This window comes from Candidatus Latescibacterota bacterium (assembly GCA_020633725.1).
Taxonomy (GTDB): domain Bacteria; phylum Krumholzibacteriota; class Krumholzibacteriia; order JACNKJ01; family JACNKJ01; genus VGXI01.
Genome location: JACKDC010000006.1, coordinates 114,749 through 172,419, shown reverse-complemented (window position 1 = coordinate 172,419; position 57,671 = coordinate 114,749). Strand labels below are relative to the sequence as shown.

Sequence of the window (57,671 nt, the reverse complement as noted above, 5' to 3'; positions counted from 1 at the left end):
GGACCGCTTCAGCTCCTTGGCGAGGCGCCGGAGTTCGGCCTCCATTTCTTCGACGGTGCGCGACACTGGGACTACTCGCTTCCGATCAGCACCGTGATGCAGGTCTCGTTGTGCAGGCAGGACTCGCCGCCGTCCTGGGGCGGGGCGATCTCGCCGAACACATAGAGGCCCGCGAGGTCCAGCTCGCCGAAGCCGAGCTTGGGCAGCTCGGAGAGGACGCTGTCGAGCTCGCTCTCCGCGCGCGAGCCGAGCACCCACTTGCGCGCGGCGCAGGTGAAGAGCAGGGCCAGCTCGGGCTGCTTGCCGGGGTAGCGCTTCGCGGCCTGTCGCACCGACTCCATCGTGCCGGACAGGATGCCGTCCGTGACCACTTCGGTCATGCGCACGCGGCTGCCCGGAGCCACGCCGCCGGCGAGGCGCACCTCGCCCGTCTCCGCGTCCGTCCCCAGCACCGCGCGGAGGCTCCACTCGGCGTCGGCGCCGTCCTCGTAGACGGCGAGCGGGTATTCGCCGAGGCTGCCCTGGCTCACCTCGCCGTAGTAGAGCTTGTAGACGTCCAGGGCCGGCGCGCCGTCGATCTCCTGGATGATGTGCCCCGCCGACCTGGTGATCTCGCGGAACTCGCCGATCGGCTCCCAGCCGGAGCCGATGCCCCAGCTCACCGTGATGTCGCCGGTGAGGAAGAGGATCGGCAGCGAGTCGTGCAGCACCTCGGTGCCGCAGAACTCGAGCATGCGCGAGAACTCGCGATGGTCGCCGCTCAGCCCGCCGACCACGGGGCAGGGGATGCCCGGGAGGCGGCGGTTGATGGCGCGCAGCACTTCGCTGGCGTCGGTGGAGGGCGCGAAGGTGGTGAGCGCGAGCGAGGGCGTCTCGCCCGCGGGGATGGCGCCGAGCGCCTGGGCGACGGCCGCGTCGATGTCCTGGCTCAGGTTGTGGCCGAGGCCCAGGTGGACGTCCACCTGGTCATCGCAGAGCAGCGTGAGCAGCACGGAGTCCATGGTGAAGCCGGCGTGGGAGGAGACCTCGCCGTCGCTGCTGGCGCCGATCACGGGCAGGCCGGGCCAGGCGCGCGCGATGGCGTCGAGCACGACCTGGTGCTCGTAGTCCACCGACATGAAGAGGAGGCCGGCCTTGGGGGTGCCGCCGCCCAGCTGGTCCCGGCATTGGCGGATGACGTCGTCGATCGCGTCCGACGTCTCGACGTCGTCGCTGTGGCCGATGATGGCGCGCATGGCGGTTCGCTCCTCTGGCAGTGCCCAGGGGTCGCCGCAGGCGCGGCTGGCGGTGGGCGTTATCGGGAGGATCGACGCCGCAAGCCGTTGCCTTGATGTAATATTCGGAGCCGGGCCGCGGGGAAGGGGGGGGCGACGTGCAAATTCACCACTTCGTGGTCAAGATTCGCCCGCAACATGGGCTACCGGCACTGGTGGCGTGCCCGGATCTTGCTGCGGGGCAAGGACATGGCACGGATGGCGTGCAATCACACAGCACGAAAGGCGTGCAAGTATCCGCGGCGCCGACGGACTCCAGCGCCGTGTCCTTCCGCCTCTTCGCTACTCCGAGCGCTGAAGTTCTTCCCGCAAGATCCGGCGCAGCGTTCGTGCATCCAGGGGCTTGCTCGACTTGCTGAGATGTTCGCGGAGGGCGTCGTTGATCATCGTCTGGTAGCCGCGACCGGCTGAGTCCGCCCGCCGTCGAAACTCCTCGATGACCTCGTTGTCTAGCAGGATCGTGATCCGAGTCTTCCCTTTCGCGGGGACCACGGCGCCCCGCTTGCCACCGCTAAAGTCGTATTCCTTCCTCATACTGGGCTTTCTCCTTGCGGGTTGCCTTGCGGACCGAAACGATACGAATCCGATCCTCGCGATAGGTGTAGACGAGAACCAGCACTCGGCCGGCGGCGTCGACTCCTACGGTGACAAAGCGCGCCTCTCCGATTGCGTCCGGGTCGTCACGAGTCAGAGCAACGGGGTCGAAAAGGACCGCTTCGGCATCCGAGAACCTGACGCCGTGCTTGAGCCGGTTCGCCATGGCCTTGCGCGGATCCCACTCGATGCGCGTATGTATGCTATGCATATTCCCCGTCAACGTCAAGCACGCGCAGGCGTGCGCCTGCGCGCGTGTCGTGGGGGAATCGTGGGAGATGCTGCTAGCCCCGCGCCGCCTTGGCGATGCGCTCGGCGCTCAGGTCCAGCCGCTTGATCTTGTCGTTCAGCGTCGAGCGGCTGACGCCCAGCATGCGCGCGGCGGCGGCCTTGTTGCCCTGGGCGCGGGTGAGGGCGGCGAGGATGGCGTCCTTCTCGGCCTTGAGGACGATGCTCGCCAGATCGTTGCCGTAGCCCTCCACCGGCGCGAGGACGCTCTCGGGAAAGAGGTCCACGCTCAGCAGGCCCGTCTCCCGCGCGAAGAGCGCCATGCGCCGCACCAGGTTCTGCAGCTCGCGCACGTTGCCGGGCCAGGGGTACTCGCGGATCTTGTCCTCCGCGTGAGGGTCGAGCGCGATCTTGCGGCCCAGGCGGCTGGCCGCCTCGTGGAGGAAGAAGCGGGCGAGCAGGACGACGTCCCCGCCGCGCTCACGCAAGGCGGGCAGCGTGAGCACCACGTGGTTGAGGCGGTAGAGCAGGTCGCGGCGGAACCGGCCGGCGGCCACCTGGGCGTCGAGGTCGCGATTGGTGGCGCTGACCACGCGGACGTCCGCGTGCTGATCGGTGTCCGACCCCACCGGCGTGTAGATGCCGTCCTGCAGCACGCGCAGGAGCTTGGCCTGGAGGCGGGGGCTGAGGTCGCCGATCTCGTCGAGGAAGAGCGTGCCGCCGTCGGCCTGGGCGAACTTGCCCGGCCGATCGCGGTGCGCCCCCGTGAACGAGCCCTTGAGGTGGCCGAAGAGCTCGCTCTCCATGAGCTCGTCGGGGATGGCCGCGCAGTTCACCACCACCAGATCGCCCTTGCGGCCGCTGAGGCGGTGCAGCGCCTGGGCGAAGAGCTCCTTGCCGGTGCCGGTCTCGCCGGTGACGAGCACGGCCGCATCCGACGGCGCCACGGTGGCCAGCGTGTCCAGCAGCTTGGCCATGGCCGGCTCGGCGGTGATGATGCCGTGGTCGGCGCCGAGGGCCATCAGCTCCTGGCCCTTGGGCGGCGTGAAGGGCTTGGCTGGCAGGCGTTCGGCGATGGCGTCCAGGTGCGCGCGCGTGTCGCGGATGCGGCCGGGGATGCCCATCTCGTCGAACAGGCCCAGCGCGCTGGCGGTGTGGCGGAAGGCCTCGCGGAGGTCGTCCTCGCGCTTGCGGATGGCGTGGAGGCGCTCGTAGAAGCCCGCGATCGCCACGTGGCTGAACGCGCGCTCGTACTTCTCGTCCTTGTCGCGATAGAACTCGACGGCCTTCAGCAGCAGGTTCTCGGCCTCGGCGTAGTCGTAACGGCGCTCGGCCAGCAGCCCGAGGGTGCGGAAGAGCGCGCCGATTTCGTAGACCTCGCCCACACGCTCGCAGACCTCGAGGCTGCGCTTGGCGGCGGCGAAGGCTTCGTCGTCGCGTCCGAGCTCGTACAGAGCCCGGGCGCGGCGACGCAGCAGCTCGCCGACAAGGTCGTTCTGCTCGGAGATGCCATAGGCTAGTTCGAGGCCGGCGTCGATCTCCTTGAGCGCCTTCGTCCACTCGCCCTTGAGCTTGTGGAAGTCCGCGTGAACTTCCCGCGTGATGACGCGACTGCGGATCGGTGTGTGCTCGTCGGTCGCCTGCTCGATCATCGCGAGGTGCTTGCGGACCTCGTGCTGGTCCTCGAGAGCGAGGTGGAGGCGCGCGAACTCGTTAAGGTATCGCGGGGTGCGGGGGATCTCCTTCGAGCGCGAAGCCAGCAATTCCATTTCCTGCGCAGCCTTCGCTATGAGGCCGACCTTCCTCAGAGTAAGCATGCGGTTGTACACCGCTCTTGCTGCAAAACTCCTCTCGCCGTTCCTCTCAAGAAGCTCTATCGCACGCGTGAAGTAGGCTGTTGCTACATCGTACTCCGAGCGGATCATGCACAGGATTCCAAGCTGTACGAAGGCCATGGCTTCTAGGCGCCCATCGCCCGCAGTGCGGGAAAGGTACTTCGCGGCATCAAAGCCCTCCTCAGCCTGCTCTAGGTTTCCATACTTCAGCAGAATCCTTCCCAACAGAACCTGGAGGCGTGCTTCGAACACAGCAGGCAGTTTCTCGCCCAGCAGGGCCATCACCTGATCGTGTGAATCGTCCAAGTTTCCACGAAGGAATGAACCATATGCGGCCGCAGCCCGCCGGATCGTCAGTAGATCGCCTTCGTCGCTGGCGTACGCGTGCTGGGACATATCGAGACACCGAAGAGCCTCGCGCTCGTTTACATGAGTGAAGTGGTGCCATGCAAGAACGGCGAATCCCTGGGCGCGCACCAGCGGTGGTAGGCTTGCGTCCTCTACGATGAGGCTTGCAAGGTCTGCGAACCGAGCTTCAGGGATGAACCTCCACTCGAGTATGCAAGATTGAAGCAACCAACTTCTCGTCATCCGACGACCGGCTCCCCTGGCAGTCTAGTTTAGGCTAGCAGGAACATCCAATGAGTCCACGACTTGAACAGCTCATAGAGGATCGAGTCTGTGATGTTGAAATCGTCATCATAGTCATCCCCCAAGCTGCCGGCACCGTTTGTCGAGGAGAAGTGGTAGTCCTCCGGACCCCATGCGGGATCTCTAGCGACTACAGGGTGGGCCATGCTGAAGACCAGCAGCAGGACTAGGAGAATTAGATATGTGCAGCGCTTTGACCGCGTCATCTCATCGGCTCCTTAAAACCGCGCCAGCGAGGCCAGACAGAGTCCGATACTGGCGCGCGGAGGAATCAGGCTCTATCGGGAAGAGCTGGTACTTGAATCCTGCACAGCTTGCGCCACCAAGGAAGGTAGCCATGGGGAGGTTGTGGGAACGGTGCAGGACTCGGAGCTTCTCCTCCAATGCACTGATGCGCGTATAAGGATTCTAGCCGAAAGGAATGTTGTAGTCAAAGCCAAAAGCCCCTCCCCTTGGGCAGGGGGAAGGGCCGTGAGGCATGATTAGGGCCTAGCCAAAGGCCAGCACCGAGCCGCCCGACGAGGCGCGGCTGCCGATCGGGCAGAGCTCGCTCTGATCCTCTACTGATTGACCGATGCTACGCTAGATTGTCGCGGCGTAGAAGAGGCCTATCGGGGACATCATCAAGAGGTAGAGCCGTTCCAAGGGTTGCAGGGCGTGCATGCCGTGGTCGTCATCGTCCCCGTCCCAGACGACCCCACGATTGAAGTCGTCATCGTCATCATCGCCAATGGGCTGCGACATGGAGATATGTGGGTCGTCATCATCATCATCCCCTGGCCGGCGGAGTAGCCACCCGTTTACCCCATCATCGTCATCATCCCCCATCGGCTGGAATTGCGAGATGTTCATGTCGTCATCATCATCATCCCCCGCCACAGCCTGCGGCGGGACCGCCGCCAAAAGCATCAGTGCGAGCGCCATCAGCAGCGGAGCAGTGATCCAGCCCGTTCTTGTCTTCTTTGGGTTCATGGTGTCCTCCTGGGTTCGAGACTCAGGAGGTATATCGAAGCAATCGTGCCAACCCGCGTCGCACGGAGCGAATCCCTAAGTCCATCAATAGAATCACTTGCGTCGGCACGCCAAGACGCGACCTCGTCAGTGTGTCCGCCGTGTCGTCACTTCGACGGCTGACCGTCGCCGCCGTTGACACCCCCGCCGACCCAAGATCCCTGCTGACAGCCGCCCCCCGAAGTGCCAATCTCGCCCCACCAAGGAGGCCGCCATGCTGCCTGACCCACTTCACCCCGCCGTCGTCCACTTCCCCATCGCCTTCGCCTTCCTGCTCCCCCTGGCCGCCATCGTGAGCCTCTGGTGGGGCCAGGCCACCCGGCGCGAGCGCTCGGCCTGGGTGCCGGTGCTCGTGCTGCTGGTGTTCACGCTGGTGGGCGGGCTCGTCGCCAAGGAGTCCGGCGAGGAGACCCACGAGCGCGTGGAGAAGGTGATGCCGCACGAGTACATCGAGGCCCACGAGGAGAAGGCCGAGGGCTTTCTCGTCGCCACGTGGGTGGGCCTGGGCTTCGGGCTGCTCGGCCTGCTCGGCGGGCGCTGGGGCCTGACCGCGCGCTGGTTCTTCGTGATCACGGCCATCGTCATGGCCCTCCAGGTCACCTGGGCGGGCAAGCTCGGCGGCGCGCTGGTCTACGAGCACGGGGCCGCGTCGGCCTATGTGCCGCAGTCGGTGTCGCCACAGGGGATGGACGACAGCGCCGGCATGGACGAGGACGGCTCGGATTTGGGCACCATGCCCGAGGGCACCGAGGACCACGACCACTAGCCGCGAATGTTCACGTGAACATTCACCGCTGGCGCGCCCGCGTGCTAGTCTCCCCGCCACTTACCCATCAGGAGGGAGTCCCATGCGCACGTTTGTCGCCGCCCTGCTTGTCACCGTGTCACTCCTGGGCTGCGCCGCGCCCGGGATCCACGCGAGCCCCCGCACCGGCCAGGAGGAGTTCACCATGCGTGTCCAGTACCTGGAGATCGTGACGAAGGACGTCGCCGCCGTCTGCGCGGCCTACACCGCCGCCGCGGGCCTGGACTTCGGCGAGCCCGTGGCCGAGCTCGGCAACGCGCGCACGGCCAAGCTGCCCGACGGCGGCCTGATCGGCGTGCGCGCCCCGCTTCGCGAGACCGAGGCGCCGGTGGTCAGGCCCTACTGGCTCGTGGAGGACATCGAGGCCGCCCTCGCCGCTGCGGTGGCGGCAGGCGGCGTGACGGCGGTGCCGCCGCTCGAGATCGCCGGCTATGGCACCTTCGCGATCTACACGCTCGGCGGCAACGACTTCGGCCTCTGGCAGCTCTAGTACAGCGACTTCACCGCCGAGAAGCTTCGGGGCTCCGTCGCGATCGTCGCGTCCAGCCTGTAGACGTAGGCAAAGTCCTCGGCGCCGCAGTCCGCCCAGTCGACGTGCACGCCCACCGTAAACTGCGCGCCCGGCTCGACGCCGCTCACGTCCACCAGGTGGCTCAGCTGCAGCTCGCCCTGGCCCGGGTACTCGCCGATCGGCGCGCCGTCCAGCGTGATCGAAACCGTGTACGCCCCCGGGTCGAGCGACGTGCAGTTCCACTCCTCGGCTTCGCCCTGGAACGTGAAGTCGCCGATCACGACGCTCCCGTCCACCGGCGTCGCGTAGCGCCACTCGCACCAGTCGGCGTCGGGAGGAAAGCCGTAGGAGCAGAAGCCCGGTGCGCCGTCCAGATTGAACGTGAAGTAGGACGTGCGATAGCCGGCGGAGTCGTAGGCGTGGCCTTCGGCGTCCGTGTAGTTGAGATCGGTCAGCGTGACCTCATAGTCCGCGGCAGGCCAAGCTTCCACGACCGGGAAGACCGTGACCGTGCCGAGGTGGTAGCGCTGGTTCAGTCCGGTCTCCGCGGTCGGCGAGAGGCCCGCGGGCCAGCTCAGCGTGATCCCCGAAGCCAGGTCGCCTGTCACCGAGGCGCCGTCCCAGGTCACGACGACCACGCCGTTCGGGTTCCCCACCAGTTCGGCCCAGTCATTGGCCTGGAAGCTCACCGTGGACAGTGTACCGGGGCGATCGGTGGCCACCAGCTCGATGTCCAGCGTCAGCGTCGCGAAGATCGACGTGTCGGCGAAGCAGAGATCGTCCTCCGTCAGGAGGAAGACGCCGCTGCCCAGGCAGCTGACTGCGAAGGCCGGCGCGGCGGTGACCAGTAGCAGCAGGATCGTGAGCAATGACTTCATGGAAACCTCCTCATCGGCCCGACCTTCTAATGATAACACCCGCGGATCCCGTTGCGCTAGCGCGCCCGCTCCAGCCGCAGCTCGATGCCGAAGCGCTCCGCGCCGGGGTCCGGCACGCCCTTGCGATTCCAGATCGGCCCGCCGTTCAGCCACAGCGTGTCGGCGTCCACGGTCCAGGCGAAGTGCGCCTCGCCGCCCTCGAACTCGGGCGTCTTGGCCACGAAGGGCCAGGTGACCAGCGAGTCGCCCCTCAGCGCGAACTGCCCCGCGTTCACGACGATCGCGTTGTAGCTGAACACCCGCTCCTCATCGGTGGGCTTCCAGGGCTCGGCGTAGTCCGGCTGCGCCTCCGCGCCCTGGTGCCAGGCGAAGCTGTAGCGATCGCCCGTGAACAGGAACAGCCCGGGCAGCGCCGGGTCGATCAGGGCGTCGCCCGTGTCCCACACGTAGCGGACGCTCTTCACCTCCCACGCGCCCTCGAGCACCGGCCCGCCCCCGGGGGCGGGCTTGCCGGCGGCGGCCGCGGGCCGTGGCGCCGCGGGCGGGATCGTCACCGCCGCCCAGGTGGACGGCTGGAACTCCATGATCTCGGGCGCGACGCCGCTGAGCAGCTCGCGCTCCAGCGTGCCGTCGGACACGTTGTGGGGCCAGTGGGGGGCGCGGTGGCCGCCGCGGGGCGCGTCGCCCACCACGGCGAGGCGCAGGCCGCCCGGCGGGATCGTCACGCAGAATTCCGCCCGGCGGCCGCCCATGTGCAGCCCGCGCGCGCCGGTCCAGCCCGCGCTGCGCAGGGCCTCGGCCTGGCTCTCCACGCCCTCGCGCATCGACTTGAGGCCGCTGTAGCCGTACTCGCGCCGCCAGATCTTGCCGTCGCGCAGGTAGCTCGCCGTGCCGAAGGTCGCCCCGGCGTAGCAGACGGCGACGCGGCCCTCGTCCTCGTAGCCAAGGAAGAGCGTGGGTTCGGCGTACTTGTTGTCCATGCGGAGGGCGAGGTAGAGGCGGTCGCCGTCGCGCATGAGCGACAGCATGCCGCCGCTGGACAGGGCGACGTCCTGCGCGCCGTCCCACTCGCCGTCGTCGAGGATGCCGTCCAGCCGCGGCGGGCGGCCTTCGGGGATCGCCGGCGTGCCGGGCGCGCCGGGACCCGCCCCCGGGGGCGACCCGTTCGAGGCGCAGGACACCGTGAAGAGTGCGAGAATCAGCAGGGGCCAGGGTCGCATCGTCGTCCTCCCGTCAGTAGGATGGGAACATAGTGGGCGCGTGGCGGGGCGGACAAGCTAGGCGTTGCGGGGCGCGCCGGGCGCGGCGTGGCTGCGGCCCCAGCGCGACATGGCCCGCAGGACGGGCAGCAGCGTGCGGCCGTAGTCGCTGAGGCTGTACTCGACGCGGGGTGGCACTTCCGCGAACACGCGGCGTAGCACCACACCGTCGGACTCGAGCTCACGGAGCTGCTGGGTGAGCATCTTCTGCGTCACGGCGGGGATGTGCCGCCGCAGCTCCCCGAAGCGGCGCGTCCCGCCCGAGAGCGACCACAGGATGATGGGCTTCCACTTGCCGCCGATCACGCCCATGGTGGCCGTGACGGGACAGAAACCGGGATCCGAGCACGAGTCCTGCATGGTTTCCTTTTCAATACTAAGGCAGAAAATGGTGGGTACTTGTGGCTTCGTCGGCAAGCACTAGAATAGACCATGACAGCCGACCCGACAAGTGACCCCAACGAAGGAGCGACCTTCATGAACAGCACACTCCTCATCACCGGCGCGACCGGCAACGTGGGGCGCGCCACCGTGCGCGCGCTCTCGGCGCGCGATCCCGAGCTGGAGATCCGCGCCGCCACGCGCAAGCCCGAGGCCTACCAGGCCCCGGCGGAGAACGTCACCGCCGTGCGCCTGGACTTCAACGACCCCCAGAGCTTCGCGCCCGCGCTCGAGGGCGTGGACCGGCTCTTCCTCATGAGCGCCCCCATGGACGCCGAAGCGGCGCCCAAGCTCACCGGCCTCCTCGACGCGGCCAGGCGCGCCGGCGTGAAGCAGGTCGTCCTGATGACGGCCATGGGCGTGGAGCACGCGCCCCAGTCGCCGCTGGGCCAGGTCGAGACCGCGCTCAAGGCGAGCGGGATCGACTGGACCATCCTGCGCCCCAACTGGTTCATGGACAACTTTCACCCGGGCTTCCTCGGCGACATGGTGAAGAAGGGCCAGATCACGGTGCCCGCCGCCGACAGCAAGGTGAGCTTCATCGCGGCGGAGGACATCGGCGAGGCCGCGGCGGTGACGCTGCTCAGCGACGGCCACGCCGGCCGCGAGTACACCCTCACCGGCCCCGAGTCGCTGAGCTGGGAGACGGTGGCCCAGAAGTTCACCACCGAGACCGGCCGCACGGTGAACTACATCCCCATCGGCGACGACGACATGCGCGAGGCCCTCGCCGCCGACGGCGTGCCCGAGCAGGGGCTCGACTACATGTCGATGCTCTTCGGCGCCATGCGCGGCGGCGCGTCGGCCCCCGTGGCCGGGGACATCCGCGGGCTGATCGGCCGCGAGCCGCGCAACCTGGGCGAGTTCACGAAGAAGCACAAGGCGGCGTGGAAGTAATCTGTGGGTGAGCCGGCGGCGCCTGCCGCCGGCGTTTTCACGCCCGGCGCCAGTGGGAGAGCCGAAACGACTTGCCCACGGGGAGCGTGCGGGTCTCCTCGTGCTCGAGCTCGAGGCCGGCGCGGGCCGCCGCGGCCGCGAATGCCTCCGGCGACACCAGGCGCAGCAGCGGCTCGAGCACGTTCACGCCAGTGAAGGGCGTCACGCTGATCGCCCCGTGACCCTTCACTGGCAACTGCAGCAGCGCCACGAGCCGTCCCGCCGGCGCCAGCGCGCGGGCCAGCACGGGCAATAGCCTTGCGGGTGTCACGTACTCGAAGAGCAGCGCCGCGTGGACGAGATCGAAGCTCCCCGGCGTGAGCAGCGCCGCGGCGACGTCCGCGTCGTCCAGATTGGCGCAACGCAGCCGCAGCCGCTGGCCGAGCCGCACGCGGTGCCGCGCTTCCGCCAGTTCCAGGTAGTCCTGGTTGATGTCCACGCCCAGCAGATCCGCCACGCCGGACGGGTCCACGCGCTCCAGGCCATTGCCCGCCGCGCAGCCCAGCAGGGCGATGCGGCGCGGGCGCAGCGTGCGGAGCGATTCCTCGAAGAGATCGGCGAGAAAGCCGAGCTGCCCCACGGCGGGATGGGCCATGTGGCCTTCGTAGTCCGTCGCGCTGACGCGCAGCCAGGGGTTGGGCTCGGTCACGGCCGTCAGCCGCGGGCGACGGGCGCCTGGCTCGCGCCCTGCGAGGCCGCGAGCGCGCCGTCGGCGCTGTCGGCCAGCTCCACCATCGGCAGGAAGCCGGAGGCGTCCAGGATGCGCTTCACGCGCGGGTTCATACCGGCGAGCACGAGGCGGTGACCCGCGCCGCGGGCGGCGCAGCAGAGCTGGGCCACGCTGCCGACGCCGGCGCCGTCCATGTACTCGACGCCGTTCATGTCCAGAACGACGCGGCGCACCGCGACCGGCAAGGTGTGGGCGACATCCGTGAGACGCCGACTGGCCGTGGGGCCGGCGAGTCGGCCGTGGAGGCGGAGCAGGGCGACGTCCGCACCTGGACGCTCCACTTCCACGCGCAGAGATGGGCTGGGCATGATGGACCTCGACGCTGATTCTGGCTGAGCAGGCGCTTCGTGGGGTTAGACACCCGGTCACCGGAGACAGTTACGCCACGAAACCTCGAAAGATTCGAAGGCTCGGTGAAGAAGCGCTGAAGCTTCTTCAGTTGCGGCGCTCCCCGCCTCGGGTGCTCCGCGCGCTTAAGCAAGTCGGGTGCCCGAACATGAGAAAGAACCGGGCACCGGCCGGGAGATTGCGCGCGACGCAGCGTCCGTCCGCGGCCCCAGTCGATTTGCTCGACAGAACTTCCGGGTCCATAATGCTAGTGACCCCACTGGCACCGGGAGGTTCGTCATGAGACGAAAGCTATTCGTGGGGATTCTGCCCGAATTCCTACTTTTTTCCGTTCTGCTTGCCGCGGCGCTTCCCTGCAACGCCTTGGAGGTCTACACGAACCGTGACCTCTGGCTGGCCGAATTGCACGGCGCTCCGGACATGGAGGACTTCGAGTCCGAGTCGCCTGGCTATGAGACCACGCCCTACGAGACGGCGCATGGCGTGCTTCTGGACAGCCTGGGAGAACCCCTGCTGCTCGGAGTGGTGGAGGGCAACTCGATCAACGGCACGCAGGGTCTGCACTACCGCGATTTCGGCAACCAGCTGCTCTGGGTGCTGCCGGATGGATCCGCCGTTCACGCCTTCGGCTTCGACTACGACACGGACAACAACGACTGGGAGGTCATCATCCGCGGCCAGTCCCATGCGTTGCCGGCCAGCACCACGGGCTTCTTCGGCGTCGTCGATCGCGAGTACTCGCTCGCCTCGTTCATCACCACCTGCGACGCCTTCGCCCAGGGAGGCCTGCTCGTGGACAACCTGAGCACCAGCGATCAGGTCTGGGGAGATCTGCTGGTCTTCACCGACCCGGCGGCCTGGGAGGCGTACACCGTCCCGCCGATCGCCATGGAGGACTTCGAGAGCGACGTCCCCGGCACCTACGATCTGCCGTACAGCACCGGACACGGATTCGCGCTGAACTACCTGGTCAGCCCGATCACGATCCAGATCCTGGACGTGTACATGAACGGCACCCAGGGCCTCCACTACCGGGATTTCGACCGGCAGATGGAGTGGCGCTTCCCGAACGCGATGTCCGTGACGGCCTTCGGCTTCGACTACGACACCGACGACAACAACTGGCAACTCCAGGTGGCCGGCGAGACGATCACCTTGCACTCGAATGCCATCGGGTTCATCGGCGTCGTGCAGACCTCGGGACTGATGGACAGCTTCGTGACCACCTGCTCGGCGTTGGCGCAGGGAGGCATGTCGGTGGACAACGTCCGCTACACGGCCAGCACCACGGCCGTGGAGCCGACGAACTGGAGCAGGATCAAGTCGCTCTACTGAGCGCTACTTCAGCAGGCTGATCGAGGTCGTCGCCACCTGGCCGCCGGCCTCCAGCCGCGCGAGGTAGACGCCGCTGGCGTGGCCGGTGGCGTCCCAGGGGATCGTCAAGTCGCCGGCGCCCTCGCCCGCGACCTCATGGACGCGCCGTCCGGCGGGGTCATAGACGGCCAGCGTCCAGCGGCCGGGCGCGGGCAGGGTGACGCGGAAGTTCGTCGTCGGGTTGAAGGGGTTCGGCGCGGCGCTCAGCCGCAGGCGATCCGCCCCCGGGGGCGGGTTCGTGGCGGTGAGATTGCTCGCCTCGATGGCGTAGAGGTCGCCGCCACGGCCGCTGGTGCCCGCATGGACGCTCTTGCCACAGGCAACGACGAGGGCGGCGCCTTCGTGGTCCACCACATCCATGTCGAAAATCGAGCCCGGGGTATCGACGGTGAGCACGGGGTCGGGGTTGTTCACCCTGAACACGTGCAGCTCGGGAAAGCTGCCGCCCCAGGAGCCGACCACGAGGAAAGCGCCGGACGGCGAGTAAAGCATGGTAGACGGAATGTCCACATGCGTGCTCACCGGCTCGCCCTGGTAGTCGTAGTGCCAGATCAGGTTCGGCGTGGCGAGCGTGTAGGTTTCGACGAAGACCTGGTTGGGCGTGGTGTTGCCGTTGTCCCAGGCCACGGCGAAGGCGTCGCCCGGCGCGAAGGCCACCTGGCCCACGTAGAGGCCGCCGCCCGGCGTCGCGCTGTAGTGCGCGCCGTAGGTGGAGCCGTTCCAGTGGCGGACGTTCAGCGTGCTCCACCCCCAGGCGAGGTAGTCGCCGTTCGGCGAGATGGCGAGGGCGTCATTGCCCGCGCCGGCGGGCCCGCTCCAGCGCAGCGCGTCGGCGACGATATCGTAGACGTAGACCGTCGGCCAGCCGGTCATGGCGCAGTAGCGGCCGTCCTCGCTGAGCGCGGTGGCCACCACGTTGCCCGAGGGGAAGGGCCAGTCGACGACTGGCGTCCCGTTGCCCGGTTCGAACGCGAAGAGGCGACCTTCCTGTCCCGCCTCGGTGTACATGACCAGCGCCACGGCGATCATGCCGCCCGTGTCGGCCACCTGCACCGGCTTGCGGCTCGCCCAGCCCTCGTAGATGAGCGAACGGCAGGGATGCACGGTGTAGCTCCACAGCGGCGTGGCCGAGCCCGGCCGCCACTCGCTGATCACCGCCGTCGAGTCCGCGTTGTTGAAGTCCACGGCCGCCAGCACGAAGCCCGTGCGGCAGGCGTCCACGTAGAACTCCGTACCCGCGGAAGCCCAGAGCGGCGCCCCGGTGAGCAGGTCCCGGGCCTCCGCCTGCATCGGCGGGTTGAGAAAGGTGCCGGCGAAGACCGGTCCACCGTAGGCCGCGATGCCGCAACTGGTGTAGATGGGGTCGTCGTAGTGGTGGTCCCAGAGCAGCAGGCTTTCGCGGTCGCCCCCGGGGGCGGATTCGTCGGGCTCGGCGGCCGGTGTCGGCGCGAGCGCTCCCGCGCGCAGGGCCTCGGGGCCGTGATCGGTTGTGCGCGGCTGGGTGGACACGTCGCTTGCAGGGGCAAGCGCGGGGAGCGCGGCGAGTAGGACGGCAAGCGTGAGACGGCGAAGCATGGCGACCTCCCGGGTGAGCAAGGCCTCCATCATATCAGGTTTGGGGATTGTCGCTGTCGCGCCGCGCGAGATCTCTGATCTCGGTGCTGGGTCCGCCACCCTATCTGGCTCGCCGCCTGCGGGTTACGGTTACGCAGCTTGCGTAACGCATTCTGCGTAATGTCCGCGGCGCCTTCTTGGCCGGGCAACGGCGGCCCGACTCCTCCTCCGGCACCAGCGTCCAGACCGGCTTGCGCGGAAGCGCGGCCCTCCTCCGGCCCGGGACAAAAAGGAGGGCCTCCCGGCCCCCCTTCATGCTGTGCCGCTACGCGTCAGCCCCTAGCCGCCCTTCACCATCGCCTTGAAGAACTCGCGCCGCATGACCGCGATGTGTTCGATGCTGATCTGCTTCGGGCAGACGGCCTCGCACTCGCCGTGGTTCGAGCAGTCGCCGAAGCCCTCGGCGTCCATCTGCTGCACCATGGCCAGCGCGCGACGATGCCGCTCGGCCTTGCCCTGCGGCAGGTAGGCGAACTGCGCGATCTTGGCGCTCACGAACAGCGACGCGCTCGCGTTCGGGCAGGCAGCCACGCAGGCGCCGCAGCCGATGCAGGTGGCCGCGTCCATGGCCTTGTCCGCGGCTTCCTTGGGAATGGGCACGGCGTTGCCGTCCGGCGCGGAGCCCGCATTCGTGGAGACGTAGCCGCCGGCCGCCATGATGCGGTCGAAGGCGGAGCGGTCCACCACCAGGTCCTTCAGCACGGGAAAGCCCTTCGCGCGGAACGGCTCGACCGTCACCGTGCCGCCCTCCTCGAAGTGCCGCATGCGCAGCTCGCAGGTGGTGGTGGCGCCGCGCGGGCCGTGGGCCACGCCCTGGATGTTCAGGCCGCACATGCCGCAGATGCCCTCGCGGCAGTCGCTGTCGAACTCCACCGGATCGTCGCCGCGCGCCGTGAGCTGCTCGTTGAGCAGATCCAGCATCTCGAGGAAGGACATCTCCGGCAGGACGCCGTCGATCCGGTAGTCCACCAGCTTGCCGGGCAGGCCCGGGCCCTTCTGCCGCCAGATCTTCAGGTTCAGCGCTCTGGTCTCGCTCATCGTGACGCCTCCGCCTACTTGTAGCTCCGGGTCTTGACCTCGATGTCCTCGTACTGCAGCTGCTCGCGCAGCATCGTGTGGGCCTGGCCCTCGCCTTCCCACTGCCAGGCGGCGACGAACATGAAGTTCTCGTCGTCGCGCTCGGCCTCGCCCTCCGCCGTGGCGTGCTCGCTGCGGAAGTGTCCGCCGCAGCTCTCCTCGCGCATCAGCGCGTCGCGCGCCATCAGCTCGCCCAGCTCCAGGAAGTCGCCCAGGCGGTTCGCCTGCTCCAGCGCCTTGTTCAGCTCGTAGGCGCTGCCCACGACCTTCAGGTCGTTCCAGAAGGCGTCCTTGAGGCCGCCGATGGTCTTGATCGCGCCCTTGAGACCCTCCGCGTTGCGCTCCATCCCCACGTGCTGGATCATGGCCTTGCCCAGCTCCAGGTGGATGTCCCGCACCGTCCGCGAACCCTTGATCGCCAGCAGCTTCTCCAGGCGCGCCTTCGTCTCGGCCTCCGCCTCCGTGAACGCGTCGTCGGTGGCGGGCACCTCGCCGGGCTTGGTCTTCGCGAGCGCGTTGGCCACCGTGCGCGGCAGGATGAAGTAGCCGTCCGCAAGGCCCTGCATGAGGGCGCTGGCCCCCAGGCGGTTGGCGCCGTGGTCGCTGAAGTTCGCCTCGCCGCCAACGAAGAGCCCCGGGATCGTGCTCTCCAGGTTGTAGTCCACCCAGAGGCCGCCCATGGTGTAGTGCGGCGCGGGGTAGATGCGCATGGGCACCTTGTAGGGGTTCTCGGCGGTGATCTCCTCGTACATGTCGAAGAGGTTGCCGTAGCGGTCGCGCACGACGTCCTCGCCCAGGCGCTGGATCGCGTCGGCGAAGTCGAGGTAGACGCCATAGCCGCTCGGCCCCACGCCCTGGCCCGCGTCGCAGACCACCTTCGCCGCCCGGCTCGCGATGTCCCGCGGCACCAGGTTGCCGAAGGCCGGATAGCGGCGCTCCAGGTAGTAGTCGCGCTCGGCTTCGGGGATCTGGTCCGGCGGCCGATTGTCACCGGGCTTCTTCGGCACCCAGACGCGGCCGTCGTTGCGCAGGCTCTCGCTCATCAGCGTGAGCTTGGACTGGTAGTCGCCCGCGTGGGGGATCGCCGTGGGGTGGATCTGCGTGAAGCTGGGGTTCGCGAACAGCGCGCCGCGCTTGTGGGCGCGCCAGATCGCCGTGCCGTTGCAGTTCACGGCGTTGGTGCTGAGGTAGTAGACCGGCGAGTAGCCGCCCGTCGCCAGCACCACCGCGTCGGCGGCGTAGCGCTTCAGCTCGCCCGTCACCAGATCGCGCGCGATGATCCCGCGCGTCCTGCCGCCGGCCACCACCAGGTCCACCATCTCGTGGCGGTGGATGAGCGTCACCGTGCCGGCCTTCACCTGCCGCATCAGCGCGCTGTAGACGCCCAGCAGCAGCTGCTGGCCCGTCTGCCCGCGCGCGTAGAAGGTGCGCGACACCTGCACGCCGCCGAAGCTGCGGTTGGCCAGCGTGCCGCCGTACTCGCGCGCGAAGGGCACGCCCGCGGCCACGCACTGGTCGATGATGTTCGTACTCAGCTCGGCCAGGCGGTAGACGTTCGCCTCGCGCGAGCGGTAGTCGCCGCCCTTGATCGTGTCGTAGAAGAGCCGGTAGATGCTGTCGCCGTCGCCCTGGTAGTTCTTCGCGGCGTTGATGCCGCCCTGGGCGGCCACGCTGTGCGCGCGGCGCGGCGTGTCCTGGATGCAGAAGTTCAGGACGTTGTAGCCCAGCTCGCCCAGCGTGGCGGCCGCGCCGCCGCCGGCGAGGCCGGTGCCCACCACGATCACCGTGTACTTGCGGCGGTTGGCGGGGGCCACCAGCGGGTTGTCCTGCTTGTGGCGCTCCCACTTCTGGGCCAGGGGTCCGGCAGGGATTCGTGCGTCGAGCGTCACGGCCATCACCGACCTCCCGCGCTCAGGTGATGCACCCCGGCGTCACCGCCGGTGAAGTACATGATGATGGGAATCACGAGGAAGCCGAAGGCCATCACCACGGCGAAGACCATGGCGAGGGTCTCGAGCACCGGCAGCCAGCGCTTGTTCGTCCAGCCCAGGCTCTGGAAGGCGCTCCAGAAGCCGTGGCGCAGGTGCAGGCCGAGCAGGATCATGATCGCGACGTAGATGCCCACGATCAGCGGCTGGGCGAAAGCCGCCGCCACGACGCTGTAGAGGTCCTTGATCTCGCCGCCGTGGCCGTCGGGGATCGGCAGCGCGCCGCCGAACTTGAAGCTCTTCACGTGCCAGATGACGAAGAGCGCGATCAGCGTGCCCGTGTAGATCATCGACTTCGAGGAGAAGCTCATGCGGCTGGTGAAGCCCGCGTCCTCCTTCTTCGCGTAGGCCTGCGGGCGCGCCTTGGCCTTGTCCGCCACCGCCACGGTGACCGCCGCCGCCGCGTGGGTGACGAAGAAGGCGATCAGCCCCACCTCGAACACGTAGACCGCCCAGCCGTGGAAGAGCGTCTCCAGGAAGTGGGCGTAGTGATTGAAGGCGGCAGGCCCGATCAGGAGGGTCAGGTTTCCCAGCAGGTGGGCGATGATGAAGCCCATGAGCAGGAAGCCCGTGATGCCCGTCAGCAGCTTCTTGCCGACCGAGGACCAGAGCAGGTGACTCATCGATAGCCTCTCATTTCTGTAAGGCGCGCGCGGAATGTCGCCCTCGGGGCGGGGCGGCCCGGACAAACTAGCATAGACGATCTTGTTTAGGAAGAGGCGATACGAGAGGTCTGCCGGCGCCTCCATAGCGGAGCGGCTGCGCTTTGGCGCACCCCCTACCGGGCGATCACCCGCACGCCGGAGCGCCCGGGGTTCGTGGGCGTCAGGGTGAGCTGCAGGTTCTCCACCTTCGCCACGCTCGTCAGGGTCCCCGGGCCGCCCACCTCCGTGTTGTCGTAGATGGAGGTATTCGCATAGAGCCGGATGATCACGCGGTTCGTGCCGTCCGGGATGATCGCCGTCGCGCCGTCGATGAGCACCGTCCCCGGGTCGTCCACAGAGCTGTCCCGATGCCAGTAGCCGTTGTCGGGCAGGGACCAGTCGCCGCCGCTGGCGGGCGGGGTGATGCTCACGTAGGTGTAGAACGAGCCGTTGTCCGGGGGGGTCTCGACGCTGACGCTGCCGTTCACCACGAGCGTGTACTCGCCGGTCAGCTCGAGCCAGACAACGAGTTCGCTGCTGCCGTAGGAGTCGACGTCGTCCACGCCCTGGGCCCACTGGATGCCCAGGTCCACCAGCAGATCGGTGGAGAGGGTCACCACGCCGCCCGCCGCCCGCTGGAGCGAGGCCTCCATGCTGCACAGGGCGCTGGCTTCGCAGCTCCCCACCGTCACGGTCGAATCCAGCGTGGTCGCGTACTGGCCGAAGCTGAGGATGTCGTACTCCTCCCGCTCGTTCGCCCACTCGTAGACGCCCGACTGCCCGTTGGTGACGTTGACGCTGTAGTAGCAATCCACCGAGGCCTGGTAGAGCGTCTCGTCCGGCTGCCCCGCGCCGCAGTGCCCGCCCAGCAGGTCGCGGCGCGTGCCCTCGGCGCCCGCGTAGAGCGGCGAGTAGGCGTAGTAGCAGAGCACTTCCTCGTCGGTGACGTCCGTCTCGTCGAAGCTCACCGTTTCGCCTTCCATCACCTGCTGGACCGTGCTGAATCCGGGCAGGTCGTTGGCGTCCAGGTCCATGCGCGCGCCGCCGGGGCCGGCCGTCCAGCCGTCGCCGTTCAGATCGAAGACCGAGTAGTCGGGCTGGCTCGCGCCCGCGAAGGCTTCGAAGGCCTGAAGAAACTCCTCGATGTCGTCCTCGTCGAAGACGCCGTCGGGCACGGCCTGCGGGCCGGAGACGTCCAGCAGGGTCTTGCGCATGAGGTCGTTCACCGCCGTGTCCAGGGACAGGGCCGCGATGCTCGCGTCGAGGATCCCCGGCGCGCCGCTGGCCGAGTAGGCGTGTTGCAGGCGCAGGAGCAGGTCCGGCATGGAGCGCAGCGGGTCGAGGTGCCAGAGGTAGCAGGCGAGGCCGGCCACCTGGGCGGCGGCGCCGGCCGTGCCGTCCATGGTCACCGAGACGCCGTTGCAGTCCTCGCCCACCAGGCAGGGGCCGATCACCCCTTCGCCCACCATGCGAACCTCGCTGCCCGGAGTGGAGAAGCTCGACTCCTCGCCGATCGCGTTGCTGCTGCCCACGAGCAGGACGTTGGTCAGCGGCTGCGCGATGAGTGGCTGCGCGGCGACGTCCGCGTCGTAGGCGGCCTGGAAGGCGGCGGCCTCCTCCTCCGTCGCATCGAGCGAGGCCAGGCCCGGCAGGCTCAGCGCCGTCGCGAAACCGTAGCAGCTGTTCAGGGCGGCGTCGTTGATCACCGCGTCGGACTCGCCGGTCTTGCCCGCGGACACCACATGGATGAAGCCCGGGCTGCCGATGGAGCTGTAGACGAGCCGCCGCCAGCGCAGGGCGGCCCAGGCGCGGTGGAGGTAGCTGTAGAAGTCGCCCTCGGGGTCGTCGTAAGTGCTGGTGCTCAGCAGCACGACGGGCTCGCCCACGGGCAGGTTGAGCACGATGGGTCCGAAGGCTTCGCAGTCGTCGAGACCGTAGGTGTCCACCGCGACGACGTCCAGCCGCTCCTCGGCCACCGGATCCGCGCCCGTGTGCGGGCTGGTGAGCGGGTCGTAATCCCAGTTCGCGGCGGCGATACCGAGATAGTAGAAGCCAAGGTTGCCCGCCCGGTAGAAGGGGTCATCCGGGAAGAGCGCCTCGCCGGCGTCCTCCACGAATTCGAGTTGCGGCACCTCCGAGTAGCCGGGGACGTCGGCGTACCAGCCGGGCGCCATCAGGGTGCCGCGGCTGCTGGCAGCGCGGCGCAGGTTCCAGGCTGCGGGCATGCGGGCCGGAATCAGGTGCGGTGCCCCCGCGAGGGCGCCGTCGTCCGGGTAGTCGCGATCGCCTGCCGCGGCCGACGGGATCAGCGGCGTGCTCATGTAGCCCGGCCGCGCGTAGCTGAAAGCGCCCGTGGCGACGAGATCCGCCGCACGGGCTTCACCCTCGGCGCGGTCGGCCACGGCGTCGATCGCCAGCAACACGAAGGGGTCGTCGGCGTTCATGGAGACGATGGCCGCGTCCTCGGCCGCGAGGGCGGCGTTCACCGCGGCCACCGTGGCGCCGGGCGCGATCGCCGCGGCGAGGCGCGTCGTGAGCAGATGCCCCTGGATGTCCGCCGGCGCCACCGGGCTGGGCGAGAGGAAGACCGTGGCGCCGCGCGCGTCGTCGCCCGGCGCGCCCTCGAGCAGCATGCCGTCGGGGTTGGGAGGCAGGACCTCCGGCGGCGGCGTGTCGCCGGGGCCGGCGGGGCCGGCGTCGTTGCCGCAGGAGACGAGCAGGGAGAGGAGCAGCAAGAGCGGCAGGCAACGGGTTCGCATGTCCGGCGTCCTTCGGGCTGAGGTGATCAGAAGAGCGACTTCACGGCGCCCCAGCTGGAGCGCGCTGTGGCCGTGGGTTCCACGAAGCTCAGGTTGTCGACGAAGTAGTCGTGATCGCTTCCATTGCACTCGGCGGCGATCTCGATCACGTGGCTCGTGGCCGTGGCGATGAAGGTCACCTGGAAGGGTTCGAAGACCGTGCCGCCCTGCTGCTGCGCCGTCGTCGGCCCCAGGCTGAGCACGGTGACGCCGTCCACGCGCACCTCGAACGAGTTGGCCGGGGCTCCGTAGGCGACGCCCAGCGCGTAGTCGCCGTAGAGCGTGTAGGCCTGCCCGATCTCGAATCCGTCCACCGTCTGCCAGATGCGGGGATCGCTGCTCGGCGAGCCGGCCTCGTTGAGGCGGAAGCTGGGCGCCGGCGCTCCCTGCCACGAGTACCAACCGCCGATGCCGTCGATGTGTTCGCTGTTCCAGCCGCCGCCCTCCACGTTGCGGGGGACTTCGTCATCGAAGCCGCCGTTCGCGATGACCGGCGCCGCCCCCGCCGGGCTCTCCACCAGGGCGAGCGCCGACAGGAACAGCGCGAAGCGGATGCCGTGGCTCATGGCGTCGCTCCTCGCCTACTGCAGGGTGACCATGATCTCGATGACGCCGCGGCCGGACGGCAGCGGCTCCAGCGCCTTGCCCAGCACGGTGCCCACGGCGGGCGCGTCGTCGCGCATGGCGTGGCCGGGCGTCGCCGCGGTGACCAGCAGGTCCCCCACGGCGATGGGACCGTTCTCGGCGCTGACCTTGCACGGCACGATGCCCACCACCGCCAGCGGCACCTCGTCCACCTGGCGCGCCAGCTCCAGCACGGGGGTCGCGGCGTTCTCGCCGTCCGCGTTCGCGCCGTTCAGGCTGCGGTCGAGTGCGTCCCAGTCGCGCGGGGAGGCCATCACGCCGGGCTGGGTGCTGTAGACGCCCGCCACCAGTGTCGAGCGCGCGCCCGACGCCATGGCGAAGCCGCGCCGGGCGCCGCGGTCGATGACCATCACGTCGCCGGCCTCCACGCTCGTCGCGCCGGCCTCCACCTTGACGATCTCCGCGAAGTCCGCGCCGCCGCCGGTGAAGGCGCCATCGGCGGTCACGTTGCCGTCGGCATTGACCCGGAACTTGACGTCACCGTTGGAGAGCTGCGCCTCGATGTACTGGCTCGTCGGGGAGGAGGCCGCGTCCATCTGCAGTTCGAACAGGTCCGAGCCCGAGGCCGCCGCGGCGTCACGACCGATGTGCGCGACATTGAGGCTAGGGTCCGTGCTCCGCACGTCAAAGCGGTAGCTTGGCGCTGCCGTGCCGATGCCGACGTTCCCAGCGGAAGTCACTGCCAGACTGTTAAGGCCGTTCAGGACCAGGTACCAGTTGCCCGTCGCGCCGTCCATGTAGCTCCAGCCGGTGCTGCTCGGCGTCTTGTAGCCGTAGAAGGGCAGGCCGTCGCCGGCCGTGTCGATGTACATGCCGCCGTAGCTGCTGGTGCTCGGCGAGTGGATCCCGAAGGCCTCGGCAGCGGAGATCTTCGTGCTGCGCCCCACGCCCAGGAAGCCCGACACGGTGGTGGTGCCGGCGTTGTCCACGTAGACCACGTCCGTGGGGCTGCCATCGTCGGCGTCGAGCGAGTGGCCGTCGCCGGCGCCGCCCGCCGCCGCGGTGGTCTGCAGCGTGCCGTCGGGGAACATGACGCCGCCGGTGCGCGAGCGGATGGTGCCGTTCACATCGAGCTTCTGCTCGGGGGCGGTGGTGCCGATGCCGACGTCACCTGCGTAGGTCACCGCCAGGCGGTCCAACCCTCCCAGGTGCAGGTACCAGTCACCCGTCGATCCGTCCATGAAGGTCCAGCCGGTCCTGGTGGGCGTCTTGTAGCCGTAGAAGGGGAGACCGTCGCCTGCCATGTCGATGTACATCCCGCCGTAGTTGGAGGTGTTCGGCGAGTGGACGCCGAAGACCTCGGCGCCCGTGATCGGGTAGTTCCGGTTGATGCCCACGAAGCCGCTGTTCGTGTTGGTGATGGCGCTGCCGCTGGACGTCCAGTGGCCGTCGCTCAGGCTGTTCAACGCGAAGGGCGCGGCCGTGACCGCCTGGCGCGGACTCAGCGCGGTGAAGGGCTCGCTGTCGGACGGATCGTGCGGGCTGCGCACCTCGATCTCGAGCCAGCGGGCCTCGCCGGTGAAGACGCCCGCGCCGAAGTCGAGCTGCGCGGTGAAGATGCCGCCGGCCACGTCGACGTTGTCCAGCTGCAGCGTGGCGCTGGCGGGCGCGCCGGCGTTCGCGTCGTCCCAGACGGTGAACTTCAGGTCGACGGCGCCGTCGATCGGCTGTCCGGCCTCGGCCAGCTCGCCCTGGTAGGTGATTGCCGTGCCCGCGGGCACCTGCGCGAAGGCCGGCAGCGCGGCCATCAGCAAAGCGGTGAGAAGGATTGCGACTCGCATCGGAAGCTCCTTGCGTGGGTGAGGGGTGCGGGCCGCGCCTAGCGGACCAGAACTGCCTTGCGGACGGCGGCGAAACCGGGCGCCCGCATCTGGATGAAGTAGATGCCGCTGGCCAGCTCGACGCCGGCGCCGTTGCGGCCATCCCAGAACAGCGAGTGCGGCCCGGCGGCGAGGGGCTCGTCCACCAGCACGCGCAGCAGACGCCCGTCGACGCCGTAGACGCGCAGCGAGACCTGGCCGGCGGCGGCGAGGTCGAAGCTCAGCGCGGTCTTCGGGTTGAAGGGATTCGGCACCGGAGCGAGCAGCCGCGTGATGCGGGGAGTCTCGTCCCCGGGCACCGCCGTCGAGGCCGCCCCCGGGGCCCAGAAGCCACCCCGCAGGCTCAGTTCGCCGCCGACGGCCTCGGCGGCGGCGTCCCACTGGGCGATGCTGCCGGTCAGGCCGAAGGCGCCGCCGGCGCTGGCGCCGCCGCCCGCGTCCAGGGTGGAGCGAAGCAGCTCCAGCGCCGGCGCGGGCAACGCGGCCGCGACCAGGAATGCCGCGGCGAGGGGCCGGACGAGCCGGCGCAGGTGGATGTCCATGGCGTTCTCCGAGCGATGAGGGTTGAGACGCCTGTTTGCCCGTCCCGCGGAATCTCCCTCGCTTTTTCGCCCTTGCCGCATTTGACCGCCACCCCTACAACCGGGGCATGGCCCGCGTCATCCCCTGGATCCTGATCGCCGTCGCCGTCCTGACGCTCCTCGTGCACCTGGACGCCGACCCCTCGCGCCTGGCCTGGCGCGACTTCATCACCGACGAGGGCTGGTGGACCGCCGAGGCCCGTGACCACGCCCTCTTCGGCCACTGGGTCACCGACGACTACAACCAGGGCCTCGCCGTGCCCGTGGCCACCTGGATCTGGCGGGCGAGCTTCGCGCTGGGGGGGGTGACGCTGCTGGCCGCGCGCGCGCCTTCGGCCGTGGCGGCCCTGCTCACGCTGCTGCTGCTGTGGCTGATCGCGCGGCGGGAGCGTCCACGGGACGCGGCCATCGCCCCCCTGTTGCTGGCCACGGCCCTGCCCTTCGCGATCCACGCGCGCCTGGCCATGCCCGAACCGCTGGCCGTGCTGGGCGTGACCGCCGCCTGGTGGCTCCTGGGCGGGATCACGCGGCCCGGCTTTCGCCGGCCGGCCCTGGCCGGGCTCGCCTTCGGCCTCGCGCTGTCGGCCAAGTTCAGCGTCGTCGTCGCGGGACCGCCGCTGCTCTGGATCGCGCTGCGGCTTAGCGCTCCACGCATGGCCTTCCCCCCGGGCGGCGGCCCCGTACTGGCGGCGCCGGCGCGCGAGCGCTGGTTCGCGCCCGTGAACTTTGCCTTCGCCGCGGCGCTGAGCTGGGGCGTGGCGCGGCTGGGCTTCGGGCTGCGGCATCCGGCCGAGCTGTCGGCGCTGGAGCATCTCTATCGCCAGGAGAACCTGCCGGCCTCGCCCGTGGACCTCCTCGCCAACCTGGCCTACTTCCCCATGCCCACGCCCTTCCTCTACCAGACCGCGGCGCTCCTGGTGCTCGCGGGGCTCGGCGCCTGGGCGCTCGGCCTGAACGCCCGCAGCCTGAGCCCCTCGGCGCAGGCGCTGACCGTCCTGGTGATGGGGGGACTGACGCAGGCCGTCTTCATGAATCCCGCGGACCGGCGCTTCGTGGTCTTCCTGCCCGCGCTGGCGCTGCTGGCCGCCCGCGGCTGGCGGGCCCTGGCCGACGGCGAAGCCCTGCCACGGCGATTCGTCGGCCGCGTCGACCTGGCCGGGCTGCTGGTGGCCGCCTTCGCGCTGGCCCTGGTGCTGCCCGGCCGGTTGGCCCTCTGGGCGGGACGCTTCCGCTCCGTCATGGGATCGCCGCTCCCCGACGAACGCCTGCGGGCGCTGGCCGCGCTGCTCTTCGTGGCGACGATGGCGCTGGCCCTGTTCTGGCTGGGACGCCGCCCGCTGCGAGCTCCCGCCATGCTGGTGACCGGCCTGCTGCTGGGGTGGCTCGTCGTCTGCCTCGAGCCCTTCGATGCCCTGGCCTGGGCCGGCGTCTTCCACGCGCTGGGACGCTACGACGCCGGGCCGGTCTGGGCGTCCGTGGGCCGCTACTGGGCGCCGGCCTGGGGGCTGGTCACCCTGCTCCTCATCTGGGCCGGCCTGGGCCGCGCGGGACTCCTGCCCGCGGGCCGGCTCGAGCGCCGGCGCGCCCTGCTGCCCTGGCTCGTGCCACTGGTGGCGCTGGCCCTGCTGGCCGGGGAGCGAGCGACGCCGACCTTCACTCTGCGCGACGCCGGCGCCCGTCTCGCCGCGCCTCTCGCCGACGGGACGGCCTGCCGCGCACTCGTAGGCCCCGAGGCGGCGACCCTGGGACTGACAACCCGCCTGCCGGCCCTGGTGCCGCGGGACGCGTTCAACCCGGACGTCCTCCGCAACCCGCCGCCGAACTCACGAATACTGACAATGACGTCCGACTCCGGCACACCCATCCTCTCCGAGTGGCCGGCCGGCGCCGACAGCCTGACAATCTGTCCAGACCACGAAGGGCGGTCGCGCTTCGTCTTCGCGGTGGAGGAGCACCGCTCGCCTCGGGATTGACAATCTCTTGACGGGATTGCCACCCAGACTTACAACGGAAGCATGATCAGGGCGCGGACAGAGCGCATTCGTCAGTTCATTCTCGACCAGATCGAGCGGGACCCCGCCGGCCTGAGCCGCCAGGTGCAGGAGCGCTTTGGCATCACGCGCCAGAGCGCGCACGCGCACCTCCAGGCCCTCGAGGCCGAGGGGCTGATCGAGGGCCGGGGCAACACCAAGGCCCGGCGCTATGCGGCCCGGGTGCAACGGCAGCATCGCTTCAATCTGCCCCTGGCCATGCGCCCCCAGGCCGAGGAGGTCTGGACGGACCTCGTCGCACCGCGTCTGGGCGCGCTGCCCACGCCGCGCGAGGCCGTGCTGCGGTTCATCCTCACCGCGCTGGTGGACAACGCCGTGCGCCACGCCGGCGGCGCGGCCGTGATGCTCGCGCTCACCCGGCGAGGTGGGGGGCTGCAGCTCACCGTGCGCGACGACGGCCAGGGCCTCTTCCGCAAGCTGTCCGACGACAGGGCCCTGGACGATCCGAATCAGGCGCCGCTCGAACTCTGCAAGGGCGCCGCGGGCGCGTCGCTGCTCCTCGCGGCGCGCGCCGCCGACCACTTCGTGGCCACCGCCAACGGCCTTCGCCTCGAGTACCGTCCCGCGCGGGCGGGCTGGGCCATGGCCGAGGCCGCGGCGCTGCCGGGCACGACCCTCGAGCTGGAGCTCCGCCTCACCGGCGACGACACGCTGGACGCGGTGCGCGCCGAGCAGGTCGCCCCCGGGGGCGGGCTCCGAACCCGCGTGCCGGTGGAACTGCTCCCCGGCGCGCGCGACGGACTCGCCACCCCCGACCAGGTGCGGCGACTCATGGCGGGCCTCTCCGACTTCTCGGAGCTGTGGCTGGACTTCCGCGGCGTGCCGACGCTCGCGCCCGCCGCCGCGGCGGCGCTCTTCCGCGACTGGGCCACGTCGAACCCGCGCTGCCGCCTGCGCTGGCTCAAGGCCGCGCCAGCGGTTGAGGCAACGATTCGTGCAGCGCTCGGCGGAGCGCAGGCAGCGGCGGCGGGCGGGGCCTAGCCCGAACCCGCCCCCGGGGGCGGGTTGGTTCTTTCCCCGCTCAGCACCTTGACGGCCCACGCAAGATACTATACATTGGTATCCACTGCAAGAGCGGCATCTGGTTTTCTGGCGATCGCGCGGGGCTGTACTCCGGGGTGGAGAGCCTTGCTCGCCCCGCTGCGTGCAGCCTGGTCGTCGACGCCCGGGTGTCGCTCCGGGATCACGCGTCTCGAGGCGGAGATGACTGGACCCCACCCGCCCCCGGGGGCGGGTCGCCTTAGCGAATCAGCACGATGCGGCGGCTCTGGCTGACGCCAGCGCTGCGCAGCACGGCGAAGTAGACGCCGGCCGGGAGCTCGCGGCCCACGTTGTCGCGTCCGTCCCAGGTGAGTTCCTGGGGACCGGCGGCGAGGCGCGCGTCCACGAGGCGGCGCAGGCGACGGCCGCGCGTGTCCATGATGTCCAGCGTGGCCTTGCCGGGTGAAGTGAGCAGAAAGGCCACGCGGGCTGCGCCGCGCGACGGGTTCGGCCAGGTGGGGGCGAGCGACGCCACGGCGGCACTCAGGTCGAGAGTCAGCGTGCGCAGTTCCGCCCAGTCCTCGCCCGGCTCGCGGCCGAGCAGGCGGTAGCGCCAGCGGCCGCCGGCCAGGAGCAGCGGGCTGCTGTCGCGCGCGCGCCAGGCGCCGCTGGGGAGCGCTTCGGTTTCGAGCTCGCGCGTGAAACCGGACTCGCCCTCCACTTCCACGCGGAAGTCGCCGTCGGCGCCGAGCGACTGCCAGCTCAGGTTCACCGCGCCCGGCGCGACCTCGCTGCGCAGGTCGCTTACCGTGACCGGCACCACGTAGGTCGTGTTGCGAAGGCGCGCGAGCCGGTTGGTCCAGTAGCTGGAGACGATGAGGTCGAGATCGCCGTCGCGGTCGAAGTCGGCCGCCGCGGGCGCGTAGGCCCCGGCGCCGCCTTCCTGGAAGAAGGGCGGATCCCAGACCGGGCCGTTGGGCTGCAGCAGGATGCCCACGTCCGCCGCCGCCGAGCAGGTGACGAGCAGATCCTGGTCGCCGTCGTCGTCCAGGTCGACGAGCAGCAGCTGGTCCATGTCGCGCGAGGCGTTCCAGACCATCGGCGCGCCGAGCAGGCCGCCGCCGAGGCCGGGGATGGCCCAGATCTGCCGGTCGATGTCCTTGTGGATCAGCAGCAGGTCGGGGTGTCCGTCGTGGTTGAGATCGCTGGCGGCGAGGTCGTAGGGCTTGTCCGCGGTGGCGTAGGTCAGCGCGGGGCCGAAGTGGCCGCTGCCGTCGTTGAGGTGGACGGCGAGCTGGTCGGTGGCGTAGGCCGCGAAGACGAGGTCGGGCCAGCCGTCGGCGTTCATGTCGGCCGCGACGATCCCGCGCTGTCCCGACACCGTGGGCACGGTGACCGTCTCGAAGTCGCCGCCGCCCCGATTGAGGAAGACGTTGAACACCGCCGGCGCGCCGCCCAGGCAGGAGCAGGCGAGGTCGAGGCGGCCGTTGCCGTCGAAGTCCTCGGTCGCGAGCTTCCAGGGGTTGTCGCCGGTGGGGAAGCTGGGGCCGGGACGGAAGACGCCGTCCACGTAGCCGGTGAAGATGCGGAGCTGGTCGTCCCAGCTGGCGACGGCGAGGTCGAGGTAGCCGTCGCCGTCGATCTCGGTGATGGCGATGCTGCTGGGGCCGTCGCCGGCGTAGAGGCTCGCCGGCGGCAGGAAGGAGCCGGTGCCGTCGTTGAGCAGCACCGTGAGCGAGTCGCTCTGGTAGCTGACGAGGGCGAGGTCGGGCGCGCCGTCCAGGTTGAAGTCGGCGGCGGTGAGGGAGAGCACCTGCTCGCCGGGGACGTCGATGTAGTCGGGCGGATTGAAGATGGGCACCGCGCCGGCCGCGGCGGACGTGCACGCGAGTAGAACCAGGGTCGCCGGCAGGACGGCCGGCACCCGAGGGCGCTGCCGATCCATGCCGGACCTCCGCGCTCGGAGTGGGTCCGCTAGGCTCCCGACAGGGTGAAGGGCTGCTCGATGAGCAGCTCCCGGTTGAAGTAGACCCGGAAGCTCCAGTCGCCCGGCTCGCGATCGCGCTTCAGCGACGTGTCGAGGCTCATCTCGAGGCGGAACGACGGCGTCTCCACCTCCTGGGTCTCCGTGCGGAGATAGTGGAGGTCGTCGGCCTTCTTCCACTGGATGACGGCCTCGTAGCCGGACTCCCTGGGCTCTACCTTCACCTCGGCGTAGCGGCGGAAGACTTCCTTCTCGCCCGGCTTGATCCAGACGAGATGGAACATGTTCACCTCGCCAGGCTTCACGTCGGCCACTTCCACGAGGGCCTCCACCTGGCTCTTCTCCCGCATTTCAAACTCGGTGCCAGCGCCGATGGGATAGCCGCTCTTGCGGCTGATGGTCCGGCAGAGCGTGACGTTCGCCCTGAAATGACCGTCCAGCGCGTGGGGGTCGGTGGCCAGACGGCTTTGCGCCGCCTTGAATTCCTTCACCCGGCGCTGCTCGCAGCCGCCGAGGGCGAGCGCCGCGCCGAGGGCCACGGCCAGGGTGAGGGTCAGGGTCAGAAGTCTGCGAGGCATGGGGATCCTCCCGCAGGAGCCGGTCGAAAACCGTCCGCATGAACGAGAAACGGCCGGACGGGGCGGGCGCCGCCGTCCGGCCGGCAATGCTAGCACTTCGCGCGCGCTGGGTGAAGCCCCTGGCGACCCGCCCCCGGGGCCGGTCCACCGACTGCGCTGCCACGCGAGCGAGCCTTGTGTCCGGGTCGCGCCCCTTCGAAGCGGGGCGCGAGAGGACACAAGCTCGCTACTTGATGAGGATCAGCTTCTCTTCCTCGCGCACGCCGCCCGCCTCGAAGCGGACGAGGTAGACCCCGCTGGCGAGGCGACGGCCGGCGTCGTCGCGGCCGTCCCACCGCAGCTGCTGCGCGCCGGCTTCCGCTGGACCGTCCAGGAGCGTCACCACGCGGTGCCCGGCGAGGTCGTAGACGCTCAGGCTCGCGCGGCCCGCCTCCGCCATGCTGTAGGCGATGGTAGTGGACGGGTTGAACGGGTTCGGGTAGGCGCCCCGCAGCGCGGTGGCGGCCGGCGCCTCGCCCACTTCGGTAGACGTGGCGCGCGACACGTAGACGCTCACGTTGTCGACAAAGGGTCCCGCCGCGTGTTCGCCGTAGGGTGGACCCCAGATTCCCGCCACGTCGCGGACACCCGAGGCCCGCAGGCGCAGGCCGACGATTGGCTCGCCGTCCGCCGAGCTCAGCAGATCGCTGGTCATGTCGTAGCCGACCTGGGTCCAGCCGACGACCCCCGGCGGAAAGGTGATGGTGACGTTGGAGCGCCAGGCGCGCGTGCAACCGTCGGCCGTGATCGCCGCCACCTGGGGCAGCGGACTGGTGATCCAGGAGTCCAGCGGCATGTCGTCGTAGATCCACGCCTCGACGAACAGGTGGTCGCCGTCCTGCCACACGTAGGGTGCGCCGTTCTGGTCCACCGCGAGATCGGGGCTCTCGATCATGTCGAATAGATAAGGCGGCCCATAGGGCACCACGCCGTCCGGGTAGTCGGGATTCGCGAGCGACGGGTCGAAGAAGGTCCAGAACCAGCCGCCGTTGTCGTGGTCGCCCTCGGGCTGCGCGACGCCGGCCCGCAGTGCAGCCCAGTCGCCTGCCCCGGATCCGGCCCCGAAGCTCAGGCCGGCGGGTACGAGACCGTCCTCGAAATCCGAGGCGAAGACCTCCGCGCCGTCGGCGCTTGCACGCAAGTTGTCGATCCACACCGCGCCGATCTCGGTGGGGAAAAGGCCGTCTTCATCGCACCAGGCGCCATCGGAGTGGAAATAGAAAGCCACGCGCGCGCTGGCGCCCGGGCCGCCGAGCGTGCCCGCGGGGACGTCGATCGACAGTTCCCGGTAGGTACGGTCCCGCACTGTCTGATCCTCGTAGACGGTGACCCACTGGTCATCCACCTCGGCGCGCAGCTCGAACCAGTCGTAGCCATCGCCCTCGAAGTCGCTGCGATAGGCGAAGCTGACCGTGTAGGCGGTGTCGACGGGATGCCCGGACAGATCGAGAACCGCGTACTGGTCCCAGCCCAGACCGTAGCCCGACGTGTGTACCCAGCTGCAGACGTCGTGGCCGCCGCACCAGAGCGCGTAGTCGTTCACGGTGTCGCCCGTGTCGAAGGGCAGCGCGGCGCTCATGTCGGTGCCGGTGCCGGCGCAGATCGACGTGGTGGCCACGTGCCACCAGAGGCCATCGTCGACGGTCAGGTCCACGCCGAACCAGCCCGCCTCGGCCGGCCCTCCGTTGTAGTCGAAGGTGAAGCCGCGGGCGTCGGTGCCGGGACTGCCAACGCTGCCCGGGCCCGAGGCCGCAAAGAGGAAGAGCGTGTCGACGCGCTCGCTGAGCGCCTCCGCCGCCAGGAGCGGCAGCGCGCCCGGCCCCGGCGGGGCCGGATCGCGCGCCAAGGCGCCTGTGCTCTGGAGGAGTGCCGACAGGAATGCAACCGTGAGCATCCGCAGGATGCTGCGCATGACCAACCCCCTTCGCTGTCGCGGACGAGCAGGGGTAATCCCGGTGCGGTGGGGGTGGCGGGAGAAGCTCGCCGCGGTCTGCATTCGGTTCCGGGGAAGCCGTCCTGACACTCGGAGTCTAGCAGCGTCGTGACGCCTCAACAAGTCATTACGCTGCTGAAACCTTGCGCCCGGAACAGGAATCCCGACCGCCCGCCCTGCTCGGTGCAGGACGGGCGGCGGGATGGTCGGGCACTACGGCGGGTAAGACACCCCAGCCGTGCTACTTCAAGAGCGTCATTTTGCCGGTCTGCCGCTGGCCATCGGCCTCCAGCACATAGAAATAGAGGCCCGAGCTGGACTTGTGCCCCCGCGCGTCGGCGCCGTCCCAGCTCACGCGGTGGAAGCCCGCGGCCAGGGGAGCGTTGGCCAGGAGCGTGCGCACCAGGCGGCCCGAGGTGTCGTAGACCTTGAGCGTCGTCGCGCTGGCGCCGGGCAGTCCGAAGCGGATCTCCGTCGTCGGGTTGAAGGGGTTGGGGACGTTCTGCAGCAGGGTCACGCCCGCCGGCACCGCGCCGTCGTCCACGGCCGTCGGGTCGGGCTGGGCGAAGCCGGTCAGCGTGAACTCGTCCACGCCCGCCTCCACCACGGAGCCGCTGTTGAAGTCCGACGCGACGAAGCGCAGCTGCACGGTGCCGGTCAGGGCGACGTAGTCCTCCAGCACGAAGCTGAACTGCGTCCACGCCTGCAGGCTCACGTTGGTGTGCTCGAGCTGCACCCAGTTCGAGCCGTCGCTGGTCACCTCCACCGTCCAGTAGTCCTCGTCGGGGGAGTTGCCCGTGTCGTTGCTGTACCAGCGGTAGTAGGTGACCGTGGCGCTCAGCATGTCGCTGAGATCGTAGACCGGCGTGAGCAGGGTCGTCTGGCCGTCGTCGACGTCGTCCGCGCCCTGCGCGCCCGTCTCGTTGTTGCCCGTGATCCAGCAGTTGACGCCGGGGTCGGGGGTGACGTCGTCCTCGGGCTGCACCGGCGTCCCGCCGGCGTAGACGCCGATGGGATCCACCCGCGTCCAGATGCCCGTGGTGGCGTTGTCGCCCGCCTGGCCCACCGTCCAGCCCGGATCGGTCTCCATGTCGTTGGCGGCCAGCACGACCACGTCGGTGACGTAGAAGTCGTAGTAGGTGTCAGGCGTCACCGGATTGCGGCTGCCGTTGCCCACCGCGTCCTCGGCCTCGAACCAGTAGCTGACGTGCGTCGACAGCGGCAGGCCCGGGATCGCGCCCTCGTAGAGCCCGGTCTGGGCGTCCAGCAGCGTGAGCGGCGCCTCGAAGAGACCGCCGCCGTTCAGCTTGTAGTAGAGGTGCATCGTGGCGATGGCCGAGAAGTCCGTGATGTTGGCCTCGATGAGGTAAGGCCCCACGGTGTCCTCGGTGTGCGGGTGGATCGTCACGTTCTCGAGGTAGGGGCCGAGGATGTCCACCAGGTCGAAGTCCAGGTTCGTCACCTGGTCCTCCACCACGTTCACGCCGGGGACGGTGACCGTCTCGAAGCTCTCGTGGTTGACCTGCGCCGTGTAGGTGCCCGCCTGCACGCCGCCGGCATAGTGGCCGTCGCTGCCCGAGAGGAGCGACTGGTTGTTCTCCAGCAGGCGCACGGTCACGCCGCTCACGGGCGAGTCGCCGTTGCTGCTGTTGCTGAGCATGCCCTGCAGCGTGCCGAGCGCCAGATCGCCCACCGGCTGGAACAGGATCGCGCGGCCGGTGGCCAGCGGGGCGGCGGCCGCCGGGTAGTCCGAGGCGTAGGTGTAGAGCAGTCCGTCGTTGCCGTCCGGGCTCTGGATGCCCACGGAGGCGTAGCCGTCGCGGGAGTCGGTATTGCCCACGGTCTCGTACTGCATGAGGATGGGACCGTCGCCCGTCACCGTGGCGTGCACGGCCGGATCCATCAGGATGATCTCGAAGCGCTCCAGCGCGTTGGAGTAGTCGTTGCGCACGCCGTTGTACTCGATGACGAAGCGGGCGTTCGTGCTGTCGTACCAGGTGAGGATCTGGTTCGTCGACGACGCGTAGAGGTTGTCGAAGAAGCCCGCGATCATGCCGTGGGGATTGCCGGCGCCGGGGATCGTCCAGTTGCGGTAGCTCTGCATGTCCACCACGCCCATGGCGATCCAGCCGTTGCTGCACACGGAGATCTGCGTGAATTCCTCCCCGTAGTAGCGGAAGGTGAAGGGCAGGTTGACGACCACCGTCTCATCCTGCTCCCAGCCAAAGTCGCTGAGGCCGATGTCGGTGCCCACGCCCGAGATGTCCACCCACTGGTAGGTCGGCGCGAAGGGGTAGGTGGTGTCGGTGTTGTCGAAGGCCCAGTAGCCGTAGACGTCCGGACCCAGCGGATCGTCGCTGCTGGCCGTGCCCACCGGCAGGCTGAACTCGACCACGTCCTCGCGCACGCCGTCGAAGGTGAGCGTGAGCTGGAAGGTCGCCAGCGCGCCCTGGAAGCAGTCCGGCGAGATGCTGAAGCCGAAGGGATCGGCGCCGTTCTGACCGGTGCCCCCCACGCCCACGCTGCCGAAGCTGCCGTTGGGATCGGTGATCGTGATCCAGGGGTTGTCCGTGCTCAGCACGCCGGTCACGGCGCTCGCCGCGGCCCCGCCCACGTTCAGCAGGGTGGCGCTCATCGTGCCGCTCTCGCCCGGATCCAGCGTGCCGCCGGCGCTCCAGGTGCTGCTCTGCAGCTCGAACGCCCCGCTGACCACCGGCAGATTGACCTGGGACGTCCACGTGGCCACGCCGCTCTGCGCCGTCAGGTCGAGGCGGATGACGTGGTTGTCCGGCGCGTTGGTCGCCACGAGGACGTCGAAGTCCTCGGCGCACCACACGGTGGCGCCGGCGCCGATGGTGCCGTAGGTCTCGCTGCCGTCCACGATCGTGACGTAGGGATCCGTGCTGGTGAGCGTGGCCGACACGTTGGTCGCGGCGGTCGTGCCGAAGTTGCGCAGCGCCACGGGCAGCTCGATCGCCTCGCCCGGGTTGGCCAGGCCGTCGCCGTTGCCGTTGCTGTCGCCGGCGGTGTCGTCATCCGTGGTGGACGCGCCGAAGGCCAGGTAGGTGCCCACGCTGCCCAGGGTCAGCGTGCCGCGGTGCGGCAGGCAGTTGTGCTTGGTGACGGTCACGTTCACCGTCCCCGCGCTGAGGCCGGTGGTGGGCAGGGGCAGGTTCGCGTCGCCCGAGGCGTCGGTGTAGGCCACCGCGCGCAGCTCGCCGTCCTTGTAGAGGCTGACCAGCGCGCCCTCCAGGGCGCCGCCCGCGGCCACGTGCACCGGCACGGAGTTGGCGCCGAGGGGCACGACCGTCGGATAGGCCACCGTCAGGTTGGTGGGGTAGGCCATCCACATGTCCGTGGCCGGATCGCCCATGAGGTTGTTCCAGGTCGACCAGATGTAGACGCGGGTGTCCTCGTAGTTGATGTAGTTGTTGTACAGCTCCAGCTTGCCGCGCGTATGCGAGACGCCGAGGCGGTGGTCGGAGCCGTCGAGCATGCCTTCCCAGGCGCCCATGAAGTAGCAGTTGTTGTAGCGCGTGTGCGTGCCGGTCGTGGCCGTGCCCACCGCGCCGATGCCGCCGCCGTTCGTGTTCTTGAGGAAGGCCTCGGAGCGGCAGGTCGGGTCCTCGAAGGAGCCCGTGTCGCAGGTCACGATGACCGCGAAGGGCAGCTCGTTGCCGTTGTTCATGCTCAGGATGCCGCTCTCGCTCAGGCCGCTCATCATCCAGTAGCCGCGGTAGCCGAAGGCGCTGAGGCCCTGGTTCACGGCCCCGATCATCTGCGTGGCGTAGTTGCCGCTGTAGATCTCGGTGACGCTGTCGTAGCCCTTCACGTAGAGCTTGTCGGCGAGCCACTGGTTCACCCAGACGCAGGTGATGCCGGACGAGCTGGGATCGCCGCAGGTGGCGCCGCGGGTGAACCAGCCGCTGTCCGTCGTGGGGGGATTCTGCTCGTAGGTGAGGATCTTGTTCACGATGCCCGTGAGCTGACTCGTGCTGTCGAAGCTGAGGCGGCCGAGGTTCACGTCCGCGATCCAGTCGCCGCCCTCCAGCAGCGTGTACTCGTGGTCGCCCTCGCCGCCGTAGCCCGAGTAGCTCTCGTGCCAGGTGTCGACGCCGTAGGTGCCGGTGGCGTCGCCCACGATCGTGACGAACTCCAGCGGCGGATCGTCGTTGTCGTAGTGGCTCTGGATGCTGGACTTGATGACGCTGGTGCTGCTCGCGCCGTTGGTCTCCACCACCACGTTGTAGCCCTGCTCGCGGCGCCACTGGAGCAGCGGCTCGATGATGTTGAGCACGGTGTTGTCGTTCACGACGATGACGAGATAGGTGCCCGGGCCCACCTGCGCGTCGCCCGCGCGATAGCCGGCGACGGTGTCCTGGAAGATGCGGTCGAAGGACTCGGGGATGATGTCGCGATGCCGTGCGAAGGCCCGGCTGTCGCTGCCGGTCAGATCGAGCTCCACCTCGACGCGGCTCGTCGCGCTCAGTACGCCGGTGGCGGGATCGTAGCTCACCGGGTTGACGGAGACCGGCACCACGCGCAGTCCGTGCATCACCGCGGGGGCGCCGACTTCGACGACCGGCAGGGCGTCGGCCCGGCCGTCGGCGTACCAGCTGCGGTCCATCACCAGGGACTTGGCGTCCGCGGGCTGCAGCGGCAGCGGGCGGATGTCATCGAAGCGCTCCACCCGCTGATCGGTGACCCTGGCGGTCACGGCCACGCCGTTGGGCACCGCCACCAGGCGGCTGAAGGTGGGCAGCCCCGCGCGGCCTTCGGTGCCGACCAGACCGCCGCCCCCCCCGGGGATGGCGAGCGCCCGGAAGGACTCGCCGTCGACGTCGATGGTCGGCGCATCGAGGGCCGGGAGCGTGAACTCCAGGGTCATGCGGTCGCCGTCCTGCGACAGGACGCGTAGCTCCGGCGCTGTGGCCGTGGCGCCGGGGTCGAGAACCAGGGACTGCGGGGTGACGCTCGCGCTGGCGGAAGTGGCCAGCAGAAGTCCGAGCGCAATGAGCCCGAGATACCTGCGCATGGGTGCCTCCAGTATCGCTGCTTCGATGGGTGGCAAGGAATCGACCGCCTGATGTTGCGAGATCAAGATGGGGCGGGCCGAAAAGTCCGTTCCATTGTACATGATGCCGTGGGTCCATGTCGATCCCGCAAAGCCGGACGAATTCCCAGATATGGGATCTCCCGGCACAAGGAAACAAGAAGGCCTCCCGAGGAAGCCCCGGGAAGCCTGAGAATGGCCTGGGCGAAGCAGGCTGTGCTAGACTTGAACCCGCACGACTCCGGATTCCAGTCCCCATTTCACACCCCTGGAGGGAGTTCACGATGAGAAAGATCCTCGGGCTGCTGGCCCTGGCGCTGCTGACGCTGGGAGCCGCCGGCGTCCAGGCCGGCACGATCACGGTTCCCGGCGACTACAGCACCATCTACGCGGGCGTGCAGGCCTGCCCGCCGGGCGACACGGTCCTGGTGGCGGCCGGGACCTACCACGATTGCACCCATGAGACCGAGGGGCCCGGCTCCACTCCCGCCTGCGTCATCATGAAGAGCGACGTCACGCTCATCGGCGCCGGCGTGGACGCCACCATCATCGACGCCCAGAGCCAGGGGCGCGGCATCTTCGTCGAGCTGGTGAGCAACGTCCGCATCGAGAATCTGCAGGTTCGCGGCGCGTTCGCCGCGGTCTACGGGGCCGGCATCCTGCTGCGTCAGCTAGATGACACTGTGCGCATAACTGACGTGAAGATTCAGGCCAACACCGACGGCGGCGTCATCTGCATCAACAGCGCCTCGCCGATCCTTCGGCGGGTCGAGTTCGTGAACAACGTCGCGAAGCAGGGCGGCGGGCTCGCCATCGAGGAGATGAGCAACGCGCAGGTCTACGACTGCGTCTTCACGGGGAACAGCTCGCCGAGCGGCGGCGCCCTGATCGTGCGCGCGGACAGCAACGCGATCGTGGACGGCTGCATCTTCGACGGCAACTTCACCAACGCGGCCTTCGGCAACGGCGGCGCCCTCGCGGTGATCAGCGCGGCGCCCACCATCACCAACTGCCAGATCCTGAACAACGACACCCAGGGCTACGGCGGCGGCGCGGCCTTCATGAGCGGCGCCGGCGGCACCTTCTCCCACAGCCTGGTGATGGGCAACACGGCCAGCTACACCTTCGGGCTGGGCGCGGGCATCCACACGGACGGCTCCAGCCCGCTGCTCGAGTACCTCGTGATCACGGACAACCACGCCACCGGCTTCAACGCCGAGGGCGGCGGCATCAACGTGAACTTCGGCCCGGCGCCGACCATCCGCAACTGCAGCATCTTCGGCAACTCGACGGGCAGCACGGGCGTGGCCGGCGGCATCTCCTTCCAGTTCGGCGGCGACGCCCTGGTGGAGAACTGCATCGTGGCCCAGTCGGTCACCGGCGCGGCTTTCTACTGCCTCAGCTCCACGCCGACGATCTCCTGCTCCGACGTCTGGGGCAACGCGGTGGACGACAACCTCTGCGGCACCGACGGCGGCGGCAACTTCTCGCTGGACCCGCAGTTCTGCGTGCCGGTGGGCTTCGGCCTGCGCGACGTGGCCATCGGCGCCATCGACGCGAACAGCCCCTGCATGCCCGGCAACCACCCCGACGGCCCCCAGGCCTGCGGCGGCGCGCTGATCGGCGCGGTGGACACGAGCTGCGATACGGGCGTGGACGATCTGCCGGCAGGCGCCGCGCGCCTGGTGGGCAACGCGCCGAACCCCTTCAACCCCAAGACGACCATATTCTTCGTGCTTGACAGGCCAGGACTTGCTAGCATCCGCATCCACGACCTCGCGGGCCGCCGCGTCGCAACGCTCCCCGTGGGCGAGCTGACGGCCGGCAACCACCAGGTCGACTGGGACGGCCGCGACGACGCCGGTGTGAGCGTCCCGAGCGGCGTCTACCTCTACACCCTGGATGCCCTGGGCGAAACCCTGTCTGGACGGATGACACTGGTCAAGTGATGAAGCGCGCTCTCAAGGCGCTTGCTCTAGGAAGCGGTCTGATGACGGTGGCGGCGTTTGCCGCCGCCGCCACGTCGGCCGGTCAGCAAGCCCTGTTCAGTCACGTCGAAGTTCTCGACGATCGCAGCCTGCTCACCTTCGATGCCGACATCGCCGATCGCGGAGCCGACCCCGAAACCGAATCCTTCACGCGGCTCGTCGCCCTGCCGCCGGGCGCCACGCAGGCCGAGGCCGTGCTGGTCTCCGGCCCCGAGGGCGCGCGCGCGCAGGTGCTCGGCACCGTCGGACAGCTGCGCGGCGTGCCGGTGGCGCTCCTCAGCGTCGAGCGCCCGGAGCCGGGCGGCCTCACGGTGGAGCTGCGCCACGACGGCCGCTGGAGCGCCGAGCGCACGGGCGGCCCCGCGCTGACGCGCGACTTCGCGGCGGTGCTGCAGAACAGCCTGCCCGAAGGCGTCCGGAATCGCGCGGAGGGCGTCAGCGGCACCTACCTCATCCTCACCACGTCCGCCTACGAGGCGGCCGTGGCGCCGCTCGTGGACTGGAAGCGGCGCAAGGGACACGAGGTCCGCGTGGTCACCACGGCCGAGACGGGCAACACCAACACCGGCATCCTGGCCTGGCTGCGCAACGCCTACGCCACCTGGGAGCTGCCGCCCGAGTACCTGCTGATCGTGGGCGACGTCGCCGACATCCCCACCTGGAACTTCAGCGGCAACCCGACCGACCACCCCTACACGCTCATGGACGCGAACGACTGGCTGCCCGACCTCTTCCTCGGCCGCATGCCGGCCTCCAGCGCCTACCAGGTGTCGACGATCGTGGCCAAGACCATCGCCTACGAGCGCGCGCCGGCCACGGACAACCCCGACTGGACGCGCCGCTACCTCATGGTGGCCGGCAACTACGGCTCCGAGACCCCGGTGACCACGGTGCAGTTCTGTGGCGAGCAGCTCACGCACCTGGGCTTCGAGAACGCCTTCACGGCGATGCCGGGCTTCGACGGCGTGTACTTCCCGCCGATCTTCAACGAGGCCCAGGCCGTGCCGCTCATCACCAACACGGTGGACAGCGGCGTGGGGATCGTCACCTATCGCGGCTGGGCCTACGGCACCAGCGGCTGGGAGCCGCCGCACTTCACCACGGCCAACATCCCGGGCCTGGCGAACGGCGGCATGACGCCCGTGGTGATGAGCTTCGTCTGCCTCAACGGCAACTTCGCCGACGCGCAGCCCTGCTTCGGCGAGGCCTGGCTGCAGGCCGGCGCGCCCGACGCGCCCAAGGGCGCCGTGGCCTTCATCGGCAACGGCGAGCACTGGAGCCACACGCGCTACAACGACGCCATGGCCATCGCCTTCTACGAGCGCATCGTCGACCCCGCGCTCGGCACGCTGGGCGGGCTGGCCGTGGCCGGCAAGCTGCGCTTCATGGACTACTTCCCGCACCAGCTCGAGGAGACCGGCAACGAGGAGTCGGTGGAGTTCTACGTCCACATCTACAACCTGCTGGGCGATCCCGAGCTGAACATCTGGCGGAACGCGCCCGCGCCGCTGACGGCGAGCCATCCGGCGGCGCTGCCGGCCGGCGCGAACCAGTTCGACGTGACCGTCACCGACGGCGGCGGCCCCGTGGCCGGCGCGCGCGTGGGCGTGGTGCAGGGCGAGACCCTGCTCGGCTGCGCCTTCAGCGGCGCCGACGGCGTGGCGCACGTCACCGTGAGTCCGCTGGCGGACGGCACGGAGGTGGCCGTGACGGTCACCGCGCAGGACCACCACCCCTACGAGGGCAGCATCGCGCCGGACGCGTCGAGCGCCTTCCTGTCGCTCGACGCCACGTCGCTGGATGACGGCGCCGGCAACGGCGACGGCGTGGCCAGCCCGGGCGAGACCGTCGACCTCACCGCCACCCTGCGCAACGCGGGCGGTCTGGACGCGAGCGCCGTGAGCGCCACGCTCGCCGCCACCGCGGGCGCCACGGTGGACCAGGCGAACGCGGGCTTCGCGGACATCGGCGCGGGCCAGACGGCCGTGGCCGGCGCGGCCTTCACCGTGACCCTGGCCAATCAGCTCGAGGACGGCCAGCACCTGCGCTTCACGCTGAGCGCCACGCACGACGGTGGCAGCGTGGACGTCTCCGACCTCATGCTGCCGGTGGTCGCGCCGGCGCTCGTGGTGAGCTCCAGCAGCTTCGGCGACCCGGGCTACGCGCCGCCCGGCGGCAGCGCCACGCTCACCGTGACGCTCGCCAACCGCGGCCACCTGCCCACCGGCGCGCTCAGCGGCACACTCGAGCTTCAGGATCCGACCCTGGGCACCGTGGACGACGCCGCGGGCAGCTGGGCCGCCCTCGCCCTCGGCGGCAGCGGCGACAACGCCGCCGACCCCTTCACGCTGAGCCTGGCCGGCGACGTCCCCCACGGCAAGAGCCTGCCGCTCATGCTCCATCTCGCGGATGACGCGGGCTTCGCGGTGGACATCCCGCTGGCGCTCACGGCCGGCCTCGACAACCCGGCCGCGCCCGTGGGCCCGGACGCCTACGGCTACTACGCCTACGACAGCGCCGACCTGCTCTACGCGAACCGCCCGACCTACGCCTGGCGCGAGCTGAGCCCGCAGTTCGGCGGAGGCGGCACCGAACTCGTCTTCAACTACGACAACGAGGTGAAGCCCCTGATCGCGCTGCCCTTCGATTTCGTGTACTACGGGCAGACGGTCACGCAGCTGCGCATCTCCGACAACGGCTGGATCAGCTTCGATCCCGAGCCGTTCGACGACTTCTACAACTGGGGCCTGCCCAACCAGCACGGCAACGCCTCGCTGATCGCGCCCTTCTACGACAACCTGACTACGGTCACCGCGGACAGCCTGTCGGGCAGCGAGTACATCGACGGCGTCTACCACGACTACGACGCCGCCGACGGCACCTTCACCGTGGAGTGGAGCCGCGTGCGCCACTACCGTCCCGAGATCACCGACCTGCAGACCTTCGAGGTGGTGCTCTACGATCCGGCGGTGCACCCGACCACCAGCGGCGACGGCGAGATCGGCTTCTTCTACCGCCAGGTGAACAACGCCGACTACGCGCGCGGCTACGCCACCGTCGGCATGGAGGACGACACCGAGACCATCGGCCTGCAGCTGAGCTACTCGGGCGAACAGGCGCCGGGCATGCTGAGCATCGGGCCGGGCCTCGCCGTCAAGCTGAGCACCGAGCCGCCGGTCTACGAGGAGTTCCTCCTCGACGGCTTCAGCGCCGTGCCCGCCGCGAGCGGACTCGCGCTGAGCTGGTCCACCAGCGATCCCCGTCCCGTGCTGGGCTGGCGCGTCGAGCGCCTCGAGGCCGAGGGCGCCGTGCTGGTGGCCGAGCTTCCCGTGGGGCGCACGCACTGCGAGGATGCCGGCGCAGACGCCGGGCGCGACCAGGTCTACCGCCTCACCGCGCTGCACCCCTACGACCTGGAGAGCGCGCTGGGACCCTTCCACAGCCTGCTCGAGGACGGCGGGGACAGCACGCTGCGATTCAGCCTGGGACAGAGCCTCCCGAACCCCATGCGGGAGAGCGCGCGCATCGACTACGTGCTGCCGGCGCCGGGAACCGTGAACCTGCGGGTCTTCGACGCGCAGGGACGCCTGCTGCGCACCCTCGTGGAGGGCGAGCAGCCGGCGGGGCAGGCCAGCCGTCTCTGGGACGGCCGCGACGCCCAGGGGCGCCGGGTGCCCACGGGCGTGTACTTCTACCGTCTCGAGGCGGGGGGCGAGGTCCTCACGCGCAAGCTGATGGTGATCCGCTAGGACCACCGCCAGGCCGAGGAATGTCGACCGGGCGGCGCCCCACGGTGAGAGCCGAGGCGCCGCCCTGCGGGCGCGAGCCCGCGGGAATCGGGCCATGAAGCTGATCGTGCTGCTCTTCATCCTGCTCACCGCGCTGGGCGTCTGGGAGACCGCGCGTCACCGTCGCGTGCGCGCGCGCGTGCCCGTGCGCATCCACGTCAACGGCAGCCGCGGCAAGAGCTCGGTGACCCGGCTCATCGCCGCGGGGCTGCGCGCCGGCGGTCTGCGCACCTTCGCCAAGACGACGGGCTCGGCCGCGCGCGTCATCCTGCCCGACGGCCGCGAGACCCCCGTGCGCCGCCGGGGCTCGCCCAACATCCGCGAGCAGCTGCGCATCTTCCGGCGGGCGGCGGCCGAGCGGGCCGAGGCCATCGTGCTGGAGTGCATGGCCGTGCGGCCGGACCTGCAGTGGACCTGCGAGCACCACATCGTGGGCGCCACCATCGGCGTGATCACCAACGTGCGGCCCGACCACCTGGAGGTCATGGGCCCGCGCATGGAGGACGTCGCCCTCAGCCTCTCGGGTACCGTGCCGCGCAACTCGCTGCTGGTGACGGCCGAGGACGACTTCGCCGACCTGCTCGCCCGCCGCGCCGAGGCCCTGGGCTCGCGCTTCGTGCAGAGCGATCCGACCACGGTGACGGACGAGGAGCTGAGCGGCTTCGCCTACGTCGAGTTCGCCGAGAACCTGGCGCTGGCGCTGGCCGCCTGCGAAGCCGCGGGCGTGGACCGGCGGCAGGCGCTGGAGGGCATGTGGAAGGTGCAGCCGGACATCGGCGCGCTGCTGCCCTACCGCTGGGAGGAGGCGGGCAAGGCGCTGGAGTTCGTGAACCTCTTCGCGGCCAACGACCCCGAGTCCACCGCCTTCGTCTGGGAGCATCTGGGGCTGCCCGAACACGAGGACGAGGCGATCGCGCTGATCAACATCCGGGCCGACCGCATGCGCCGCAGCAAGGATCTGGCGCCGCTCTTCGGCCGGCGCATCAAGGCCGCGCACTACCTGGTGATCGGCGAGCAGACGGACGTCTTCGCCGAGATCCTGCGGCGCGAGGGCGTGCCGCGGGCGCAGATCGTCCAGCAGCCCGGCCGCGACGCGAACGCGGTGCTCGGGCGAATCCTGAGCCTCACCGGCGAGCGGCCCCGCTCGCGCGTGGTGGGGCTGGGCAACATCGGGGGCGTGGGCGTGGAGCTGCTCGATCTCGTGGAAGCGCGCTGCGCCGCGCAGGGGAGGATCGTATGATCTACCAGGCCATCGGTCTGGGGTTGGTGGTCAGCCTCGTCTTCTCGGAGATCCTGGGCCTGGCGGCGGGCGGGCTCATCGTGCCCGGCTACATCGCCCTCTACCTCGACCAGCCCCTGCGCATCGTGGGCACGATGATCGCGGCGCTCATCACCTTTGCCACCGTGCAGCTCCTGAGCCGCTTCATCCTGCTCTACGGCCGGCGGACGCTGGTCTTCTGCGTGCTGGCCGGCTTCATCTTCGGTTACCTCACGCGCTACCTGCTGCTGGCCGGCGACCTGATGGGCCTGCCGGTGGACCTGACGATCATCCAGTCCATCGGCTACATCATCCCCGGCCTCATCGCCTACTGGATGCTGCGCCAGGGGATCGTGGAGACGCTCTGCACCATGCTGATGGCCGCCTTCATCGTGCGCCTGGCGCTCGTGGTGGCTCAGGGGGGTGGGCTCATTGACGTCGCGATCCGATAGGCGGCGGCAGTTCGTGCTGCTGGGCCTGGCTGTGCTGGCCATCGGCCTGCAGCTCGTGCTCGACATGACGCGCAAGCCCGTCCGCCAGCGCGACTACGCGCTCAAGCTCGCGGCGGCCGAGAAGGCCGAGGAGGCCTACGAGACCGTCCGCCGCCAGCGGCACATGGTGGGCGCGGTCATCGACATGGTGAACGACCCGGCCGGCACGGGCCTCATCGGCCCCGAGTTCAGCCTCATCACCAACGCGCAGGGCGTGCTGGGCTCGAAGCTCACGACGCTGAACCCCAACTGGGCGGGCGTGATCGTCGGCTACCTGCGCCGCTGCGGGCTGAAGCCCGGCGACCCGGTGGCCGTGGCGATGAGCGGCTCGTTTCCGGGGATGAACATCTGCGTCTACGCCGCGCTCGAGACGATGGAGCTGGCGCCCGTGGTGGTCACCTCGGTGGGCGCGTCCATGTGGGGCGCCAACGCGCCGGACTTCACCTGGCTGGACATGGAGACGCTCTTCCGCGACGAGAAGGTCTTCCACATCCGCTCGGCCGGCGCCACCTTCGGCGGCGGCGACGACATGGGCCAGGGCCTCAGCCCCGAGGGGCGCGAGCTGCTGAGGGAGGCCATCGCGCGCAACGGGGTGGAGTTCCTCGCCTCCGACAACATCGAGGACGCCATCACCAAGCGCATGACCTTCTACGAGGAGAAGCTGCGCGGCCGCCGGCCCAAGGCCTACATCAACGTGGGCGGCGGCGTGGCCAGCCTCGGCAGCAGCCGTAACAAGGTGCTCATGCCCGAGGGGCTCAACTTCGACTTCGGCGTGCGCAACTTCCCCCGCAAGGGGAACATGATCCTGATGGCCGAGCGGGGCGTGCCCGTCATCCATCTGCTCGACATGCAGGACCTGGCGCGCGAGTCGGGCCTGCCCGTCGCGCCGGACTGGCGGCCCGCGCCGGGCGAGGGGGAGGTCTTCGTCAAGGAGAGCTACCGCCTCGCGCTGGCCGCGCCCTTCCTCGTGCTATACTGCGCGATCTGTGTGCTCGTCCTGGCGCCGGAGCTGCGCCGGGGCATCTTCGACCGCTGGAGCGGCAAAGTGGACGGTGATTCGGTATGAGATCCGCCGTGTTGATGGGAGTCCTGCTGCTCGCGCTGGCCGCGCCGGCCGACGCGGCCTGGCGCAGCGTCAAGCCCGAGTCGGGCGCCGGCTCGGCGTGCCTCTCGGTGAAGAAGCACGACTATCAGTACACCCGACTGGACGCCTCCGAGCCCATGCTGCTCGAGGTGCGCGGGCCGCGCCGGGTGAAGATCATCACCCGCTATCTCTTCGGGCCCGACGACTCCGACACGGGCAGCTACACCCTGCGCGTGCTGATGGACGGCGAGGAGGTGCTGCGCCGCACCTACACCAGCGGCGTGCTGACGAGCGTGACCCGCTGCGGCGAGGGCGGCGAGGTGGCGGCCCTGCGTCGGTCCACGCTGCGCGTGCCCACCGGGAGCCATCACCTGCAGGTCTTCGCGGAGCCCGCGGGCAGCGGCCAGGTGGCCGCGCGGGCCTATCGCGAGGTGAAGCGCGCCAAGGTCAAGGACGTGGCCTACGCGCCCGAGCAGTACCGCGCGGTGGCGCAGCTGCAGTTCGCCAGCGGCACGATCTCCACCTACTACCACTTCGACGCGGACGCCCCCCTCGGCTTCGCCGTGACCGGTCCCACCACGCTCAAGGTCTACACGCGTCTCGACTTCGACCACACGATGAACGGCGCGCAGAACTACTCGCTGGAGCTGCTGCGCGACGGCGAGAGCGTGAACACCTATCACTATCACGCCACGAAGCTCAGCGCGGCGGCCTACATCGAGCGGCCGGAGATCCTGCCCGGCGACCGCAAGCTGCTGCGCATCAACGTGCCGCGGGGACGTCACCGCTTCGAGCTGCGCTGCGTGCGGCCGGAGGCCTGCGGAATCGCCGCGCAGATCCGCATCCCCGACGCCGACGTCAAGCCGAGGTAGGTCGTCATGCGCCGCATTCTCCCCCTCGTCCTGCTCCTCGCCCTCGTCGCGCCGCGGCCAGCGCGCGCCGACCAGGAGCTCTATCCCCAGGGCAAGCCGACGAAGGTGCTCGTGGGGCGCGAGGGGGCGAGCGCCACCTACACGGTGGTGTCGGACCGGGAGGTGGTCTTCCGTCTCGAGGGTCCGGGCACGCTCAGCGGCTTCGCCAAGACCCACTACGACAGCACGGACACCGACGAGAAGCACGGCGTGCTGCGCCTGGCCGGCGTGCCCGGCCTGCCCGCCCAGATCGCGCTCGACATGCCCGCCTCCCGCGTCGGCGGCTACGCGGACGACCGCGCCGGCAGCCCCAGCCGTGGCGATCGCCTCTCCCTGGCGATCCCCGCGGGGCGGCACGAGCTGCGCCTCACGGGCAGCGTCGACGGCGGCGGCCCGCTCTTCGTCGCGCTCTACTTCGAGGGCCCGGCGCAGTGGGGCACGAAGATCCCCCGCCCGCGCAAGCCCTACGAGCGGCTGGGTTTCGTCTGGGGGATGGACGCCAGCCTCGACTTCACCTACGACGACAACGCCTTCAAGATGTCCGAGGCGTTCATCGAGGAGTACCGGGAGCGGCGCTACTGGAACGAAGAGAAGTTCCAGAAGGTCGATCGCGTGGAGGACGTGATCCTCTCCCCGGGACTCAGCCTCGAGGGCAGCCGCAAGATCTGGGACACGGGCCAGACCCGTCTCGCCTTCCGCTACGCGCGCGACCAGTACGTCTACAACACCGCGCTCGACAACCACGAGTTCCGGGCGGGCGTGCGGCAGTTCTTCGGGCGCAACAGCCTGGAGGTCTACTACAGCTACAGCCCGTCCAAGTATCTGCGCCAGCTCAACGACCGCCCGCCGCTCGTCTCGAGCAACACCCCGGTGGTGAGCGAGCAGTTCCGCCTCGAGCGGAACCGCATCGTGAGCGCCTGGCGGCAACGGGTGAGCAAGGACCTCAACGTCACCCTCGGCTTCACGCAGAAGCTCTACTACTACAACAAGCCGCACCTGGAGAACGACATCAACAGCCAGGGCCTGGACGTGGACGTCTACTACAGCTTCACGCGCAGCCTGCGGCTCACCGTGTCCTACGGCTTCGAGAACGCCACGGCGCGGGCCATCGACGTGGAGGGCGAGGACGCGCTCACCAGCCCGGCCTCCGACGGCACCTACAAGGGCAACACGTTCAACAGCGAGCTGCGCTGGCGGCCGCGGCAGAAGAGCATCAAGCGCTGGTTCCCCGACCTTCGCGCGCGCGCCCAGTACGGCGTGGACTACTACTCCGCCAAGGGCACGAGCACGATCTCGGACGACACCTACCACGTGGGGCGGCAGGACAACTACTACACCTACCAGCTCAAGAGCTACCGGCCCCTGCCGGCGTTCTTCCGCAGCTTCGGCCTGCCCAAGGACGTGGACATGAGCTACGGCTTCTCCTACGCCCAGCGCGACACGGACTCCCCCTGGTGGGGCGACATCAAGGAAGACAAGAACTGGATCAGCCGCACCTGGTGGCTGGGCTTCAGCACCACCCTGTTCTAGACCATGATTGAGGATGGAGGACGAGCATGCAGCCGACCCGCCTGGCGGCCCTGGCCCTGGCGACGAGCCTGACGCTATTCGCCGGTAGCTGCGGCAAGCAGGACCTCTACGAGCTCCCGGATTCGCCCTACCCCGAGGTGGGGCACCTGCCGCTGCCCAGCATCAACGAGAACGTGGAGATCCTCGGCGACTACGCGTTCATCGCCGCGGGACAGGCGGGCCTCCACGTGGTGGACCTCGCCGATCCCGCCCATCCGCAGCTCGTGCAGACGCTCAACACCACGAAGTACGCGGACGGCATCAAGGTCGTGCGCACCTTCGTCGGCGGCGTGGTGCAGGACATCGCGCTGGTGGTGGAGGGCACCGAGGGCATCACCAGCTACGACATCACCGACCCGCCCAACACCGTGTCCTTCAACCAGGGGACCACGGCCGTGGATGGCAACGGCATGTTCGTCATCCAGCACGAGGACCCGGACGAGCCCTACGAGGTGTTCCTGGCCGAGAGCTGGAAGGGCGTGCGCATCTTCGAGTCGCTGCCCGCCTTCCCCGGCGTGCTCGCCTACAACGGCGTCTTCGCGGGGACGCAGGGCTACGCCATGGGCATCGCCGTCAAGGACGGCTACGCCTACGTGGCCGACGACCAGATGGGCCTCGCCGTGCTCGACGCCCGCGTGCTCGCCCTCGGCTCGGTGGAGCTGGTGTCCTGGGCCGACACGCCGGGCAACGCGCTGGCCGTCTCGCTCTGGGACGACTACGCCTTCGTGGCCGACAAGCGGCAGGGCATGGCCGTCTTCCGCATCAACGGGCCGGACACGCCGGTGCACGTGGCGCAGATGCCGCTGGACGGTTGGTGCCAGGACATCGTGGTGCGCGACGACATGGCCTTCATCGCCGCCAACGACGCGGGCGTGCACGTGGTGAACGTCCACGACCCCGCGCACCCGGTCTACGCCGGCAACGTGCGCAGCAGCAACGCCACGGGCGTCGCGGTGGGCGCGAACGGCGTGGTGCTGGTGACCGACGAGGACGACGGCCTGCTCGTCCTCAAGGGCCCGGCCTTCGACGATCTCACACCGCCCGGGGCGATCTACACGCTGGAGGCGGAGGCGCTCAGCACGTCGTCGGTGGGGCTCGCCTGGAAGGCCACCGGCGACGACGGGACGCTCGGCCGCGCCAGCGGCTTCGAGCTCCGCTATGCGGCCGCGCCGATCAACACGGCCGCCGCCTGGGACGCGGCCACGCCCGTGACCGGCCTGCCTCTGCCCGGCGACCCCGGCGACGCCCACACGTTCACGGTGGGCGGCCTGTCGGGCGACACCGAGTACTTCTTCTGCGTCCGCGTCACGGACGACGAGGGCCAGCAGTCCCCGCTCGGCCCCGGCGCGAGCGCCACCACCTTCCCGACCGGCACCTTCCTGTCGAACCTGGCCGTCACGCCGGAGTTCGGTGACGACGAGGCCACCTACACCTTCACCGTGCTGTACTCGGACACCGATGGCGACGCGCCCGTCACCCACGATCTCGTGCTCGACGGCACGCCCGTGGCCATGACCTACGTGTCGGGCGAGTACACCGACGGCGCGCTCTACCAGTACGCCGGCCTCCTGGCGCCCGGCCAGCACAGCTACAGCGCCGCCTTCGACGACGGCAACGGCCACGCCCCGGTGACCGACACCGCGCAGGGGCCGCTGGTGGGCGACGAGGTCTACACGATGGGCAGCCCCCCCGGCGAACCGGGTCAGGATGCCGACGAGCGGCAGCATACCGTCCTGCTGTCCCAGCTACCTGTGGCCGAGGCCACGGAGGTCACCCAGGCCCAGTGGAAGGCGCTCATGGGACCCGCGCTGCCGGACTCGACCTTCCTGGGCGACACGCTGCCCGTCCTCGGGCTGACCTGGTACGAGGCGGTGAGCTACTGCAACGCCCGCTCCGTGGACGAGGGCCTCACGCCCGCCTACACGGTGGAAGGCGCGGACGTCAGCTGGAACACCGACGCCGACGGCTACCGCCTTCCCACCGAAGCCGAGTGGGAGTGGCTCTGCCGCGCCGGCAGCGGCACGGCCTTCCACAACGGCGCCATCACCGATCAGAACTGCGACGACCCCGTCCTCGACGCCTCGGGCTGGTACTGCGGCAACTCCGGCGACGCGCCCCAGACCGGCGCCGGCCTGCTAGCCAACGCCTTCGGGCTGTCGGACATGCACGGCAACGCGATGGAGTGGTGCTGGGACTGGTACGCCGGCTACCCCGCCGACCCGGCGCTCGACCCCCAGGGGCCGAGCGCGGGCTTCCAGAAGGTGGCGCGCGGCGGCAGCTGGTACGTCCAGGCCAAGTTCTGCCGCTCCGCCGCCCGCGAGGGCGTGCCGCCCGATTCGCGTCTCGACACCGTGGGCCTGCGCGTGGTGCGCACGGCCGGCAACTAGGGAACCCGCCCCGGCGCGAGCCGGGGCGCCGTCCGCCGGGAAGGACCTGCGATGGCCGTCAAGGAACGCTTCCACTTCATCGACCAGTTCCGTGGGTTGATCGGCATCATGATGGCCCTCGGCCACAGCAACGAGTACTTCAACCACATCTGGTACGCCTTCGAATTCCAGGATCCCTTCTTCGGCTCGGGCTCCCAGTTCGGACTGCGCTACATGGGCTACCTCTGCGCGCCCGGCTTCCTGGTGATGAACGGCGCCATGGTCTACTGGGCCTACATGCGGCGGCGCAAGGCCGGCGTGAGCGACTGGAAGGCGCGCTGGCACTTCATCCAGCGCGGGCTCTTCCTTATCGCCGTGCAGATGACGTGGGTCAACTCCGCGTGGAGCGGCTTCGGCTCCTGGCGTCCGCTGCACTGGAGCATCATCGCCTGCATCGGCACCGCGATGATCCTGCTGACGCTGGTGATCAACTGGCACTGGAAGTGGCGGCTCGCGCTGGGGACCGCGCTCATCTTCGGACAGCACTTCCTGCTGCAGATCCCCTACGACTACGACAAGTGGATGCACGTGCCGATGCAGATGTTCATCGACGCGGGCAGCTTCAACCTCTACCCCGCCCTGCCCTGGTTCGCGCTGGCGCTGCTGGGTTCGGTGATGGCGCACTTCTGGTTCGAGGGCTGGAAGACCCACGCCGAGCGCTCGACGAAGAGCATGGTCATCGGCCTGGCCCTGGTGGGCCTGGCGGTGCTCCTGCGCCTGGGACGCGGCTACGGCAACCTGACGCCGTGGTCGGACGTCTTCAGCTGGTCCTTCTTCCTCGAGCAGAAGTACCCGCCCAACACCGTCCACCTGCTGTGGTTCGGCGGCGCCGTGATCTTCATGGTGGGGCTCTTCTGCCGGATCGGGATGCACTCGAACGTGCTGAAGCCACTGGGCGTGATCGGCAAGGTGCCGCTCTTCTTCTACGCGCTGCACATTCCGCTGCTGGCGATCTTCACGCGCCGCCTGGGCTTCTTCTACCGGGAGGGCGCCGTGATCGCGAGCTTCGTGGGCTGGATCGGACTGCTGGTGGTGATGTTCCCGCTGGCGCTGTGGTTCGGCAAGGTCAAGCGGCGCAGCAAGAACTGGTTCATCCAGATGATCTAGTTGTGCCGCGGATGTTGTACCTGGCCCCGGTCCTGCCGGGGCCAGGACATGTTCAAGCCTTCGAGATCATGCAGGACCTGGCGGCCGCCGTTCTGTCCCAATCCCAAGTGCAAGCATCATCACGTCTTGGACGGCCGCTGGCCTTTCAAGCGCCAGGGTGCCTATTACCGGAGCATCAAGCCCTGCCGTGTCCAGCGTTTCCAGTGCACCCATTGCAAGCGCTCCTTCAGTACCCAGACGTTCTCGGTGAGCTACTGGCTCAAGCGGCCTGATGTCCTGCCGCGCCTCTTCATGAAGACCGTCGGCGCCATGGCTAACCGTCAGATCGCCCGTGAGATCCGTGTGGCGCCCAGTACTGTGGATCGCCAGCTCGCGCGATTGGGGAGGCACTGCCTACTCTATCAGAGCAGGCTTCTGGATAGATGCCGTCCGCGGGGCGCTGTGATCGTCGACGGCTTCGAGACCTTCGAATACAGCCAGTACTTTCCCTTCCATCACAATCTTGCCGTCGAAGTGGACTCGAGCTTCACCTTTGGATTCACCGATAGCCCTCTTCGTCGAAAGGGCCGAATGAGGCCGGACCAAAGGAGACGTCGTGCTGCACTCGAAGCCGAGCTCGGGCGACCCGATCCCAAGGCCGTGGAGAAGGGCGTGCGGGAGCTGTTGCGCATCGTCTGCCGCGGGGTTGACAAGCTGACACTCCACACCGACGACCATCGAGCCTATCCCCGCGCCATGCGAACGCTGCAAGTAACATTCGATCACCGTGTCACACGTTCGACCGAGCGCCGCGATGCGGCCAATGACCTCTTCGAGGTGAACCTGCTAGACCTGCTGATCCGTCACAGCAGCGCGAACCACCGGCGGGAGACGATCGCCTGGTCGAAGCGTCGGAACGGGTCGTCCTTGCGCCTGTGGATCCTTGTGGTCTGGCGGAACTGCGTGAAGCGACGACACGAGAAAGGGCCGCCGGTGAGCCCGGCCATGCTGAAAGGCCTGGCTAGGCGACTTCTCGACGTCCATGAGCTCCTGGCGGAGCGGATCTTCCGGAGCCAAGTTGAGCTTCCGGCAAGCTGGTCCGCCACCTATGCCGGCAAGGATGAGACGCCGGCGCTGGGCCTCAATCGCCGTCACGATCTGACATACGCGTACTAGGCCATGGGCTCGGGAAAACGCCCGCACTCGTTTCAGGCTAGCTACATTCTCCGCGGCACAACCAGATGATCTAGGTCAGCCGCTGCGGCGCCGGGAGCCGGGGCAGGAGCCCGAAGATCTCCTTCCCCAGCGTCTCCCCCAGCCGCGGCAGCTCCACCACCTGGTCCACGCTGCCGCTCTGGATCGCCGCGGACGGCATGGCGGGCGCCACGGCCGTGCGTGGATCCTGCGCGAACACGCGTCCCCCGTAGCGATGGATCTGCTGGACGCCGCGCGTTCCGTCGCGGCCGAGTCCCGTGAGCACCACGCCGACGCTGCAGTCGCGATAGACCAGCGCCACGCTCTGGAAGAGCGGATCGGCGGCCGGCTTGACGAAGTTGATGGGCGGCGCGTCGCTGAGGCGTAGGTTGTGCGCCTCGGGATCCACGTACATGTGACGGTCCCCCGGCGCCAGGTAGAGCGTGCCCGGCTCGATCAGCATGCCCTCGGCGCCCAGCATCACGGGCATGCTGGTCTCCGCCTGCAGGCTGCGGACGAAGCTCTGGATCATCCACTCGGGCCCGTGCAGCACCACGAGGAATGCCGCGCGCGGCTGCGGCGGCAGTCGGCGGAAGAACTCGCGCAGCGCGGTGGGTCCTCCGGTGCTCGCCGCCACGGCCACGGCCAGATGGTCCGGCGTGACGCCCCGCCGCGCGGGCGTCCGCACCAGCGGCGGCGCCTCCGGGGCGCTGCGGTCCTGGCCCTGACGGGCGAAGAGCGTGTCGAGCCGAGTGATGACGTCAACCGGCCGATAGGGCTTGGCCAGGTAGTCGTCGGCGCCGGTCTCCAGCGCCTGATGTCGCGCCTCGGTGGACGTCAGCGCCGTGATCACCATGACCAGCGGCATGTGCTTGAGCTTGCCGCGGAGCTCGGTGATGAGCCGCAGGCCGTCCATGCGCGGCATCATCCAGTCGGTGAGCAGCGCGTCGTAGCGCGAGGCGAGGGCCAGCTCCAGGGCCTCCACGCCGTCGGCGGCGCGCTTGACCTCGTGTCCCGCCTTCACCAGCGTGCGCTCCAACAGGAGGGCGCTGGTCCCGTCGTCTTCCGCAATGAGGATCTTGGCCATCAGAGCTCCCGTGCTTCCAGCGAGCGTTCTCGCATCCCCGGCGCGACCGCCCGGGGGTCGTCGTCGGCCAGTCGATAGCTGATCGCGCGGCCGTCGTCCACGGGCGCCCAGCCCGCGGCCGCCATGCCGAGCGTTTCGGTGGCCCCCAGCAGCAGACGTCCCCCCGGGGCCAGCACGCCGCGGAGGCGGGCGAAGAGGTCGCGGCGGAAGGCGTCCGTGAAGAAGGCAGCGGCGTTGCGGACGAGCACCAGATCGAAGGGGCCGAGGCCGTCGACCGGGTCCTGCAGGTTGAAGCTCTCCACACGCACCCGCGCGCGGACGGCCGCGTCGATGCGCCAGCGGCGCTCGTCCCGCGTGAACCAGCGCTCGCGCAGCGCGGGGTCCAGCGCCTCCATCGCGAAGTCGGGGTAGAGGCCCTGGCGCGCCTGGCTCACCGCGTCCTCGTCGATGTCCGTGGCCAGCAGCTCCAGGTGATGGGGGCGCAGGACGTCCGAGCTCCCCGCACGCTCCAGCACGGCCATGGCCAGGGAGTAGGCCTCCTGTCCGGTGGCGCAGGCCGCCGACCAGAGGCGTATGGCCGTGCGGGTGCCGGCGCGGAGTTCGTCCTCCCAGCGCGGCAGCAGGGTCTCCGTGAAGAGACGGAACGGGCCCTCGTCGCGGAACCAGCTCGTCTCGCCGGTGCACATGGACGCGATGATGCGCCGCTTCAGCCGCTGGCTCGACTCGGCGCGCGCGCGCAGCACCAGCGCGCCGAGATCGTCGAGGTCCTCCGCGCGAACGAGGTCGCGCAGTCGGGCCTCGGCCACGTGCAGCTTGGCCATGCTGAGCGAGAGCCCGCAGTCGCCGCGCAGGTAGTCGCGCAGGAGCCGGTAGCCGTCGCTGCGGGTCGGGCTCATTGCCAGCTCTCCGTCAGGTCGAGGTCGAGGCCGGAGGCGCCGGGCAGCGGCGCGCCCAGCAGCGCGTCGATGCGCGCCAGACGTTGGTCGGGCGAACCCTCCGCGCGGATCTCCGCCTGCGCCGATTCGATCCGTCGCTGCAGCTCGGCGAGACGGCGCTCCACGCCCACGGCGGTGCGGGTGACGTCCTCCTCCAGCACCGCCATGGCGTAGCGGTAGTCCTCGATCTCCCGCCGCGACTGCATGAGCTCCTTGATGTTCGCCACCTTCTCCACCAGCAGGTCCACGTGGATGGGCTTGGCCAGGTAGTCCCGCGCGCCCTTCTGCATGGCGGCCACGGCCGATTCCACCGACGAGTAGGCCGTCACCATGATGACCTCGGTCTGCAGGCGCTCGCGCTTGGCGGCCTCGAGCACGTCGAGCCCCGAGAGGCCGGGCATCATCAGGTCGGTGATGAGCAGGTCCACGGGCTTGCTGCGGATCAGGTCGACGGCCTCTTCGCCCGAACCCGCCGCGAGCAGCTCGTCCTCGGGGAAGGCGCGCTGTAGCGAACGCGTCGTGAGGGTGAGCGTGCTGCGGTCGTCGTCCACGCAGAGGATCTTCACGGGCCGATTCCTCCGGGGCTGCTGACGGGAGCGGCCATCCGGCCCAGCGACGCCTCGGCCGCCACCAGGCAGATGGAGATCTCCAGCGCGCGCGGCAGCAACTGCCGCTCGTAGATGATCGCGGCGCGGTCGGCCGCGTCCCGCTCGAGGCACTGCGCGAGGGCCGCGTAGGCCTCCGCGAGCTCGGAGTAGCGCGGACGGCAGCGGCGGCGGGCCAGTTCGAGGTCCACGGGACCGTCCTCGCCCAGCAGCCAGGCGGCGACGACGTGCTCCCCGAAGGGCCCGAGCGCCGGCGCGGCCGGAGCCGCGGCGAGCGTGGTCTCCAGGCTGTCGAGCAGGGCGGCGATTTCCAGCTTCGCCGCGGCGAGTTCGGTACCGGGGGCGCTCTGCGCCGGGACAGCCGCGGCCAGCAGGGGCTGCAGTGCGAGGACGAGAAGCGCGGCCAGCCGAAGCGCTCGACGGCCGACGGGACGTGGGCGAAGCATGCGTCTCCTCGCTGGGGCCCGCAGGGGCGTTCGGGGGGGCTGACGCCCCGCGGATGCTCCGCGGCGCCAGTGGCCCTCCAGCCCGGTATTCGGCCCTCCCGGACCGTTTCTTGAGCCCTGTGAACACGCAACTTGTCGAATGTTACAGCGTGTCTCACAGGGCCTTCCACGGCCCCGGCGCGTCTCGGCGTGGCCGTCCGCCCCCCGTCGGCCGCTTGTTGAGCGGCAGGGGGCGTGCTAGCCTGTGAGAGATGCTGGAAAGGCGGCAGGATGCCCCGACTCACCTTCACCCTCCGCCGGCTGGCCGCGCGAGGAATCGCGTGAGCCGCGCCGTGCTTCACCTGGATACGGGCCTCACCCTGCGGGGCGGGCAGCGTCAGGTGCTGCTCCTGATGCGCGCGCTCAGGGACCGGGGCTGGCGGAACACCCTGGCCGCGCCGCCGGACTCCACCCTGGCGCAGCGCGCCGCGGCCGAGGGCTTCGCCCTGCTGCCCTTCGCCCCCCGCAACGACCTCGACCTCGTGGCGGCCTGGCGCCTCGGCCGCGCCGCCGACGAGGCCGGCCTGGACCTGTGGCACGCCCACAGCGCCCGGGCCCACAGCCAGGCGCGGCTGGCGCTGAGCTGGCCCCTCGCCGCGCCACGACGGCGCCTCGTGGTGACCCGGCGCAACGCCTTCCGCGGGCGGACGGGGCTGTCGCACCGCATCAAGTATCGCGACGAGCGCGTGTCCCGCTACGTGGCCATCAGCCGCGCGGTGGCGGAGGGGCTCGCCGCGCGGGGCGTGAGCCTGAGCCGCATCCAGCTCGTGCCCGACGCCGTGGATCCGGCCGTCTACGCCGCGGCCGCCCAGGCGCAGCTCGGTGACCAGATCCCGGCGCTGCCGTCGGCGGATCCCGCGCTGCGGGAGCAGGTGCGCCAGGAGTTCGGCTTCCCGCCGGATGCGTTCGTGGTGGGCGCGGCCGGCGCCCTCGACCCCAGCAAGGGCCACGACCTGCTGCTCCGCGCGGCCAGCCGGGCCAGCATCCAGGAGCCGCGGCTGCACGTGGTGATCGCCGGCGAGGGCCCCGAGCGGGACCGCCTCGCAAGCGAAAGCGCCCACCTGGGCATGGGCGAGCACTTCCGGCTGCTGGGTCAGCGCGGGGACGTCCCGCGGCTCCTCGCCGGCCTGGACCTCTTCTGCATGCCCAGCCGCGAGGAGGGCCTGGGCAGCGCCGTGCTGGAGGCCTTCGCGGCCGGCGTGCCGGTTCTGGCCAGCGATGCGGGCGGTCTGGCCGAGCTCTTGCAACCGGGAGTCACGGGGCGGCGTGTTCCACGCGACGACCTCGCGGCCCTCGCCGAGGCGCTGCTCGAGGCCGTGCGCAACCCGGAACATGGCCGCGCCATGGCCCTGAACGCCTACCAGTGCGCGGTGAAGCAGTTCAGCACCGGCCGCATGGCGGAGGCCATGGAACGCATCTATGATTCCCTAGGCATGGACGGCGACCGCCCTCGAGCCGCCGCCAGCGCAGGAGGACTACCATGAGACGTCGTTTCGCCATCGCCGTGCTGTGCCTGCTCGTCGCGGGGCCCGTCCTCGCCCAGACGCAGGACGGCACCGCCACCCTCACGAACCAGGGCCTGCACGTGGCCGAGGCCGCCTTCGGCACGGGCGTGACAGACCGCATGCTGGACGGCGCCAGCTACAGCTTCCCCGTGGGCACGCGCGTCTACTGCTGGACGCGGCTGCTGGACGGGGCGCCCGGCGACACGGTGCTCCACGTCTGGCTCCACGACGGCGTGGAGATCCAGCGCGTCGAGCTGCCGGTGAGCGACCAGCACTGGCGCACCTGGTCCTACAAGACCCTCTACCCGGGCATGGGCGGCCAGTGGACGGTGGAAGTTCGCAGCGCCGGTGGTCGGGTTCTGGGCAGCTACGACTTCACGGCCACGGAGTAGCGGTGGCCTCTCTGCGACCCATCGCGCTGCTGAGCGCGCTGCTGGCGCTCGGCGCGCCCTTCGCCATGGCCCAGTCCGACGCCCCTCCCGAGGTCGGCGCCGGCCTGATGAACGACCTCGGCGAGGGCGTGCCGGTCTGCACCTTCATCCCGCGGCTGAACTACCCGCCGGCGCTCGCCGAGCACCGGCTGGGAGGCGATGCGCTG

Annotated in this window: 46 protein-coding genes (2 of these 46 running past the window's edge); 19 read left to right on the top strand and 27 right to left on the bottom strand. The window is 69.6% G+C overall.

Features of this window, described 5'->3' with window-relative positions:
- From H6693_13155 to H6693_13130, 6 genes are all read right to left on the bottom strand, one after another.
- Positions 1-45: the start of a response regulator gene (locus H6693_13155; GenBank protein MCB9517131.1), read on the bottom strand. Its footprint begins 1,308 nt before the window's first position; 45 of the gene's 1,353 nt are visible here — the first part of the coding sequence; it begins with the start codon at positions 43-45; its stop codon lies off the left edge, out of view.
- Between the two features lie 26 nt (positions 46-71).
- Positions 72-1,235 (bottom strand): FIST C-terminal domain-containing protein, encoded by a 1,164-nt coding sequence (locus H6693_13150; GenBank protein MCB9517130.1) that lies wholly within the window; start codon positions 1,233-1,235, stop codon positions 72-74.
- 321 nt (positions 1,236-1,556) lie between these two features.
- The gene (locus H6693_13145; protein MCB9517129.1) at positions 1,557-1,808 is read right to left on the bottom strand and encodes a BrnA antitoxin family protein; all 252 of its coding nucleotides are present in this window, start codon (positions 1,806-1,808) and stop codon (positions 1,557-1,559) included.
- Entirely contained in the window at positions 1,786-2,079 is a 294-nt protein-coding gene (locus H6693_13140; GenBank protein ID MCB9517128.1) for a BrnT family toxin, read from the bottom strand. The genes H6693_13145 and H6693_13140 overlap by 23 nt, the downstream gene beginning before the upstream one ends.
- Positions 2,080-2,152: 73 nt before the next feature.
- Complete coding sequence (locus tag H6693_13135; GenBank protein MCB9517127.1) at positions 2,153-3,859, bottom strand: sigma 54-interacting transcriptional regulator; 1,707 nt, start codon at positions 3,857-3,859, stop codon at positions 2,153-2,155.
- 1,305 nt (positions 3,860-5,164) lie between these two features.
- Positions 5,165-5,554, bottom strand: a complete 390-nt coding sequence (locus H6693_13130) for a hypothetical protein (protein MCB9517126.1) — start codon at positions 5,552-5,554, stop codon at positions 5,165-5,167.
- A 253-nt stretch (positions 5,555-5,807) separates the two neighbouring features.
- Between H6693_13130 and H6693_13125 the strand changes: the two genes are divergently transcribed.
- On the top strand, positions 5,808-6,359 hold the full coding sequence (locus H6693_13125; protein ID MCB9517125.1) for a hypothetical protein: 552 nt from the start codon (positions 5,808-5,810) through the stop codon (positions 6,357-6,359).
- Between the two features lie 184 nt (positions 6,360-6,543).
- Positions 6,544-6,888: a hydroxylase gene (locus tag H6693_13120; GenBank protein ID MCB9517124.1), complete on the top strand. Its 345-nt coding sequence runs from the start codon at positions 6,544-6,546 to the stop codon at positions 6,886-6,888.
- Here the strand turns inward: H6693_13120 and H6693_13115 are convergent.
- The 3 genes from H6693_13115 to H6693_13105 are packed head-to-tail and all read right to left on the bottom strand — an operon-like array spanning position 6,885 to position 9,406.
- Positions 6,885-7,787 (bottom strand): hypothetical protein, encoded by a 903-nt coding sequence (locus H6693_13115; protein MCB9517123.1) that lies wholly within the window; start codon positions 7,785-7,787, stop codon positions 6,885-6,887. The two genes, H6693_13120 and H6693_13115, sit on opposite strands and share 4 nt — an antisense overlap.
- A 56-nt stretch (positions 7,788-7,843) precedes the next feature.
- Positions 7,844-9,007, bottom strand: a complete 1,164-nt coding sequence (locus H6693_13110) for a hypothetical protein (protein MCB9517122.1) — start codon at positions 9,005-9,007, stop codon at positions 7,844-7,846.
- 57 nt (positions 9,008-9,064) lie between these two features.
- Positions 9,065-9,406 (bottom strand): helix-turn-helix transcriptional regulator, encoded by a 342-nt coding sequence (locus tag H6693_13105; GenBank protein MCB9517121.1) that lies wholly within the window; start codon positions 9,404-9,406, stop codon positions 9,065-9,067.
- 117 nt (positions 9,407-9,523) lie between these two features.
- On the opposite strand from H6693_13105, the gene H6693_13100 reads away from it, so the two are divergent.
- On the top strand, positions 9,524-10,384 hold the full coding sequence (locus H6693_13100; GenBank protein MCB9517120.1) for an SDR family oxidoreductase: 861 nt from the start codon (positions 9,524-9,526) through the stop codon (positions 10,382-10,384).
- A gap of 37 nt (positions 10,385-10,421) precedes the next feature.
- Here H6693_13100 and H6693_13095 read toward each other — a convergent pair whose 3' ends face one another.
- Both H6693_13095 and H6693_13090 read right to left on the bottom strand, forming a co-directional pair.
- Positions 10,422-11,072 carry a class I SAM-dependent methyltransferase gene (locus tag H6693_13095; protein MCB9517119.1) on the bottom strand — a complete coding sequence of 217 codons (651 nt, stop codon included), beginning with the start codon at positions 11,070-11,072 and terminating at the stop codon, positions 10,422-10,424.
- A gap of 5 nt (positions 11,073-11,077) precedes the next feature.
- Positions 11,078-11,461 (bottom strand): STAS domain-containing protein, encoded by a 384-nt coding sequence (locus tag H6693_13090; protein ID MCB9517118.1) that lies wholly within the window; start codon positions 11,459-11,461, stop codon positions 11,078-11,080.
- Positions 11,462-11,780: 319 nt separating this feature from the next.
- Here H6693_13090 and H6693_13085 point away from each other — a divergent pair, with 319 nt between their 5' ends.
- A complete protein-coding gene (locus tag H6693_13085; protein MCB9517117.1) occupies positions 11,781-12,836 on the top strand; it encodes a hypothetical protein in 1,056 nt (351 codons plus the stop codon).
- A gap of 3 nt (positions 12,837-12,839) precedes the next feature.
- Here the strand turns inward: H6693_13085 and H6693_13080 are convergent, their stop codons facing one another.
- The 8 genes from H6693_13080 to H6693_13045 all read right to left on the bottom strand — a co-directional run bounded on the left by H6693_13080 (position 12,840) and on the right by H6693_13045 (position 24,003).
- Positions 12,840-14,450: a T9SS type A sorting domain-containing protein gene (locus H6693_13080; protein MCB9517116.1), complete on the bottom strand. Its 1,611-nt coding sequence runs from the start codon at positions 14,448-14,450 to the stop codon at positions 12,840-12,842.
- 318 nt (positions 14,451-14,768) lie between these two features.
- Complete coding sequence (locus tag H6693_13075) at positions 14,769-15,527, bottom strand: succinate dehydrogenase/fumarate reductase iron-sulfur subunit (GenBank protein ID MCB9517115.1); 759 nt, start codon at positions 15,525-15,527, stop codon at positions 14,769-14,771.
- A 14-nt stretch (positions 15,528-15,541) separates the two neighbouring features.
- Positions 15,542-17,461 carry a fumarate reductase/succinate dehydrogenase flavoprotein subunit gene (locus H6693_13070; GenBank protein MCB9517114.1) on the bottom strand — a complete coding sequence of 640 codons (1,920 nt, stop codon included), beginning with the start codon at positions 17,459-17,461 and terminating at the stop codon, positions 15,542-15,544.
- On the bottom strand, positions 17,461-18,177 hold the full coding sequence (locus tag H6693_13065; GenBank protein MCB9517113.1) for a succinate dehydrogenase cytochrome b subunit: 717 nt from the start codon (positions 18,175-18,177) through the stop codon (positions 17,461-17,463). Before H6693_13065 ends, H6693_13070 begins: the two co-directional genes overlap by 1 nt.
- Positions 18,178-18,332: 155 nt before the next feature.
- The gene (locus tag H6693_13060) at positions 18,333-20,957 is read right to left on the bottom strand and encodes a hypothetical protein (GenBank protein ID MCB9517112.1); all 2,625 of its coding nucleotides are present in this window, start codon (positions 20,955-20,957) and stop codon (positions 18,333-18,335) included.
- A gap of 26 nt (positions 20,958-20,983) precedes the next feature.
- Positions 20,984-21,562 carry a hypothetical protein gene (locus H6693_13055; protein MCB9517111.1) on the bottom strand — a complete coding sequence of 193 codons (579 nt, stop codon included), beginning with the start codon at positions 21,560-21,562 and terminating at the stop codon, positions 20,984-20,986.
- A 15-nt stretch (positions 21,563-21,577) separates the two neighbouring features.
- A complete protein-coding gene (locus H6693_13050; GenBank protein MCB9517110.1) occupies positions 21,578-23,422 on the bottom strand; it encodes a hypothetical protein in 1,845 nt (614 codons plus the stop codon).
- Positions 23,423-23,460: 38 nt separating this feature from the next.
- Positions 23,461-24,003, bottom strand: coding sequence for a hypothetical protein (locus H6693_13045; protein MCB9517109.1), 543 nt, complete (start codon positions 24,001-24,003; stop codon positions 23,461-23,463).
- 107 nt (positions 24,004-24,110) lie between these two features.
- On the opposite strand from H6693_13045, the gene H6693_13040 reads away from it, so the two are divergent.
- Both H6693_13040 and H6693_13035 read left to right on the top strand, forming a co-directional pair.
- Positions 24,111-26,015 carry a glycosyltransferase family 39 protein gene (locus H6693_13040; GenBank protein ID MCB9517108.1) on the top strand — a complete coding sequence of 635 codons (1,905 nt, stop codon included), beginning with the start codon at positions 24,111-24,113 and terminating at the stop codon, positions 26,013-26,015.
- 42 nt (positions 26,016-26,057) lie between these two features.
- Complete coding sequence (locus H6693_13035; GenBank protein MCB9517107.1) at positions 26,058-27,074, top strand: hypothetical protein; 1,017 nt, start codon at positions 26,058-26,060, stop codon at positions 27,072-27,074.
- Positions 27,075-27,333: 259 nt separating this feature from the next.
- On the opposite strand, the gene H6693_13030 is transcribed toward H6693_13035, so the two are convergent.
- The 4 genes from H6693_13030 to H6693_13015 form a co-directional block, all read right to left on the bottom strand.
- A complete protein-coding gene (locus H6693_13030; GenBank protein ID MCB9517106.1) occupies positions 27,334-29,019 on the bottom strand; it encodes a VCBS repeat-containing protein in 1,686 nt (561 codons plus the stop codon).
- A 29-nt stretch (positions 29,020-29,048) separates the two neighbouring features.
- Entirely contained in the window at positions 29,049-29,636 is a 588-nt protein-coding gene (locus H6693_13025) for a hypothetical protein (GenBank protein ID MCB9517105.1), read from the bottom strand.
- A gap of 226 nt (positions 29,637-29,862) precedes the next feature.
- Positions 29,863-31,587 carry a T9SS type A sorting domain-containing protein gene (locus tag H6693_13020; protein MCB9517104.1) on the bottom strand — a complete coding sequence of 575 codons (1,725 nt, stop codon included), beginning with the start codon at positions 31,585-31,587 and terminating at the stop codon, positions 29,863-29,865.
- 262 nt (positions 31,588-31,849) lie between these two features.
- Positions 31,850-36,643 (bottom strand): carboxypeptidase regulatory-like domain-containing protein, encoded by a 4,794-nt coding sequence (locus H6693_13015; GenBank protein MCB9517103.1) that lies wholly within the window; start codon positions 36,641-36,643, stop codon positions 31,850-31,852.
- Between the two features lie 302 nt (positions 36,644-36,945).
- Here H6693_13015 and H6693_13010 point away from each other — a divergent pair, with 302 nt between their 5' ends.
- From H6693_13010 to H6693_12965, 10 genes are all read left to right on the top strand, one after another.
- On the top strand, positions 36,946-38,610 hold the full coding sequence (locus H6693_13010; protein ID MCB9517102.1) for a hypothetical protein: 1,665 nt from the start codon (positions 36,946-36,948) through the stop codon (positions 38,608-38,610).
- On the top strand, positions 38,610-42,398 hold the full coding sequence (locus tag H6693_13005) for a T9SS type A sorting domain-containing protein (GenBank protein ID MCB9517101.1): 3,789 nt from the start codon (positions 38,610-38,612) through the stop codon (positions 42,396-42,398). The genes H6693_13010 and H6693_13005 overlap by 1 nt, the downstream gene beginning before the upstream one ends.
- 94 nt (positions 42,399-42,492) lie before the next feature.
- The gene (gene pgsB, locus H6693_13000) at positions 42,493-43,677 is read left to right on the top strand and encodes a poly-gamma-glutamate synthase PgsB (protein MCB9517100.1); all 1,185 of its coding nucleotides are present in this window, start codon (positions 42,493-42,495) and stop codon (positions 43,675-43,677) included.
- The gene (pgsC, locus tag H6693_12995; protein ID MCB9517099.1) at positions 43,674-44,147 is read left to right on the top strand and encodes a poly-gamma-glutamate biosynthesis protein PgsC; all 474 of its coding nucleotides are present in this window, start codon (positions 43,674-43,676) and stop codon (positions 44,145-44,147) included. Before pgsB ends, pgsC begins: the two co-directional genes overlap by 4 nt.
- A complete protein-coding gene (gene pgsW, locus H6693_12990; GenBank protein ID MCB9517098.1) occupies positions 44,128-45,252 on the top strand; it encodes a poly-gamma-glutamate system protein in 1,125 nt (374 codons plus the stop codon). The genes pgsC and pgsW overlap by 20 nt, the downstream gene beginning before the upstream one ends.
- Positions 45,253-45,260: 8 nt before the next feature.
- Positions 45,261-46,142, top strand: coding sequence for a hypothetical protein (locus H6693_12985; GenBank protein MCB9517097.1), 882 nt, complete (start codon positions 45,261-45,263; stop codon positions 46,140-46,142).
- A 6-nt stretch (positions 46,143-46,148) separates the two neighbouring features.
- Positions 46,149-47,711 (top strand): hypothetical protein, encoded by a 1,563-nt coding sequence (locus H6693_12980; protein MCB9517096.1) that lies wholly within the window; start codon positions 46,149-46,151, stop codon positions 47,709-47,711.
- 26 nt (positions 47,712-47,737) lie between these two features.
- A complete protein-coding gene (locus H6693_12975; protein ID MCB9517095.1) occupies positions 47,738-50,137 on the top strand; it encodes an SUMF1/EgtB/PvdO family nonheme iron enzyme in 2,400 nt (799 codons plus the stop codon).
- Positions 50,138-50,188: 51 nt separating this feature from the next.
- A complete protein-coding gene (locus H6693_12970; GenBank protein MCB9517094.1) occupies positions 50,189-51,283 on the top strand; it encodes a DUF1624 domain-containing protein in 1,095 nt (364 codons plus the stop codon).
- A 126-nt stretch (positions 51,284-51,409) separates the two neighbouring features.
- Entirely contained in the window at positions 51,410-52,438 is a 1,029-nt protein-coding gene (locus tag H6693_12965) for an IS1 family transposase (GenBank protein ID MCB9517093.1), read from the top strand.
- Between the two features lie 70 nt (positions 52,439-52,508).
- On the opposite strand, the gene H6693_12960 is transcribed toward H6693_12965, so the two are convergent.
- From H6693_12960 to H6693_12945, 4 genes are read right to left on the bottom strand one after another with little or no spacing between them, the layout of a single operon-like run.
- Positions 52,509-53,543: a chemotaxis protein CheB gene (locus H6693_12960; protein MCB9517092.1), complete on the bottom strand. Its 1,035-nt coding sequence runs from the start codon at positions 53,541-53,543 to the stop codon at positions 52,509-52,511.
- Complete coding sequence (locus tag H6693_12955) at positions 53,543-54,439, bottom strand: protein-glutamate O-methyltransferase CheR (GenBank protein MCB9517091.1); 897 nt, start codon at positions 54,437-54,439, stop codon at positions 53,543-53,545. Before H6693_12955 ends, H6693_12960 begins: the two co-directional genes overlap by 1 nt.
- Positions 54,436-55,044: a response regulator gene (locus H6693_12950; protein ID MCB9517090.1), complete on the bottom strand. Its 609-nt coding sequence runs from the start codon at positions 55,042-55,044 to the stop codon at positions 54,436-54,438. The genes H6693_12955 and H6693_12950 overlap by 4 nt, the downstream gene beginning before the upstream one ends.
- A complete protein-coding gene (locus H6693_12945; protein ID MCB9517089.1) occupies positions 55,041-55,529 on the bottom strand; it encodes a hypothetical protein in 489 nt (162 codons plus the stop codon). Before H6693_12945 ends, H6693_12950 begins: the two co-directional genes overlap by 4 nt.
- Positions 55,530-55,849: 320 nt before the next feature.
- On the opposite strand from H6693_12945, the gene H6693_12940 reads away from it, so the two are divergent.
- The 3 genes in view from H6693_12940 to H6693_12930 are tightly spaced (at most 2 nt apart) and all read left to right on the top strand, a layout consistent with a single transcriptional unit that may run on beyond the window.
- The gene (locus tag H6693_12940; protein MCB9517088.1) at positions 55,850-57,052 is read left to right on the top strand and encodes a glycosyltransferase; all 1,203 of its coding nucleotides are present in this window, start codon (positions 55,850-55,852) and stop codon (positions 57,050-57,052) included.
- Positions 57,049-57,465, top strand: coding sequence for a DUF2914 domain-containing protein (locus tag H6693_12935; protein ID MCB9517087.1), 417 nt, complete (start codon positions 57,049-57,051; stop codon positions 57,463-57,465). Before H6693_12940 ends, H6693_12935 begins: the two co-directional genes overlap by 4 nt.
- Before the next feature lie 2 nt (positions 57,466-57,467).
- Positions 57,468-57,671 carry the 5' portion of a TonB family protein gene (locus H6693_12930; protein MCB9517086.1) on the top strand. 687 nt of this gene lie beyond the right edge of the window, so 204 of the gene's 891 nt are visible here — the first part of the coding sequence; its start codon is at positions 57,468-57,470; its stop codon lies beyond the right edge, outside the window.

Coding starts and splice junctions, on each gene's coding strand:
- H6693_13020 (MCB9517104.1), bottom strand. CDS start 31,587: ATGCGCAGCATCCTGCGGATGCTCACGGTTGCATTCCTGTCGGCACTC.
- H6693_12960 (MCB9517092.1), bottom strand. CDS start 53,543: ATGGCCAAGATCCTCATTGCGGAAGACGACGGGACCAGCGCCCTCCTG.
- H6693_13040 (MCB9517108.1), top strand. CDS start 24,111: ATGGCCCGCGTCATCCCCTGGATCCTGATCGCCGTCGCCGTCCTGACG.
- H6693_13045 (MCB9517109.1), bottom strand. CDS start 24,003: ATGGACATCCACCTGCGCCGGCTCGTCCGGCCCCTCGCCGCGGCATTC.
- H6693_12935 (MCB9517087.1), top strand. CDS start 57,049: ATGAGACGTCGTTTCGCCATCGCCGTGCTGTGCCTGCTCGTCGCGGGG.
- H6693_12945 (MCB9517089.1), bottom strand. CDS start 55,529: ATGCTTCGCCCACGTCCCGTCGGCCGTCGAGCGCTTCGGCTGGCCGCG.
- H6693_13005 (MCB9517101.1), top strand. CDS start 38,610: ATGAAGCGCGCTCTCAAGGCGCTTGCTCTAGGAAGCGGTCTGATGACG.
- H6693_13120 (MCB9517124.1), top strand. CDS start 6,544: ATGCGTGTCCAGTACCTGGAGATCGTGACGAAGGACGTCGCCGCCGTC.
- H6693_13075 (MCB9517115.1), bottom strand. CDS start 15,527: ATGAGCGAGACCAGAGCGCTGAACCTGAAGATCTGGCGGCAGAAGGGC.
- H6693_13110 (MCB9517122.1), bottom strand. CDS start 9,007: ATGCGACCCTGGCCCCTGCTGATTCTCGCACTCTTCACGGTGTCCTGC.
- H6693_13130 (MCB9517126.1), bottom strand. CDS start 5,554: ATGAACCCAAAGAAGACAAGAACGGGCTGGATCACTGCTCCGCTGCTG.
- H6693_13125 (MCB9517125.1), top strand. CDS start 5,808: ATGCTGCCTGACCCACTTCACCCCGCCGTCGTCCACTTCCCCATCGCC.
- H6693_13015 (MCB9517103.1), bottom strand. CDS start 36,643: ATGCGCAGGTATCTCGGGCTCATTGCGCTCGGACTTCTGCTGGCCACT.
- H6693_13150 (MCB9517130.1), bottom strand. CDS start 1,235: ATGCGCGCCATCATCGGCCACAGCGACGACGTCGAGACGTCGGACGCG.
- H6693_13025 (MCB9517105.1), bottom strand. CDS start 29,636: ATGCCTCGCAGACTTCTGACCCTGACCCTCACCCTGGCCGTGGCCCTC.
- H6693_13085 (MCB9517117.1), top strand. CDS start 11,781: ATGAGACGAAAGCTATTCGTGGGGATTCTGCCCGAATTCCTACTTTTT.
- H6693_12970 (MCB9517094.1), top strand. CDS start 50,189: ATGGCCGTCAAGGAACGCTTCCACTTCATCGACCAGTTCCGTGGGTTG.
- H6693_13035 (MCB9517107.1), top strand. CDS start 26,058: ATGATCAGGGCGCGGACAGAGCGCATTCGTCAGTTCATTCTCGACCAG.
- H6693_12980 (MCB9517096.1), top strand. CDS start 46,149: ATGCGCCGCATTCTCCCCCTCGTCCTGCTCCTCGCCCTCGTCGCGCCG.
- H6693_13145 (MCB9517129.1), bottom strand. CDS start 1,808: ATGAGGAAGGAATACGACTTTAGCGGTGGCAAGCGGGGCGCCGTGGTC.
- pgsB (MCB9517100.1), top strand. CDS start 42,493: ATGAAGCTGATCGTGCTGCTCTTCATCCTGCTCACCGCGCTGGGCGTC.
- H6693_13055 (MCB9517111.1), bottom strand. CDS start 21,562: ATGAGCCACGGCATCCGCTTCGCGCTGTTCCTGTCGGCGCTCGCCCTG.
- H6693_13050 (MCB9517110.1), bottom strand. CDS start 23,422: ATGCGAGTCGCAATCCTTCTCACCGCTTTGCTGATGGCCGCGCTGCCG.
- pgsC (MCB9517099.1), top strand. CDS start 43,674: ATGATCTACCAGGCCATCGGTCTGGGGTTGGTGGTCAGCCTCGTCTTC.
- H6693_13010 (MCB9517102.1), top strand. CDS start 36,946: ATGAGAAAGATCCTCGGGCTGCTGGCCCTGGCGCTGCTGACGCTGGGA.
- H6693_13105 (MCB9517121.1), bottom strand. CDS start 9,406: ATGCAGGACTCGTGCTCGGATCCCGGTTTCTGTCCCGTCACGGCCACC.
- H6693_13060 (MCB9517112.1), bottom strand. CDS start 20,957: ATGCGAACCCGTTGCCTGCCGCTCTTGCTGCTCCTCTCCCTGCTCGTC.
- H6693_13100 (MCB9517120.1), top strand. CDS start 9,524: ATGAACAGCACACTCCTCATCACCGGCGCGACCGGCAACGTGGGGCGC.
- H6693_13065 (MCB9517113.1), bottom strand. CDS start 18,177: ATGAGTCACCTGCTCTGGTCCTCGGTCGGCAAGAAGCTGCTGACGGGC.
- H6693_13140 (MCB9517128.1), bottom strand. CDS start 2,079: ATGCATAGCATACATACGCGCATCGAGTGGGATCCGCGCAAGGCCATG.
- H6693_13070 (MCB9517114.1), bottom strand. CDS start 17,461: ATGGCCGTGACGCTCGACGCACGAATCCCTGCCGGACCCCTGGCCCAG.
- H6693_12955 (MCB9517091.1), bottom strand. CDS start 54,439: ATGAGCCCGACCCGCAGCGACGGCTACCGGCTCCTGCGCGACTACCTG.
- H6693_13030 (MCB9517106.1), bottom strand. CDS start 29,019: ATGGATCGGCAGCGCCCTCGGGTGCCGGCCGTCCTGCCGGCGACCCTG.
- H6693_13080 (MCB9517116.1), bottom strand. CDS start 14,450: ATGCTTCGCCGTCTCACGCTTGCCGTCCTACTCGCCGCGCTCCCCGCG.
- H6693_12975 (MCB9517095.1), top strand. CDS start 47,738: ATGCAGCCGACCCGCCTGGCGGCCCTGGCCCTGGCGACGAGCCTGACG.
- H6693_13090 (MCB9517118.1), bottom strand. CDS start 11,461: ATGCCCAGCCCATCTCTGCGCGTGGAAGTGGAGCGTCCAGGTGCGGAC.
- H6693_13115 (MCB9517123.1), bottom strand. CDS start 7,787: ATGAAGTCATTGCTCACGATCCTGCTGCTACTGGTCACCGCCGCGCCG.